Origin of the sequence: Ancylobacter tetraedralis (assembly GCF_014195655.1) — a bacterium.
GTDB classification, from domain to species: domain Bacteria; phylum Pseudomonadota; class Alphaproteobacteria; order Rhizobiales; family Xanthobacteraceae; genus Ancylobacter; species Ancylobacter tetraedralis.
The window spans coordinates 113,909-170,655 of the sequence record NZ_JACICD010000007.1; the positions used below are offsets into that span (position 1 = coordinate 113,909).

52 protein-coding genes (2 of these 52 running past the window's edge) are annotated in these 56,747 nt (G+C 66.8%); 29 read left to right on the top strand and 23 right to left on the bottom strand.

Features of this window, described 5'->3' with window-relative positions:
* The 3 genes from FHS55_RS17465 to kce form a co-directional block, all read left to right on the top strand.
* Positions 1-1,965: the 3' portion of an ABC transporter permease gene (locus FHS55_RS17465; protein WP_183191206.1), read on the top strand. 117 nt of this gene lie to the left of the window's left edge; 1,965 of the gene's 2,082 nt are visible here — the last part of the coding sequence; its start codon lies beyond the left edge, outside the window; the stop codon is at positions 1,963-1,965.
* Positions 1,966-2,033: 68 nt separating this feature from the next.
* Positions 2,034-2,981, top strand: coding sequence for a 3-hydroxyacyl-CoA dehydrogenase (locus tag FHS55_RS17470; RefSeq protein ID WP_183191067.1), 948 nt, complete (start codon positions 2,034-2,036; stop codon positions 2,979-2,981).
* A 29-nt stretch (positions 2,982-3,010) separates the two neighbouring features.
* The gene (gene kce, locus FHS55_RS17475; RefSeq protein ID WP_183191068.1) at positions 3,011-3,949 is read left to right on the top strand and encodes a 3,5-dioxohexanoate:acetyl-CoA acetone transferase; all 939 of its coding nucleotides are present in this window, start codon (positions 3,011-3,013) and stop codon (positions 3,947-3,949) included.
* A 135-nt stretch (positions 3,950-4,084) separates the two neighbouring features.
* Here the strand turns inward: kce and FHS55_RS17480 are convergent, their stop codons facing one another.
* Both FHS55_RS17480 and FHS55_RS17485 read right to left on the bottom strand, forming a co-directional pair.
* Positions 4,085-4,492, bottom strand: coding sequence for a GFA family protein (locus tag FHS55_RS17480; RefSeq protein WP_183191069.1), 408 nt, complete (start codon positions 4,490-4,492; stop codon positions 4,085-4,087).
* Between the two features lie 151 nt (positions 4,493-4,643).
* On the bottom strand, positions 4,644-5,393 hold the full coding sequence (locus FHS55_RS17485; protein WP_183191070.1) for a cyclase family protein: 750 nt from the start codon (positions 5,391-5,393) through the stop codon (positions 4,644-4,646).
* A 212-nt stretch (positions 5,394-5,605) separates the two neighbouring features.
* Here FHS55_RS17485 and FHS55_RS17490 point away from each other — a divergent pair, with 212 nt between their 5' ends.
* The 3 genes from FHS55_RS17490 (at position 5,606) to FHS55_RS17500 (ending at position 8,531) form a co-directional block, all read left to right on the top strand.
* Complete coding sequence (locus FHS55_RS17490) at positions 5,606-6,508, top strand: SMP-30/gluconolactonase/LRE family protein (RefSeq protein ID WP_183191071.1); 903 nt, start codon at positions 5,606-5,608, stop codon at positions 6,506-6,508.
* 153 nt (positions 6,509-6,661) lie between these two features.
* Positions 6,662-7,699 carry an enoyl-CoA hydratase/isomerase family protein gene (locus FHS55_RS17495; RefSeq protein WP_183191072.1) on the top strand — a complete coding sequence of 346 codons (1,038 nt, stop codon included), beginning with the start codon at positions 6,662-6,664 and terminating at the stop codon, positions 7,697-7,699.
* Between the two features lie 64 nt (positions 7,700-7,763).
* Entirely contained in the window at positions 7,764-8,531 is a 768-nt protein-coding gene (locus FHS55_RS17500; RefSeq protein ID WP_183191073.1) for an SDR family oxidoreductase, read from the top strand.
* Between the two features lie 519 nt (positions 8,532-9,050).
* On the opposite strand, the gene FHS55_RS17505 is transcribed toward FHS55_RS17500, so the two are convergent.
* Positions 9,051-9,941, bottom strand: a complete 891-nt coding sequence (locus FHS55_RS17505; RefSeq protein ID WP_183191074.1) for a LysR substrate-binding domain-containing protein — start codon at positions 9,939-9,941, stop codon at positions 9,051-9,053.
* Positions 9,942-10,106: 165 nt separating this feature from the next.
* Here FHS55_RS17505 and FHS55_RS17510 point away from each other — a divergent pair, with 165 nt between their 5' ends.
* The 3 genes from FHS55_RS17510 to FHS55_RS17520 are packed head-to-tail and all read left to right on the top strand — an operon-like array spanning position 10,107 to position 11,845.
* Complete coding sequence (locus tag FHS55_RS17510) at positions 10,107-10,652, top strand: sugar ABC transporter (protein ID WP_183191075.1); 546 nt, start codon at positions 10,107-10,109, stop codon at positions 10,650-10,652.
* Positions 10,653-10,658: 6 nt separating this feature from the next.
* On the top strand, positions 10,659-10,985 hold the full coding sequence (locus FHS55_RS17515; protein ID WP_183191076.1) for a hypothetical protein: 327 nt from the start codon (positions 10,659-10,661) through the stop codon (positions 10,983-10,985).
* Between the two features lie 20 nt (positions 10,986-11,005).
* Positions 11,006-11,845, top strand: coding sequence for an MBL fold metallo-hydrolase (locus FHS55_RS17520; protein ID WP_183191077.1), 840 nt, complete (start codon positions 11,006-11,008; stop codon positions 11,843-11,845).
* Positions 11,846-12,192: 347 nt separating this feature from the next.
* Here the strand turns inward: FHS55_RS17520 and FHS55_RS17525 are convergent, their stop codons facing one another.
* The 12 genes from FHS55_RS17525 to FHS55_RS17575 are packed head-to-tail and all read right to left on the bottom strand — an operon-like array spanning position 12,193 to position 28,653.
* Positions 12,193-12,498 carry a hypothetical protein gene (locus tag FHS55_RS17525; RefSeq protein WP_183191078.1) on the bottom strand — a complete coding sequence of 102 codons (306 nt, stop codon included), beginning with the start codon at positions 12,496-12,498 and terminating at the stop codon, positions 12,193-12,195.
* Positions 12,499-12,515: 17 nt separating this feature from the next.
* Positions 12,516-12,983 carry a hypothetical protein gene (locus FHS55_RS17530; RefSeq protein ID WP_183191079.1) on the bottom strand — a complete coding sequence of 156 codons (468 nt, stop codon included), beginning with the start codon at positions 12,981-12,983 and terminating at the stop codon, positions 12,516-12,518.
* A gap of 7 nt (positions 12,984-12,990) precedes the next feature.
* Positions 12,991-13,713, bottom strand: a complete 723-nt coding sequence (locus FHS55_RS17535; RefSeq protein WP_183191080.1) for a hypothetical protein — start codon at positions 13,711-13,713, stop codon at positions 12,991-12,993.
* Positions 13,714-13,752: 39 nt separating this feature from the next.
* Positions 13,753-15,336, bottom strand: coding sequence for a formylglycine-generating enzyme family protein (locus tag FHS55_RS17540; protein WP_343056262.1), 1,584 nt, complete (start codon positions 15,334-15,336; stop codon positions 13,753-13,755).
* On the bottom strand, positions 15,326-16,513 hold the full coding sequence (locus tag FHS55_RS23550) for an ABC transporter permease family protein (protein WP_246340233.1): 1,188 nt from the start codon (positions 16,511-16,513) through the stop codon (positions 15,326-15,328). Before FHS55_RS23550 ends, FHS55_RS17540 begins: the two co-directional genes overlap by 11 nt.
* On the bottom strand, positions 16,510-17,217 hold the full coding sequence (locus FHS55_RS17545; protein ID WP_183191082.1) for an ATP-binding cassette domain-containing protein: 708 nt from the start codon (positions 17,215-17,217) through the stop codon (positions 16,510-16,512). Before FHS55_RS17545 ends, FHS55_RS23550 begins: the two co-directional genes overlap by 4 nt.
* A gap of 8 nt (positions 17,218-17,225) precedes the next feature.
* Positions 17,226-19,178: a vWA domain-containing protein gene (locus tag FHS55_RS17550; protein ID WP_183191083.1), complete on the bottom strand. Its 1,953-nt coding sequence runs from the start codon at positions 19,176-19,178 to the stop codon at positions 17,226-17,228.
* Position 19,179: 1 nt separating this feature from the next.
* A complete protein-coding gene (locus FHS55_RS17555) occupies positions 19,180-20,364 on the bottom strand; it encodes a hypothetical protein (RefSeq protein ID WP_183191084.1) in 1,185 nt (394 codons plus the stop codon).
* A gap of 15 nt (positions 20,365-20,379) precedes the next feature.
* On the bottom strand, positions 20,380-23,091 hold the full coding sequence (locus FHS55_RS17560; protein WP_183191085.1) for a virulence factor SrfC family protein: 2,712 nt from the start codon (positions 23,089-23,091) through the stop codon (positions 20,380-20,382).
* A 48-nt stretch (positions 23,092-23,139) separates the two neighbouring features.
* Positions 23,140-26,268, bottom strand: a complete 3,129-nt coding sequence (locus FHS55_RS17565; protein WP_183191086.1) for a virulence factor SrfB — start codon at positions 26,266-26,268, stop codon at positions 23,140-23,142.
* 9 nt (positions 26,269-26,277) lie between these two features.
* Complete coding sequence (locus FHS55_RS17570; RefSeq protein WP_183191087.1) at positions 26,278-27,573, bottom strand: hypothetical protein; 1,296 nt, start codon at positions 27,571-27,573, stop codon at positions 26,278-26,280.
* 12 nt (positions 27,574-27,585) lie between these two features.
* Positions 27,586-28,653, bottom strand: a complete 1,068-nt coding sequence (locus FHS55_RS17575; RefSeq protein ID WP_183191088.1) for a hypothetical protein — start codon at positions 28,651-28,653, stop codon at positions 27,586-27,588.
* 701 nt (positions 28,654-29,354) lie between these two features.
* Between FHS55_RS17575 and scpC the strand changes: the two genes are divergently transcribed.
* From scpC to FHS55_RS23760, 6 genes are all read left to right on the top strand, one after another.
* Entirely contained in the window at positions 29,355-30,848 is a 1,494-nt protein-coding gene (gene scpC, locus FHS55_RS17580; RefSeq protein ID WP_183191089.1) for a succinyl-CoA:acetate CoA-transferase ScpC, read from the top strand.
* 45 nt (positions 30,849-30,893) lie between these two features.
* Positions 30,894-31,472, top strand: a complete 579-nt coding sequence (locus FHS55_RS17585) for a nucleoside 2-deoxyribosyltransferase (protein ID WP_183191090.1) — start codon at positions 30,894-30,896, stop codon at positions 31,470-31,472.
* A 153-nt stretch (positions 31,473-31,625) separates the two neighbouring features.
* The gene (locus tag FHS55_RS17590; RefSeq protein ID WP_183191091.1) at positions 31,626-31,904 is read left to right on the top strand and encodes a hypothetical protein; all 279 of its coding nucleotides are present in this window, start codon (positions 31,626-31,628) and stop codon (positions 31,902-31,904) included.
* A gap of 207 nt (positions 31,905-32,111) precedes the next feature.
* Positions 32,112-33,371, top strand: a complete 1,260-nt coding sequence (locus tag FHS55_RS17595; RefSeq protein ID WP_183191092.1) for an aminopeptidase — start codon at positions 32,112-32,114, stop codon at positions 33,369-33,371.
* Between the two features lie 121 nt (positions 33,372-33,492).
* Positions 33,493-35,592, top strand: coding sequence for an OmpA family protein (locus tag FHS55_RS17600; protein ID WP_210287045.1), 2,100 nt, complete (start codon positions 33,493-33,495; stop codon positions 35,590-35,592).
* Positions 35,593-35,596: 4 nt separating this feature from the next.
* A complete protein-coding gene (locus FHS55_RS23760) occupies positions 35,597-35,731 on the top strand; it encodes a hypothetical protein (RefSeq protein WP_281379733.1) in 135 nt (44 codons plus the stop codon).
* A gap of 172 nt (positions 35,732-35,903) precedes the next feature.
* On the opposite strand, the gene FHS55_RS17605 is transcribed toward FHS55_RS23760, so the two are convergent.
* Complete coding sequence (locus tag FHS55_RS17605) at positions 35,904-38,276, bottom strand: lytic transglycosylase domain-containing protein (RefSeq protein WP_246340234.1); 2,373 nt, start codon at positions 38,274-38,276, stop codon at positions 35,904-35,906.
* 327 nt (positions 38,277-38,603) lie between these two features.
* Here FHS55_RS17605 and dapA point away from each other — a divergent pair, with 327 nt between their 5' ends.
* Together dapA and smpB are read left to right on the top strand one after the other, a co-directional pair.
* The gene (gene dapA, locus FHS55_RS17610) at positions 38,604-39,494 is read left to right on the top strand and encodes a 4-hydroxy-tetrahydrodipicolinate synthase (protein WP_183191093.1); all 891 of its coding nucleotides are present in this window, start codon (positions 38,604-38,606) and stop codon (positions 39,492-39,494) included.
* 155 nt (positions 39,495-39,649) lie between these two features.
* Complete coding sequence (smpB, locus tag FHS55_RS17615) at positions 39,650-40,123, top strand: SsrA-binding protein SmpB (protein WP_183191094.1); 474 nt, start codon at positions 39,650-39,652, stop codon at positions 40,121-40,123.
* A gap of 79 nt (positions 40,124-40,202) precedes the next feature.
* On the opposite strand, the gene efp is transcribed toward smpB, so the two are convergent.
* Positions 40,203-40,772: an elongation factor P gene (efp, locus tag FHS55_RS17620; RefSeq protein WP_183191095.1), complete on the bottom strand. Its 570-nt coding sequence runs from the start codon at positions 40,770-40,772 to the stop codon at positions 40,203-40,205.
* A gap of 125 nt (positions 40,773-40,897) precedes the next feature.
* Between efp and epmA the strand changes: the two genes are divergently transcribed.
* Positions 40,898-41,941 carry an EF-P lysine aminoacylase EpmA gene (gene epmA, locus FHS55_RS17625; protein ID WP_183191096.1) on the top strand — a complete coding sequence of 348 codons (1,044 nt, stop codon included), beginning with the start codon at positions 40,898-40,900 and terminating at the stop codon, positions 41,939-41,941.
* A gap of 15 nt (positions 41,942-41,956) precedes the next feature.
* Here the strand turns inward: epmA and FHS55_RS17630 are convergent, their stop codons facing one another.
* Positions 41,957-42,631 carry a uracil-DNA glycosylase gene (locus tag FHS55_RS17630; RefSeq protein ID WP_183191097.1) on the bottom strand — a complete coding sequence of 225 codons (675 nt, stop codon included), beginning with the start codon at positions 42,629-42,631 and terminating at the stop codon, positions 41,957-41,959.
* Between the two features lie 48 nt (positions 42,632-42,679).
* Positions 42,680-43,300: a LabA-like NYN domain-containing protein gene (locus FHS55_RS17635; protein ID WP_183191098.1), complete on the bottom strand. Its 621-nt coding sequence runs from the start codon at positions 43,298-43,300 to the stop codon at positions 42,680-42,682.
* Positions 43,301-43,576: 276 nt separating this feature from the next.
* Between FHS55_RS17635 and rpoZ the strand changes: the two genes are divergently transcribed.
* Positions 43,577-43,966, top strand: coding sequence for a DNA-directed RNA polymerase subunit omega (gene rpoZ / locus FHS55_RS17640; RefSeq protein WP_183191099.1), 390 nt, complete (start codon positions 43,577-43,579; stop codon positions 43,964-43,966).
* A 93-nt stretch (positions 43,967-44,059) separates the two neighbouring features.
* Here the strand turns inward: rpoZ and FHS55_RS17645 are convergent, their stop codons facing one another.
* Positions 44,060-44,305: a hypothetical protein gene (locus FHS55_RS17645; RefSeq protein ID WP_183191100.1), complete on the bottom strand. Its 246-nt coding sequence runs from the start codon at positions 44,303-44,305 to the stop codon at positions 44,060-44,062.
* Between the two features lie 183 nt (positions 44,306-44,488).
* Here FHS55_RS17645 and FHS55_RS17650 point away from each other — a divergent pair, with 183 nt between their 5' ends.
* The 10 genes from FHS55_RS17650 (at position 44,489) to parC (ending at position 54,413) form a co-directional block, all read left to right on the top strand.
* Positions 44,489-46,693: a RelA/SpoT family protein gene (locus FHS55_RS17650; protein ID WP_183191101.1), complete on the top strand. Its 2,205-nt coding sequence runs from the start codon at positions 44,489-44,491 to the stop codon at positions 46,691-46,693.
* An 89-nt stretch (positions 46,694-46,782) separates the two neighbouring features.
* Entirely contained in the window at positions 46,783-46,977 is a 195-nt protein-coding gene (locus FHS55_RS17655) for a CsbD family protein (protein ID WP_183191102.1), read from the top strand.
* Positions 46,978-47,055: 78 nt separating this feature from the next.
* Positions 47,056-47,649 (top strand): orotate phosphoribosyltransferase, encoded by a 594-nt coding sequence (gene pyrE / locus FHS55_RS17660; protein ID WP_183191103.1) that lies wholly within the window; start codon positions 47,056-47,058, stop codon positions 47,647-47,649.
* Positions 47,650-47,652: 3 nt separating this feature from the next.
* Complete coding sequence (locus FHS55_RS17665; protein ID WP_183191104.1) at positions 47,653-48,429, top strand: pyridoxine 5'-phosphate synthase; 777 nt, start codon at positions 47,653-47,655, stop codon at positions 48,427-48,429.
* Positions 48,426-48,833 (top strand): holo-ACP synthase, encoded by a 408-nt coding sequence (gene acpS, locus FHS55_RS17670; RefSeq protein ID WP_183191105.1) that lies wholly within the window; start codon positions 48,426-48,428, stop codon positions 48,831-48,833. Before FHS55_RS17665 ends, acpS begins: the two co-directional genes overlap by 4 nt.
* A 116-nt stretch (positions 48,834-48,949) precedes the next feature.
* A complete protein-coding gene (lepB, locus tag FHS55_RS17675) occupies positions 48,950-49,705 on the top strand; it encodes a signal peptidase I (RefSeq protein ID WP_183191106.1) in 756 nt (251 codons plus the stop codon).
* Positions 49,702-50,421, top strand: a complete 720-nt coding sequence (gene rnc, locus FHS55_RS17680) for a ribonuclease III (RefSeq protein WP_183191209.1) — start codon at positions 49,702-49,704, stop codon at positions 50,419-50,421. Before lepB ends, rnc begins: the two co-directional genes overlap by 4 nt.
* Positions 50,418-51,332 carry a GTPase Era gene (gene era / locus FHS55_RS17685; RefSeq protein ID WP_183191107.1) on the top strand — a complete coding sequence of 305 codons (915 nt, stop codon included), beginning with the start codon at positions 50,418-50,420 and terminating at the stop codon, positions 51,330-51,332. The genes rnc and era overlap by 4 nt, the downstream gene beginning before the upstream one ends.
* Before the next feature lie 15 nt (positions 51,333-51,347).
* A complete protein-coding gene (gene recO / locus FHS55_RS17690; protein WP_183191108.1) occupies positions 51,348-52,097 on the top strand; it encodes a DNA repair protein RecO in 750 nt (249 codons plus the stop codon).
* Between the two features lie 84 nt (positions 52,098-52,181).
* On the top strand, positions 52,182-54,413 hold the full coding sequence (parC, locus tag FHS55_RS17695) for a DNA topoisomerase IV subunit A (RefSeq protein ID WP_183191109.1): 2,232 nt from the start codon (positions 52,182-52,184) through the stop codon (positions 54,411-54,413).
* A gap of 103 nt (positions 54,414-54,516) precedes the next feature.
* Here parC and FHS55_RS17700 read toward each other — a convergent pair whose 3' ends face one another.
* The 3 genes from FHS55_RS17700 to FHS55_RS17710 form a co-directional block, all read right to left on the bottom strand.
* Positions 54,517-55,263, bottom strand: a complete 747-nt coding sequence (locus tag FHS55_RS17700) for an arginyltransferase (RefSeq protein WP_183191110.1) — start codon at positions 55,261-55,263, stop codon at positions 54,517-54,519.
* Positions 55,264-55,368: 105 nt separating this feature from the next.
* The gene (locus FHS55_RS17705) at positions 55,369-55,887 is read right to left on the bottom strand and encodes an RDD family protein (RefSeq protein WP_183191111.1); all 519 of its coding nucleotides are present in this window, start codon (positions 55,885-55,887) and stop codon (positions 55,369-55,371) included.
* A gap of 95 nt (positions 55,888-55,982) precedes the next feature.
* Positions 55,983-56,747 carry the 3' portion of a threonine ammonia-lyase gene (locus FHS55_RS17710; protein ID WP_183191112.1) on the bottom strand. It continues 462 nt past the right edge of the window, so the window shows 765 of its 1,227 coding nt (coding positions 463-1,227); its start codon lies beyond the right edge, outside the window; it ends in the stop codon at positions 55,983-55,985.

The following is a 56,747-nucleotide window of genomic DNA, read 5'->3' on the forward strand; positions in this document are numbered from 1 at the left end:
ATCCTGAGCGTCAGCGCCACCCCGCTGAGCTATTACGACATCTCGCAGATCGTCTCCAGCGGCACGCCGCTGGCGATCGCCGGAATGGGCCAGACGATCGTCATACTGAGCGGGGGATTCGACCTCTCCGCCGCGGCGGTGATCTCGCTGGTCAATGTCAGCCTCGCCGCGCTGCCGCCCGATGCCGTGACCTCGCCGGGGATGCTGCTTCTGATCGGCATCGGCATCGGCGCGCTGGTCGGCACGGTCAACGGCGCGCTCATCGCCTTCCTGCGCCTGCAACCCATCGTGGTGACGCTGGCCACCATGTTCATCCTGCAGGGTGCCACCCTGCTGGTGATGGACAAGCCCGGCGGCATGATCGACGCCTCGCTCGGGGAGTTCATGGGGTCCGAGGTCATCCCCGGCTTCCTGCCGATGACCGGCGCGCTCATCCTGGCGTGCCTTGCCCTCTGGTACTGGCTGAAGGCGACGCCCTTCGGCATCGCGCTTTATGCGGTGGGCGGCGATGCCGAGAGCGCCCGCGCGGCCGGTATCGCCACGCGCCGCGTGCGCTTCCTGACCTATGTACTGGCCGGCGGGTTCTATGGTCTGGCGGGGGTTTGCGTATCCGGCCAGACCGGGGCGGGCGATCCGCTGGTCGGCAACCCGATGCTGCTGCAGATGTTCGCCGCGGTCGTCGTGGGCGGCACGCTGCTCGGCGGCGGCCGCGGCGGGCTGACGGGCACGGTGATCGGCGCCTTCGTGCTGGTGCTGATGGTCAACATCCTGTTGATCCTCAACGTGTCGGCCTATTACTCCACCATCGCGGAAAGCACGATCCTGCTGCTCGCCGTGCTGATGGGCGCGCTGCATCGCCGCTCGGAACTCGCGGAAAACCTGCGCCGCGCCGGCACGCGCTTCTCCGCCTGGCGCGAGGGCGTGCTCGCCGGTCAGCGGACCACCGACGTGAAGCGCCTCGCGCTGCCCCGCCGGGTGGAGGGGGTGCCTGTCTCCGGGGAGCGGCAGGGCGCGAGCCTGCTGCAGCGGCTCGGCCGCAGCCGGCCGGCCATCCTGCTGGCGCTGCCCGCCTTCATCAGCTTCGCGGTGGTGCTGCTGGCGACCGAGTTCATGCTGGGCAACACGCTGCTGAACGGCAATTACTACAACACGCTGCTCGTGCTCTCCTGCTTCCTCGCCATCCTGGCGCTGGGGCAGGGCGCCGTGATCCTCACCGGCGGGCTGGACCTCTCCCTGCCCTGGACCATCGCGCTGGCCGGCATCCTGGTCAGCGGCATGGCGGCGGGGTCGAATGCCGAACTGATCTATGCCGTGCCCTTCGTCCTGCTGGTCGGGGCGCTGATCGGCCTGATCAACGGCACCGGCATTGTCCTGCTCGGCCTCTCCCCGATCGTCATGACGCTGGCGACCAACGGGTTCCTGCAGGGCACCGCCCTTATCTATTCCGGCGGCACGCCGGACGGCTTCGCCGCGCCGCTGCTGCGGTCCTTCATGACGCAGCGCGTGTTCGGCGTGACGCCGGTGGTGATCTTCCTCGGGCTGTTCGTGCTCGCCGCCGTCGTGCTCATGGGGCGCACGGCGTTCGGCCGGCGGGTCTATGCCATCGGCAACAGCGCGCGCGCCGCTGCGCTTTCCGGTGTGCCGGTGAAGCGCACGGTGGTGATGGTCTACATGCTGTCGGGCCTGTGCGCCGCGCTGGTCGGCATCCTGCTGAGCGGCCTGTCGGGGCAGGCGAGCCTGGGTATGGGCGACGAATATCTGCTGCCCTCGATTGCCGCCGTCGTGGTGGGCGGCACGCTGATCACCGGCGGGCGCGGCAATTATGCCGGCATGCTGGGCGGCGTCCTGCTGCTCACGGCGCTGCAGACGCTGCTCGCCGGCACGACCTTCCCCACATCGGTGCGCTCCATCGTCTACGGCGTCGTCATTCTCACCGCCGTGATCGCGCTGCGCGAGCGCCGCTGACCTCACCCATCCGCAAGGCCAGACAAGCGCTCGCGCCGATGCAGCGCCTGCGCCAAGGGAGACGACATATGGAAGACGTTGCCATTATCGGCACCGGGTTCATCGGCAGGGCCTGGGCCATCAGCCACGCACGGGCGGGCAATTCCGTGCGGCTGTGGGACCAGGACGCCGCCGCCACCGGCCGTGCCAAGGACTACATCGCCGGCCTGCTGCCCGATCTCCTCAAAAATGACCTGCTGAACGGGCAGGCGCCCGACGCCGTGCTGGCCCGCATCCAGCCGGTGGAGAGCCTGGAGGCGGCGGTGGCTGGCGTCAGCTACGTGCAGGAGAACACCTTCGAGCGGCTCGACGTGAAGATCGCCATCTTCCAGCGGCTGGACAGCGCGACGCCGGCGGACGCGGTGATCGCCTCCTCGACCTCGGCGCTGTTGCCCTCCGCCTTCACCGAGGGGCTGGTCGGGCGCGCCCGCTGCCTCGTCGCCCATCCCATCAACCCGCCTTATGTCATCCCGGCCGCCGAACTCGTGCCGGCCCCCTGGACCTCGCCCGAGACGGTGGAGCGGGCCGCGCGCATCCTCACGGAGATCGGGCAGAAGCCGATCGTCATGAAGCGCGAGATCGACGGCTTCGTCATGAACCGGCTGCAGGGCGCCATTCTGGAGGAGGCGTTCCGGCTGGTCGCCGATGGCTACGCTTCGGTCGAGGATGTCGATATCGGCATTCGCGACGGACTGGCGCTGCGCTGGTCCTTCATGGGTCCGTTCGAGACCATCGACCTGAACGCGCCGGGCGGGGTGCGCGACTATGTCGAGCGCTATCAGGGCCTGTATCGCGGCCTCTTCGCCAGCATGATGCGCCGCGTGGAATGGGACGGCCCGGTCATCGAGGAAATCGCGCGCGACCGCCGCGCGGCGCTGCCGGCCGACCAGTTGCAGCAGCGACAGGAATGGCGCGACCGCCGCCTCATGGCACTGATCGCCCACAAGAACCGCGCCGACCGCGATATCGGCGCCTGAGAACGATACCCAGCACAAGGAAACATGCCATGAGCAAGCCGGGACCGCGCAAGGTCATCATCACCTGCGCCGTGACGGGCGCCATCCACACGCCCTCCATGTCGCCCTACCTGCCGATCACGCCGCAACAGATCATCGACGACGCGCTCGGCGCCGCCGAGGCTGGAGCGGCCATTCTCCACCTGCATGCCCGCAACCCCGAGACCGGCAAGCCCGACCAGACGGTCGAGGGTTTCATGCGCTTCCTGCCGCAGATCAAGCAGGCGACCAACGCCGCGCTGAACCTGACCAGCGGCGGCAGCCCCTATATGCGGGTGGAAGAGCGCGTGCTGCCGGCGCAGATGCTCAAGCCGGAAGTTGCCTCGCTGAACATGGGCTCCATCAATTTCGGCCTGTTCCACCTGCTCGACAAGTACAAGGAATTCAAGTTCGACTGGGAGCGCGAGCATCTGGAGGCGACGCGGGACCTTGTTTTCCGCAACTCGTTCAAAGACATCGAGTTCATTCTTCGCACCTGCTACGAGAACAATACGCGCTTCGAGTTCGAGTGCTACGACATCGCCCATCTCTACAATCTCGCGCATTTCGCCGAGCGGGGCCTCGTCAAGCCGCCCTTCTTCGTGCAGTCGGTATTCGGCATTCTTGGCGGCATCGGCACCCATCCCGAGGACGTGCAGCACATGAAGCGCACGGCGGACCGGCTGTTCGGCGACGCCTATCGCTGGTCGGTGCTCGGCGCCGGCGCGAGCCAGCTGCGCATCGCGGCGCAAGCGGCGGCGCTGGGTGGCAATGTGCGCGTGGGGCTTGAGGATTCGCTGTGGGCCGGCCGCGGCAAGCTGGCGACCTCCAGCGCCGATCAGGTGCGGCTGGTGCGCCAGATGATCGAGGGGCTGGGGCTGGAGATCGCGACGCCGGACGAGGCGCGGCAGATCCTCGAACTGAAGGGTCCGGGCGCGGTCAATTTCTGATCGGTGTCCTTTCGGCACGAAAAACCCGCCGGGCATCCGTCCCGGCGGGCCGTGTCTGCAAGTCTCGCCGCACGGTTGCGGGCGCGGGCGACCCGCGCGCCGCTCCGTTCTTGAGACGGCTCGCCTCGAGGCGGCTCATTCCTCGAAGCGGCTGGTCTCGAATCGGCTCGTGGAGTCGCGATCGCGATCGTAATGCCGGGCCAGCGGAAAGGGCGGCAGCCAGGATTCGCGCCGGACGACCCAGCTCTCATAGGTCGGCCGCAGCTGGTCGGGCGCGTCGAGCGCGCCGAGATGCACCTCGATCTCGTCGCCGTGACGCGCGAAGACCGGTGAGCCGCAGGTGGGACAGAAGAAGCGCCCGGCATAGTCGCGGGTTTCGCCTTCTACCGTCACCGCGTCCTGCGGGAAGATGGCGGCGGCATAGAACAGCGCACCGTGATGCTTGCGGCAATCGAGGCAATGGCAGATGCCGACCCGGTAGGGCCGGCCCGTCGCCACCATCCGCACCTTGCCGCACAGGCAGCCGCCCGTGACGTGTTCCATGCCCCGCCTCCTCCCGCTCCGGAACGACGAGGCGCCATCTTGGCCAGATCGCGCGCCGCTGGCCAGAGCCCATGCCGCGAGGAGGGGTAGGGACGGTCCCCGTGGGAGACCGTCCGCAGCGCCGGGAGGGTTTGGCTGCCGTGCGACCCGGTCAGACGGGGCAATAGGCGAAGGGGCGGATCGGCGAGCCGGAACCCTCAAAGATGTTGAGCGGCGCGGCGACGAACAGGAAGCGGGGCGACACCTGTTCGAGGTTGCGCAGCATTTCGATGATCAGGATGTCATGCGGCAACCAGCTCTTCATGTGGCCGGGATTGTTCTGCGGCACGCCGTCGATGATCGCCGTCTCGGCGGCGACGGTGTCCGTCGCGACCGCTTTCACCTTGCGCTCGCGGAAGAACTCGCAGGCGTCTTCCGACATGCCGGGCGCGTTGAGCACATACCATTGCGCGCGGGCATCCGTGCGCCAGTAGCGCTGCATCCAGCCGTAGTTGACGACGGCGATTTCGCCCTCGCCGACCGCGATGCCGGTGCGCTCCTCGACCCCGCGCAGGTCCTCGGCGGTGATGAGCTGGCCCGGCTTCAGGTCGCGGTCGCTGAAATCATAGAGCACCGCGGTGGCGATCAGGTGATCGGGCGAGAAGGTGTCGATGGTGCGGTCCATGCGATCGGGGAGCATGTGGGCGGGCGCGTCGACATGCGCGCCGGTGTGCTCGGCCATCATGATCGCCTGGCAATAATAGCCATCATGCTCATGGGTGACGGCCTTGTCGATCGTCAGATGCGGGTGGGTCGGCCAGCGCGGAATGCCGCGTTCGAGAAGAGGGGCCAGATCGACCACCCGCATCCGCTTCAGGGCCGACAGAAGCTGGTCGATAGTCGGCTTATCTACCGCGTTCAATTCTTCCTCCCAGGTGTTTGTGGCGTGCCCTTTGGGCGGGCCGCTCCGGCGGCTCTTCGGAGCCGCAGCGCGAGAGAAGCATGGGGCCGGCGCGAGCGTCAATGATCAATGATTGATCTGTGATCACATATCTTGACAGCCTCCGGGCTTTTGCCGAAGGTGGTGGCAACGCGGGGAAAAACCCGTGCAGTGACGTTCTGGGAGGAACGACGATGGTGGATATCCGGCTTCTGGTGGATTCGAAGAACCACCTGGGCGAAGGCCCGCTCTGGGATGTCGAGGAGCAGCGCCTCTACTGGATCGACAGTTCCGCATCCGAGATCTGGAGCGCCCGCGAGGATGGCTCCGACGTGAAACTCTACTACGTGCCGACCCATATCGGCTCCATGGCCCTGCGCGAGAAGGGTGGCGCGGTTCTGGCGCTGGCCAACGGCTTCAGCCTGTATGATTTCCGCAGCCAGCGCCTGACCCATATCGGCGACCCGGAAGCGGACGAGCCGGAGAACCGGCTCAATGACGGCAAGGTGGACCGTCGCGGCCGTTTTCTTGCCGGCTACATGTCCTATGACCATGATCGCTTCGACGCCAATCGCGGCCAGCGCCCCGTGCGCAATTCCGCGCTCTACCGGCTCGACCCGGACCTGTCGATCACCCGGCTGGAAAGCGGCATCAAATGCTCGAACGGGCCGTGCTGGAGCCCGGACGACCGCACCTTCTACTTCTGCGATTCCTACGACGACATGATGTATGCCTATGACTACGACATCGAGACGGGCAGCCTCTCCAACCGGCGCGACTTCGCCTCGAACCGGCAATATCCCGGCACGTTCGACGGCTCGACGGTCGATGCGGAAGGCTACATCTGGAACGCCCATGTCTTCGGCGGCCGCATCATCCGCTACGCGCCCGATGGCAGCATCGACCGCGAGATCGAGTTTCCGGTGCGCAACCTCACCTCCGTGATGTTCGGCGGCAAGGATCTCGACATCCTCTACGTCACCTCGATGGGCCGGCCGATCAAGGGCGTGCCGCAGCGCGAGGCGCATGCCGGCGGGGTGTTCGCAGTGCATGGCCTCGGCGTGAAGGGCCTGCCCGAGCCGCGTTTCGGCGGCTGATGCCGGCAGGAGCGCCGCCCCGCCGCGCACGGCGCTCCTCATCGATCCCTACGATCCCAAGCGCCTCACGGTGCCGCCGGACGCAGCCGGCGTTCCCATCGTCGCGGGCGTGATCGGTTTCCCCCGCGCGCTGGCCCGGTTTCGAGGAAAAACATGTCGCATGTGCGGATCCGCACGGAAGGTCTGGCCGGGCGCATCACGCTGGCGCGGCCTGAGGCCCTGAATGCGCTGACCCATGAAATGTGCCTCGCCATCGCGGCGGCGCTGGAGGCCTGGCGCGCGGATGATGCCGTTCGCCTCGTGATCATCGACGGGCAGGGCGAGCGGGCCTTCTGCGCCGGCGGTGATGTGGTGCGCATCTGCCGTGCCGCCGCGATGGGCGATCCGGGTGTGGGTCATGCTTTCTGGCGCGACGAATACCGGATGAATGTCGCGCTGGCGGAATATCCCAAGCCGGTCGTCGCCTTCCTGCAGGGCATCGTGCTCGGCGGCGGGGTCGGCATCGGCTGCCATGTGTCCCATCGCATCGTCGGCGAGACGACACGGCTGGCGATGCCGGAAGTCGGCATCGGCCTCATTCCCGATGTCGGCGGCACGCGGCTCTTGTCGCGCGCGCCGCATCGGCTGGGGGAATATCTCGGGCTCACCGGTCTGCGGATGGGGCCGGGCGATGCGATCCGCACCGGCTTTGCCGATTGTCTGGTGCCGGAGCGGGCATGGGAGGCGCTCGCCGCCGTGCTGGCGGCCACCGGCGACGTCGGGCTGATCGCCGCCGCCGCCGTGCCGGCTCTCGACAGCCCGCTCCATGAGGCGGGGGCGGAGATCGAGCAGGCGTTTGCCGGCCCGGACATACCCGCGATCCTGGCCGCGCTGCGGGCGAGCGACGCGCGCTGGGCACGCGAAGGAGCGGAGGCGATGGGGCGCAACTCGCCGCTGGCCATGGCGTGCACCTTGGTGCTGCTGCGCAGCCTGCCGGCCATGGCGGACCTGCGTGTCGCGCTGACGCGGGAGTTCCGCGTCACCTGGCGATCCGTGCTGCCGGACCTCACCGACTTCGTCGAGGGCGTGCGCGCCCAGATCATCGACAAGGACCGCCAGCCGAAATGGCGCCATGCCACGCCGGCCGACGTTCCCGCCATCGAGGTCGCGGCGCTGATCGCCAGCCTCGGCCACGATGAACTTCTGCTGTGAACGAACAAGTGCCGGCTGCCGGGGGTTCCCGGCGCGCAGGCGAATAAACAAGGGAGTGGGCGACATGGATCTAGGACTGACGGGCGCCAGAGTCATCGTGACGGCGGGCGCGGCCGGTATCGGACGGGCCATCATTGACGGGTTTCTGAGGGAAGGTGCCCGGGTCGCGACCTGTGACATCGACGAGGCGGCGCTGGCCACCCTCCCGCCCGGCGTGCATGCCGAGATGGTTGACGTCGCCGACGAGGCCCGCTTCACCGCCTTCATCGACGGGGCCATCGAGGCGCTCGGCGGCCTGGACTGCCTCGTCAACAATGCGGGCATTGCCGGGCCGACCGGGCGGGTGGAGGATATTCATCCCGCCGACTGGCGCCGCACCATCGACATCGTGCTCACCAGCCAGTTCCTGGCCGTCTCCCGCTCGGTCGCGGCGCTGCGCGAAAGCGCCAACCCATCCATCGCCAACCTGTCCTCGGTGGCCGGCCGGCTCGGCTTCGGCATGCGCACCCCCTATGCCGCCGCCAAATGGGGTGTGGTGGGACTGACCCAATCGCTGGCCATCGAACTCGGCGACTATGGAATCCGCGTCAACGCCATCATGCCCGGGCTCGTGGCCGGTGACCGGCAGCGGCGCGTGCTGGAGGCCAAGGCACAGCAGAAGGGCCTGTCCTTCGGCGAGGTTGAGGCCCAGGCCTTCCAGTACACCTCGATCAAGGATTACGTGCCGCCGGAGGCCATCGCCGACCAGATCCTGTTCCTCGCCTCCGAGCATGGCCGGCTCATTTCCGGCCAGTCGCTCTCCGTCTGCGGCGGCATCCGCATGCTGGCGTGAGGCCGGGCGGGCAGGGGCGCCGCCCTGAGAGCCCCGCCCCCACACCGTGATCGCCGCGAGGATCCCCCCGCGGTGATGCAGCCCTCTGCGCGGTCGGCATTCTCAGGCGGTGGGTACGTTATCGCTCTGGGTCGATCCGTGAGATTATTTGGCGGGATCTCGCGAGGTTTCGCGGGATATAGCGAGACGGGAGCTACCCTTCGCCCGATTGGCGGTGCCGTCGACACGATCCCGCAGGCGCTTCCAGAGGGCATAGGCGGCCGTCCGGGAGGACGTGCGCGGAGCACCGAAGAGACGCCTGCTTTCCGTAAGGATGGTGGCCATCTCGACAGGCTGAAGCGCCGGGATGAACCGCCCCGAGTTTTCGAGACGCTTTCGGCTTTAACTTTGTGCTGGCGTTCGAACTCGACGGGCGACAGCATCCCGTTCCGTGCGTGCGGATGGGGTCAAGCGGTTCGCTCTCCCCGTTTGTCAGGCCCGAGTTGCGGGCCAGAGGCGGGTAGGCTGGCATCCCGGCGTTCAACTTGAAGCTTGCGCTTCCTCGAGGAGCCAATGCGCAAAAGCCTGTACTGGACCGTCACTCAGTCGGATGGGCTCCGGCAGGATGAGGCAAAAGGTCTTGGAGATCGACTGACCGTCAGGCCAAGGCGAAACCAGGCGACCTTCTGCCAACTGGGTTTCAATATAAAGACGCGGCACCAGCGCGACCCCGAGGCCGGCGAGCGCAGCCTCGATCAGCATGGCGTGCAGATCGTATCGCGCGCCGATCGCCGGGTTGGTCAGCGTGATCCCGGTATCCTCGGCATAGAGCTGCCAGGCATCCGGGTTCTGGCGGCGATGAAGGCGCGGTAGTGCGTCGAGGGCCGTCGCCGGGTTCAGCCCCGCGATCAGCGCTGGATGGCAGACAGGAACCAGCACTTCATGCAGCAGGCGGTGCGTCCGCATTCCTGTCCAGGCGGGATGCTCGAAATGGATGGCGGCGTCGAACCCGCTCCCGGAGAGAATGAAGGGCTCCATCCGCTCGGTTAGATGCAAGGTGATGTTTGGGTGTCGTGACTGAAACCGCTTCAGGCGCGGGATGAGCCAGCGGGTGGCAAAGGTCGGCAGAGTGGCGATGTCGAGGCTCGCGCCGTCCTCTGGCTGGCCCATCAGATAGCGGCTGTCGTGTTCCAGACGGTCGAGCGTCTCGCGAACCTGCGCCGCATAACGCGCGCCGTTCGGCCGGAGCCGCACGCGATTGCCGATCCGCTCGAACAGTGTGACACCGAGAAAGGCTTCCAGCCGGCCGATCTGGCGGCTGATCGCTCCTTCGGTGAGGGCGAGTTCGTCCGCTGCCCGCGCGAAGCTGCCATAACGGGCCGCCGCCTCGAATGCCATGAGCGCGGAATGACTGGGAATCTTGCGGCGCATGAGAGTCTCCCCGGCAACGACCGGAATGCGACCCCTTCATAATGATCTTTAGTCACTGAAGCATGACCCAATATCGTTATATAGCCGAACGTTGCGCGATTATCGTGATCAAACATCAATGAGAGATGAGCCGGTCGCCTCAAGCGACCGGCCAGGGATGGTCCGATGATCTACACGGTGGAATGCAGCTTCGCCGACCCCGACAGCGAGGCGGAGTGGAACGACTTTTACAGCCTGGACAAGCTGCCGGCGCTCATCTCGGTGAGCGGCTTTCATACCTCGCAACGCTTCAAGGCGCTGAGCGGTGGCTGTCCGGTCTATCTCGCCCTTCATTCGATCGACGGCCTCGACATCCTGACGGGTGAGGAATACCGCCGGAAGGGCGGCGGCAATTTCGCACGCTGGCAACAGCACATCACCGACTGGCACCGAAACCTCTATGGCGGCGTCGAGCGCGCGCCGGCAATCGGTGAGGGTGAATTTCTGGCGTTGAGCGCCACAGGCCCCGAACCTCTGATCCGGCTGGGCCTCACCCCATCTGCGATGCAGGCGGTCGCGATGGAGAAGTTCCCGGAATACCGCTGGCTCGCCAGGGTGGAGCGCGGCACGGCGGCTGACATCGGGCAACTGCCGGACGACGTCCATGTCTACGCGCCGATGACGGCGCAGTTGACGAGCGGCGGTGACGCCGCTGTCGGCAAGGCGCGGTAGATCCCGATGCCGAATGTCACGATCTACATTCCGGCAGACGAGATGCCGTCGGACGAAGCCCTCGCAGACCTCACGGCGCAATGCACAGAACTTTGCACCGGCATTCTCCGGGCCGCATTGGCGAACGTGCATGTCATCTATGTCGCGGTTCGGCTTGGCCGGGGGCACCCCGCTTTTGCAGAAATCCAATATCGCCTTGAGCCATTTCGGACGCCGCCAGTCATGGCGGAGTTCATGGAAGGGCTGGACGAGGCCATCAAGGGCAACACCGGCCTCACCGCGCGCATTCGATGCTTTGGCTATGAAGCGTCGAGCATTCACGCGCGAAACTGAGCGGATATCTGGAGAAACCGATGCCCAGTCCCGCATTACCCAGCCAACAGATCGGTGACTTAACAATCACCGCCGTCAGCGATGGCTACCTCCACGCCAGCCTCGACTTCCTCGCGAATATTGACCCGGCCGATGCCTCGCGAATGCAGGAGAGTGCGGGGATAAGCGATCCCACCTCGATCCATATCAACGGCTACCTGGTGCGCAGCGGCGGTCGCACGATCCTGATCGACGCCGGAGCGGGTGGATTCAAACAGTGGGGCGGCCGGCTGAAGACCCGTCTGCTGCATGCGGGCATCCAACCTTCCGAGATCGACGCGATCCTGTTGACGCATGCCCATCCCGATCATGTCGGGGGGCTGATGGACGCGTCAGGCGAAGCCGTCTTCCCAAATGCCGAGCTTGTCGCCCACCACCTCGAAGTCGCGTTCTGGCAGGATGACGGTAATCTGAGCCGTGCGCCCGAGCGTGCACGTGGTAACTTCCTTGTGGCGCGTCAGGCGTTCGACGGCTACCGCGACAGGCTGCGCACTTTTGCGGGCGGCGAGGTGCTGCCAGGCATCACGGCGGTGCCGCTGCCGGGACATACAGCCGGCCACACCGGCTATCGGCTCGATTCAGGTGACAAGAGCCTGCTGGTCTGGGGCGACATCGTTCATTTCCCGCAGATTCAGGTTCCGCGCCCGGAGGTGTCGATCGCGTTCGATCAGGATGCGCCTCTCGCAGCCGCAACACGAGCGAGACTGCTGGATATGGTTCATTCTGAACGTCTGCTGATCGCCGGAATGCACTTCGGCGAACCCGGCTTCGCGCGCATCACGCGAACGGGCGAAAGCTACGGTGTCGCGTATGAGCCATGAGCGTGCGCCATGAGCGTGCGCCAGGTCCGCGCGCCGGGTCCGCGCCTCAGGTCCGTGCGCTTCCCCATCGGCGAACATTCCTCGCCGATCTCGATCTCGTTCCAACGGGAGCAAAGCCGTATCGCGGGCTGCATATCTGAATAAACGGCCCGTTGCCGCACAGGCATGGCGCGGCCCGATTGACCCGATCCAGGGTGACCATTTCGGTAAGGGGGACGCCTAACGTTCCGGCGAAATCTGTCTTGGACGTTTCTGCGGTCGGCAGCGATGGATGAGCGATCGCGCCGAATCGGTGCGCCAGGGCGTAGCGTCGCCGAATCTACGTGGGCGACCAAAGCCAAGAGGTGTCAGTTCTGCCCGCTACTTGAGGGCTGCGCCGGCGTTTCTGTCGCTGGAGCCGGTTCGGACGAGCCGATCGCGCCTTCCGGGATAGGGGAAGCCTGGCACGCCGGCGCCTCGGCGACGCGGCGTTCCAGTTCGAGGCCCTGCCGGTAAAGCTGGGCGATCGAGCCGCCTGGCGCCGTGTCCGCGACCGAACACCACGCCAGGCGATGCCCGAACAGGGATATCCCGCAGGCTTGCAGCATGACCCAGCCGGCGAGGATGAGCAGAAGCGTGAGCAGAACCCATCCGGCCGTGTGCAGCATTCTCATCTGCGGGATCCCCCGGTTCAGCTGCGCGTCTGCAACGCCTGTATCTGCCGGCGAAGGCGGGCCACGTCGCTTTCGAGGGCTTCGATCTCGGCGCTCGAGCTGGTGGACCGCGCTCCGGCAAGGCGCTGCTCGCTGTCGGCCAGTTCGCGACGCAGCTGTTCCAGCTCGGCATTCTGCTGCTGGACACTGCGCTGAACCGCCGCCCGGTTCGCCCGCGCGGTATCCGCGCTTTGCTGCGCGACGGCGGCGGTCAGCCGTGCATCGGCCGCAATGGCCGTCTGGCGGTTCGCGGTGATGGCCATGGCCTGGGTATCCTGGGCATAGCGCCCGGAGTTCAATCCCTGCCGGGCGCAGGACAGATCGTCCGTTGCCGGGTTTCCGGTACAGCTTGTCTGGCAGCCGCCGAGGGCGGAGGCCGCCATGGTGAGGATGGCGAAGGATATCGCCGTGCCGAGTTTTCGCCGCATGGTGATGATGTCTCCCATCTTCCGCTCAGATGTTGAGGCCGACGGAATCGGGAACGCGGCTATAGGCCTGCATCAGCCGCTGCTTGCGGTCCTCCAGCGCCGCCTTCTCGGCGATCAATGAGGCCTGCCGGCTCTGGATGCTTTCCGGCGCGCCTTCGGATACTTCCTTGGAGAGCACGTCGATATCGGCGGAGGCGTCCCGGATCTGCTGGTCGAGCAAGCGCACGTTGCCCTGCGCGTTCGCCATCTGCTTGCGATAGTCGGCCGCGGTTACGCGCCCCGCCTGAAGCTCCACGTTGAGGCGGGAGATCTTGTTTTCCTCGTCGGCGGCCACCCGGCCCGCCGCGTCAGCCGTTCGACGATACTGCGCGATGTTGGCGTCTGCCTGCGCAATGACCGTGCTGTAGCGCTCCTGCTGCTCGGCATAGGGCCGTGTCTGCTGGTTGACATTGTTGGCGTAGAGACCGCCGCCAACGGCGCCGGCACCCGCCCCGATCAGCGCGTTTCGCGCAATGGCATCGCCGCTGCCGCCCGCGATCGCGGTGATTGCCGCGCCGAGCACCGCGCCGGTGGCGGCGCCGTACACCGCGCCCTGGGCGATGCGTTTCGTTTCGGTCTGTCGCAGCTGCTGTTCCGCCGCCGTCAGGTTGCTGCCGCCCGTCGTCGTGCATCCCGCCAGTCCAATGGTCGGAATCACCATGACGGCGACGATTGCCAGTCTCCTGAATAGCCCTGCCTGTGTTTTCATCTCGCCCATTCCCCTTCGAGTTTGTCTCGATCCGTTGCGTCAGTTCCACGGCTTGTCACGGCCGATGACCCCGCTGATGACTTCCCGTGTTTCCGTGACCTCGCCGCGCGCATAGGCGCGCACCTGCCGCTGGACCATCCGAACGAAGGGCGCCAGTTGTTCGCTGTCCCTGGCCTGGAGTTCGGCCGTCACCCTCTCGGCCGCCGTCGGCACGCGGGCCGCGGCAATCGTGGCCAGGGATTGGATCGCATCGGTGTAGCGGCGGCGGAACATGTCGAAGTTCGCCTTTTCCGCGTCGAAGCTGCGCTGATCCTGTTCGCGCCCGTCATAATGGGTGTCCTGCAGCAGGCTGGCGATGTTCTCCAGCGCGCGCGAGGCGAGCTGGAGTTCGCGTGCCATCAAGCCGGCATTGAGGATGGCCCCCCGGATCTGTCGTTCCTCGATGTCGTTGCGCCGTGCAAACTCGGCGGCGAGTTCCATCCGCAGGGCGTCGAGCTGACGTTTGAGCCCGGCATTCTCGGTCTGCTGGGCGAGCCTGCCCAGCCGCGCGGCGGCATCGGGCGCGAGCGTGTTGGACGGCTGGCTCTGCACCGCCGCGACCGCGGCCTCCAGCCGGCCGACGTCAAGATCGGCGGACAAGGCGGCGGTGCCAACCACGATGCGCAGCCCGGTGGTGCGCACGTGGAATTCGCCCTGGGTGACCTGCGAGAAGAACGGCAGCTCCTCGCGCACCGCCGAGTTCAGCTTGCCCGCATCGTCGAGGAAGGAGCCGCCGCGAACCACATAGCCGCCGATCCGGCCGTGAAGTCGGTCGGCGCGGGTCATGCGGAACGGATCGAGGACGATCTCGGCGGCGTTGCCATAGACATCGGCAAGCCCGAGCGGATTGAGCTTGCGCGTGCCGATCGGCTTCACGCGTCCTTGGGCGGATTGCGGCGCGTTGTGCCAGGCATAGTTGTCGAGCCCTTCCTCCATGGGAAAGCGCTCGTTCGCGCGCTCGGCATCCGAGACGGCGAGGCCCCCGCGTGCGGCGAATTCCCATTCGGTCTCGCTGGGCAGCCGGACATACCCGTCCGTGATGCCAAGCGCCACGAGCGCGGCAAGGCCGTTCGGGCCGGCGTAGAGCCAGGCGTTCAGCCGGCGGCTGAAGTCGATCGCGTCATACCAGCTGATATCGGTTTTCGGCAGCGCCTGCGCGGGCGCCATGCGCGGGCATTCCGCCTCGCTCTTGGCTATTACCGCCTCGTACTGGGCACTGCTGACCTCGTATTTTCCGATCAGGTAGTAGTTTTCGCTCGCGGTGCCGATCGGTCCGGCGATGTACTCCTCGCGGCGGTTCTCCATGAATCCGCGCAGCGCGTCGCGGCCGACACGTCCCATACTGAACTCCCGATCCAGCAGCGGCGCGCCCGTGTCGGAACGGTTGATCCCCTGATTGGTGACGACCTTGCGCAGCGCCATGCTTCCCCCGCAGGGCAGGGGAAGAAAGATGTCGTCCGGCTGGGGCTGAGGGTTGAACACCTCCTTGCGCCACCCCGTTTCGGCCGAATCTGCGGGCAAGGCGGCCCAGGGGCTCAAGGCCAGACACAGGGCCATTGCCTTTCGGCATCGATCAAAGCGCATCGCGCAGGGCTCCCGTTGGAGCGAGGGTCCAGTAGCGGATCGTGAAGACGCCGGCGACCAGCAGCACCGCGCCGGCCGTTGCCGCGGCGGCGGCGGCGAGCTGCCGCTCGGAAAGGAAGACGACCGAGGACCCGATCGCGACATGGCCCAGCAGTGGATTGATGAGGGCGGCGACCGCGATGAACCCGGCGCCCGAGAGCAGGATGGCGGCGCATCCGATGCCGACGGCCTGGCCGAAAACCATGCTGGCGACGTCGCATTTCGTGCCGCCCATCAGCCGAAGCAGCGCGATATGTCGCTGCAGCGGCAGGAATCCGAGGCTCAGCGCGCCCCAGAGGCTTATGCAGGAACCGACCGTCAGCACGGTTCCGAGCAGCAGGGTGAGCAAAGCGGCCGCGCGGTTGAGCCGCAGCGCGAACGAGACCATCGCGACATTGGCCTCGGCTCGGTGGCCGAGCGCATTGAGTTGCTCGGTGACGGCCTCGACAGCTTCGAGGTCTCGGGCGTAGATCCGCGCACTCGCAAAAGCGCGCTCCTGCTCGGAGGGGTCGCGTCCTGCGATCCGGAAACGTGGAACGCCATAGCCCTCCACGAAATTCTCCACCGCGACGATCAGGTCCGGCGCGACGAGAAGTCTCTGTCCGGCCAGTCGTGCGCGCGGGACCACCGGCCCGACGACCAGCGCGATGCGCATGAGGGGATCCACGCCATCGCGGCGGGTGGCGATCTCGATCGGGTCGCCCGGCGCCACGCCGAGCTGGGTCGCGAGGTCCGCGCTGATCAGCACTTCCCCCTCCGCTGGCGGCGCAAACCTCTCCAGCAGCGGATCGCCGGGGGTGGAAGGCAGCAGGGAGCCCTCGGTTCGTCGGCTGCCATCGGCCCGACTGACGAAGACGCGCAGCGACAATCCCCGCGTGGTGGGTTCGACATAACCGATGCCGGCTAAGGATCGGATGGCGTCGAAGTCGCCGGCGGTGAGCGCGCGGTCCCCGCGCAGGCGGATCTCCACATTGGTCGGATCGAGGCGGAGCTGGTCGACCAGTGCCTCGATGTAGCCTGTCTTGATGCCCCAGACGATCAAGGTTGGCAGGATGCAGGCCGAAATGGCAAAGACCGCGAGCAGGATCGCGCCGGGACGCCGCGACAGCATGCAATAGCCGAGGAACAGCCCCGTCATGCCGCATCCCTCTCTTGCGGACGAAGCATCGCGTGGCCCGGCTGCCATTCAACCACCTCGAAATATTCGAAGTCGTGGCCGCGCGTGAGGTCCCGGTCGTGCGAGATGATGAGGAGCGCAGCGCCGAGTTCGTCCGCCACGTCGAGCACGGTTCGCAGGAGAATGCGCGCCGTATCGGGGTCGAGCGAGGCGGTCGGCTCGTCGCAGAGGATGAAGGAGGGCCGATGGGCGATGGCGCGGACCACGGCGAGGCGCTGGCGTTGGCCGATGGACAGATCGGATACCCGCGTGCGTGGTGCGGCATCCAGCCCGAGGCGCTGGCACAGATCGGCGATGACGCCGCTGTCCCGCCGGCCCGCAAGGCGCTGGCCGAGACTGGCATTCTCTTCGAAGGTGAGGAATGGAAATAGTGGGCTGGACTGCAGGACATAGCCGAACAGCTTGGCCCGGAGAGGGGCGTGGTCGCGCTTGCCGCGGGCGAGGTCGGTGCTGCGTCCACCCATGCGAAGCTCGAAGCGCGCCGCCGTGTCGGGAGGGCAGGCCAGTGCCAGAATGTCCATCGCGGTCGTCTTGCCGGAGCCTGTGCGCCCGAAGATCACCTTCCGGTCGCCCGGGCGAAGCTCAAAGGCGGGAATATCCAGCCGGAACCGCCGCTGCCCGTCTTTCAGTACCCGCTGGATCTGGCGACCGATGAGCTCTGCCATGTTCGCGCTCACGGCATCTGGATGAGCTGCAGAAGCGTGACCATCTCGCCCTCGCTCGCTTCGGGATCGAGGCGGACCCAGCGGTCGGGACTGGCATGGACCTCCTGGTAGAATCTCAGCTTGGACTTCAGTGTGTGCAGTATGTCGCGCTGTTGAACGCGATTGAGCGTCACCCAGTCCTGCCCGGTCATCAGCAGGACGGGGCTCCGATAGGGCAGGTTGCTGAGATACTCGCCGAGCACCGCGCCAAGCGGCGTGTTGTCGGCGATCTGGCGACTGTCATTGCTGGCGCGCGCGGCCAGCTCCTGCACGCGCCGGAAATAGTCGAGCGGATCGGACTGTGAACCGGGAGCCTCGCCGGTTTCCACGATGGGGCGCAGCGTTTCCGCCAGCGTCGAGAGCTGGTTGCGGGTGAGCATGATGCGCACATCGAGCGCCACGATGCGCGGGTCCTCCAGGGCCTTGTCCGCGGTCCACGCCCTGAAGAAGTCGGGCGCCTGGGTGCCGGCGGCGGCCCCGAGATATTCGAGCTGCATGGCCCGCCCGGCGCGGGCCATCAGTTGGGCCCCCTGGGTCTGGTCCACCGGCTGAACGTCCCGGCCGGCCTGCACCGCCCTCACGTTCTCAACCAGCTGCCGGGCTATGCCGTCGATCTGCGAGGAAAAATCGACCACGCTGCCATCGCCGACGGCGATATAGGAGGATTGCCCGGCGCGCTGCGTCATCCGCCGATAGCTGTCGGCGGCATATTCGTGGTCCGGCCGACCGTCGGGTGTCTTCAAGTGGAGCGTGATCAGGCGAATGCCCTTCTGCTCCATCTTTCCGGCGATCTGGTCCACGCCCATCGGGCCGGCGAGATTGCCGCCCAAGACGGGCGCCCGCGGGCCGGCATCGGTGATCAGGATCACGAAGCGGGCGTTGAAGCCGTCCCAGTCCGCATTCTCGGTGGCCTCATTGACGCCGCCAATGCTGTCCTCGTCAAATCCCTGAGTGGAGACCCGCGCCGCCGATACGCGCTCGATGGCGCCGAGGAACCGCGTGGCATCGGCCTGCTGGTCGAGCCGCAGGAACGAGTTGACGTGGTATTCCAGCGCCCGGTTGGCCGATATGTTCTGCCGGAAACCGACCAGCCCGAAGCGCACATTCGCCCCGACCGCCGAATTGGTGAGCGCGCCCTGAATCTGCCGGATCGCCTGCTTCGTGCGATCGATATAGGGCTGCATGGAGCGCGTGGTGTCGACCACGAACACCACTCCCGCCTTGAAGTCGCTGCGTTCGGGCGGCTGCTGGTTGGCGGTGATCGACGCCACCTCCAGCAGGTTGCCTTCCTGCCCGAGAGGCAGCCAGGCGGCCTGATGCGAGAGAATGGGAAACAGATAGAAGTTCCGGTCGATATCGACGACCGTTTCCGGCTCGATCGACACGACATTCGACGTGGCGGCTCGGCCCGCGGCCGCGGCGACGCGAAGCCCCGCCATCTCGGTGGCGAAGTTCTCCCGCTCGAGAATGGCGGCAAGAGGGCCGCGTTCCCGGAAGAACAGTTGCCGCTGCCGCCCGGCATCAACCCGGTTGTTGAACGCGACCACGATCGACTGCTTCCAGTCGACCAGCCTGTCCGCGGCGATCCAGCCGCGCCGGTTGCCGGTGACATTCACCCCGACAGCCACGTAACCGTCCCGGCGTTCATAGACGTAGAAGATGGAGAAGGCCGGCACCTCCCGTGTCACGATTGCCGCCCCCGCACGCGGTTCCGCCAGGATCCGGGCCTGAGGTTTGGTGATCACGCGCTGGTAGAGCGTGCGCGTGTTCTCGACGAGAAGAGCCGTGTCCGCGCGGGTCGGGCTGCCGGCGATCAGGCCCCCGACAATGGCCAGGAAGCCGCACAACGCGATACGGGCAAGGGAGTGGGCAAGGGTGTGGGCGTGGGTGTGGCGGGGCGAGAGCGGGCGATAACGCATCATGTCATCCTTCACAGCCTTGCGCCCACGCCTGCTGCGCGCGCGGGTCCCCCGAGAAACGACGCTCCTTCAGCCATTCGCAGAGCTGGGCACGCTTTGCCGCCGCCTCGTCCACGCCGGCCTGCTCGGCTTTGCGGTAATAATCCACCGCCATGAGAGGATTGCGCTGCGGCCCGAGGCCCGCGGCATCGGCGGCGACGCTGGTATCGTTGGCCTCACCCATCCAGAGGAGCGCCGGCGGATGCCCTCTGAACGCGGCGGCATAAATGGCCTCGAAGCCCTGATTGGCACTCGCCTCGTCCCGCCCCGGTCCCCGGAGCACCCGTCCCAGTTCCATGAGCTGATCGAGCGGAGTCTGCGGATTGGTGATGGCATTGGCCCAGCGTTCCGGACCGCCATTGACCAGGTCGGTCACGGGCGGAGGGGCAGCGGGGGCGATGGCCGTTGCCGGCGGCGTGGCCGGCGCATCCGCCGTTGCGGCGGGAGCCCCCGGCGGCTGGGAGCAGTATACGCCCAGTCGATCGCAGAGGAGACCGGCATGGAAAGCGTAGCCTGCCCCGGCCGCCAGCAGCAGGACCACAGGCAACATGCCAAGCCAGATCCACTCTGGCCGTGGGGAAGGAGCGGCCAGCGCGGCATCTACGCCGGGAATGCGCCCGGCCGTGGCCGACATACCGACCCCCGGGCCGTTGCCGGCGACGGCTTCGATCGGCGCCCCGGCCTCCTGCGGCCTGTCCACTCTCGCCGCTCCCGCCGCGGGCATGGCCGGCGCAACGTCCCGCGCAACGTCCCGCGCGACGTCCCGCGCGACCTGCCGCGCGATGACCGGGCCGCCACCGGCCTCGCGCGTTCGGCGAATGCTCGGCCAGAAGAACACGTCGGATGTCCACCGTCCGCCCGGTGCGGAGGGGTGCGAGACCGTGATTTCGACATCCAGATCGGTCGGCACGGCGTTGCAGATGGCGGGCCCCAGCAGCAGGCGGGCGGATTGCCCGTCGCGAGCCGGCTTCACCTCCGCGACCGGAAGCTCGGCCGGCTGATCCTGCCAGCCGCCCGGCGCCAGGATCGTCTTGCTGCTGCGGTCCTTCCGCATCAGCTCGATCCGGACATCGGAGCCGGCGGCGAAGGGAACCGTCAGCCACGCGTAGCCCGGTCCGTGTTCGTCCGCTTTTGTTACCGCGTCAGCCATGGCTCGTCTGCGTCCCTAGATCGGCCCCGAGAGCCTGGCGATGATGGATCCAAGCCGCCCGTTCTCGACCGGATCGACCGACAGGCCGCCTTCCGACGCCGCGTTGTCCTGCACGGTCTTGTAGAGGGCGTAGAGCCAGTCATCCGTGGCGGTGGTCCGGAATGGCGCGGGCGTCGCGGCAATGCCGGCAGCGTCATAGGCGGTGGGCCGCTCGGCGAAGATCGCGCGCAGGGCGGAGGAGGAACTGTCGAGGGGGACCAGCCGGCGCTCCTCCTCGGGCCGTTTCCTCAGACCGAGATCGGCTACGAAGGCGTTGATGATCGCCGCCGAGATGACCGTCGCCTTCTCCAGCTGCAGATCACGACGGTCGGCTGCGAAGGCCTCCATCTCGATCTTCGCGGCGATCTGCTCCGACAGGCCCAGCCGCCGTGCCGCCGCCGCCAGCTCGGTCGCGATTTCCCGCAGGTTGTCCGGCCCCACTGACATTTCCTCGGTGAAGGCCGGCGTACCGGCGATATCGGACATGGAGAGAATCCATGCTTCGAGAGCGGCATGGGCCTGGCGCTCGGCCACCGAGCCCAGGGTGCCGCCTTTCGGACGTTCGCCGGGAGAGGCCGTCACGGCCGGGGCGGGTGCGGCGGCCTGGCCGGGCCGCACTCGCCCGGCCGGCACGATCGCCGGTGCGGGGAGCGAAGCGGGGGAGGCGATCTTCGCCGGCGAGAGATCCACCCGGTAGACGCTGTCGGAGAGCGCGCCGGGATCGATCATCAATCCCCGGATCAGCGAACCCATCCGCCCGGCATTGTCGCACCGGTAGAGGTCGTCAAGCACCCGGTCGGCGACCGCCAGCCGCTCGGCGATCCGCTCTCCGACATCGGTGGAGACGTGATAGCGCTGCAGCATGTCGCTCACGCGCGCCCGGAGCGCCAGAAGGCGGTCGCGGACCTGTGCCGACTTCATCTGCGGGTTGCACACGCCGGCCAGTTCGCTGGCGATGTAGCTGGCCCCGCCGTCATTGAGCCGGATCATTTCCTCGAAGGCGCGCGCCGGATCGGCAAAGTGGTCCTGTGCCGCCTGAACCGAGACGAACGCCGCCTTGAGCCGCGCCACCCAGTCTTTCCGGCCGGGCAGGATATCCATTTCGCGCGAACCATCGAGTTCGAAGATCGCCCGGTTCGAGAGCGAGGGGTTGCGCATCAGGAAGGCGTTCTGGAACGGACGGCCTGCCGCCCAGTTCCTCACCCAGGTCTCGGATGTCGAGCCGTAGGGATTGACCAGGCTCGCATCAAGCCGCCCGGTGAAGCGCGCGGCGAGCCCCAGCGCCTCGTCCGATGGCTTTTCCTCGAAATGAAGGTCGAACTTCGTGAGCACGAAGTAGAGCAGGACCGGCTTGCCCTGGCGTTCGAGCGGTGTCGCTCCATGCGTGGCCGCGATCCATCGGGCCACGACATCGGGCAGCTGGGCGACCTCCTGCGGACCATCCTTGATGCACAGAAGCATCGCGGTGATTTCCTGGTCCGCGACATAGCGCTGGAACAGGTATTCCACCTTGCCGCGGCGGATGAGCTGGAAAACCGTTTCTGCGGGGTGGTCCCGCAGCGCCCTCGCGAGGCCGGTGGCGCCCGCCTCGCCCGGATCGTCCACGTTCTCCCGGTTCAGGCCGCGGCTGCGATAGCCCGGAAAGTCCAGGATGTCGGTATGTTCGAAAAAGTCCCAGGGCTTGTCCTTGACGCAGATGCGCAGTTCGGCCGTCAGCGCGGTGACGATCGTGCGCGCGAGCGGCACCTCGCTGCCGCCGGACGTGCGCAGGGTGATGGTCTCGCGGGTCGGAAGCGCCAGCTTTTTCAGCGATTCAATGTCGATGATGGACTCGACGCCCGGCTTCGCCACATCCACGGCCGCGAAGGGTGCGAAGGCTTGCGAGGCGAAGCCGAGCTGGCGAAGCGCGTCCACCAGCTTCACATACATATCCGTCAGTACCTGGTGCCGCCCCCACAGGATGGAGAAAAGCGTTCCCAGCCGCTCGATCTGCAGATTGGGCGCCGCGCTGGCGGCCACCGACCAGAAGTCCGAGGTCTTCAATCGCCGCGTCAGTTCCGATTCCGGAAGGTAGCGCGCGAAATATTCCTCCATCTCCCAGACATCTTCGGGATCGAGGCCATTGGCGATGCGGGGCGCGCCGTCTCCGCCCCGGAACGGCGCGATATGGGCGACGATTTCCTCGCGTTCCGGCCACGTCTCGTAGCGGGCGGGATTGCCGTCGAAGAAATAGGCATTGCCGATTATCTTGATGATATCGGCATGGCTGAGGAGCTGGAGATCGACCGGATAGCCCGCGGGTGTCGGGCGGCGGTGGATCGTGAAGCGCGTCACCAGCCCCGTGGTCTCGCGGCCGGTGTCGGGATTGATCCGCTTGATATAGCTGACCGGCTCCGGCTCGCCATCGAACAGGGCGTAGAGCGTGTCCTCCTTGCGGGCCAACACCGAAACCAGATGCGATTTGCCCGCCTGGCTTGGTCCGAAGACCGCGACCGCCATCGGCCGTCCGGCGGCTTCGGCGAGGCGTCGTGCCGATACCAGGCCGCGCGCCAGATCCCGGCCGAGCACACCGCGCCGGTCGCCGACGCGGTCGGCATTTTTCGGCGTGTCGAGCCAGGCAAGCGCGGCGCGGATCTGCCCCACGGTGTCGTTGGCGGCCTGTGCCACGGCTTCGCGGATGTCAGTCATTCCGGTTCGCTTCCTTGCCGAGGATGTGCATGCCTGCTGACGGGTTCATCAAACGGTGACCACGCCGGAATCGAGCCAGTAGCTGCCGGCTGAATCCATGGTCCGCAGCGTCAGGAACATGGCGCTGGCGACATTGGCCTGCTGGTTGTCGGAAGCCTCCTCGATGCGCAGTTCCTCCTTGGCGCTCTCGCGCTCCAGAAGCTGGTCCGGATTGTCCTCATCGACGAATTCGGCCCGCGCGAGCGTGACAAGGACGGGCTTCGAGAGTTCCTTGCCTCGCTTGTCCTCGTGCAGCCGATAGAGAGGGGAGGCGATCCAGCGCTCGAAGGGAAGCTGTCGAAAGCCCAGCGCCATTTCCGAATAATATCTCAGTGTCGGATTTGTCCGGGTCCGACTGCGAACGGCTTCATCCGTCGCAGTAAACAGGACGCTTTCGTCCTTGAGCTTGTTGTTTCCCTCGAGATAACCAATGTACTTGGCCGTCGTCCTCATCTGCAGATTTTTGGTATAGACCATGAAGTTGGGTAGCTGCCGCTCGGAGAGAGCGCAGAGCATGCCCCCGACAACGGTGGCGGTCTTGGGGTCGCCGATCCGCATGCCGTCGCCGGCCTTGAAGGGATACCAGGTGCCGGGCCGATACTCGTGCATCGCCAGAATGCGATCCGGCGTCACCGGCAGACGATCGACCACCATCTCCATCACGGCCGGAAGCTTGCTGGGGCGCCCGGACATCAGCACCATATCGCAGTCGAAATGGTGGATGGCCTCGGCAAGGTTGTCGAGCACGTTGCGCAGCGTTTCCTGGACCGCCAGACGGAGGGCGTTGAAGTCCAGCGCGATCGGAATCTCCTCCAGCGCGAGGTCCTGCAATCCGTGCTGGGCGAAGGCTTGCGTCAGATAGGCGCGTGTCTCGGCCGGCACGGCCTGCACCTCCGGCACCAGTTCGCCCAGCGTCTTGACCGCGACCGTCCGGTATTCATGCCGTGGCGCGGCCTCGTACGCCGCCATCAGTTTCAGCGCGACCGGCAGGAACACCTGCAGCACGAACTGGCGCCGCAGGCTGGTCTCCTGCACGGTGATGTTGGCCCAGTTACCCCCGAACAGGTGCCGCAGGATCTCCCGCGCCTGGCGCACTCCCCGGCTGGCCAGATAGGCCGTGAAGGCGGGAATGACCGCGCGCTCGATCACCGCCAGCGTGACGTCGTCGCCCGCAATGCGAAAGCTCTCGCGGAACGTCTGGACCGGATCGATCGCCATGTTGTCATGGTGAAAATAGGTCGTGATCATGAGGTCGGTCGTGCCGCCTCCCACGTCGATGCTGGCGACACGGAGCGAGTTTGCCGGTCGGGCATCGGGCCGAGGCGGCCCGTCCGCCGTGAAGGGAAGGCGCGGCTTTCCCTTCAGGCTGAAATAACCGTCGATGTTGCCACCGAATTTCTTGACCACCTCGCCGTAAAGCCAGACGAGCTGCACGCAGGACGCCTCATCCCAGGAGACCTGAACGACCGGCGGAGTGGTGCCGCGCGGCTGGTTCGCGGTCCAGCCCATCACGTCCCACAGCAGATTGACCGCGCTCTGGGCCCGCGCGCGCATGATGCGCTGTTCGCGGGTCGGCACCGCCGTGGGCAGCGTGATGATGATCCGGTTGAGGCGGCGGGGCACCTCGCTCTGGCTCCGCTTGGCCCGCATCTCCGGGTTGTTGATCATCACGAAAGCCTGCCAGATGACCTCCGCGAGCATGAACGTGTAGACCGACGACCGCGAGCAGGTGAGCTGGGCACTCCATTTGGTGAGGCCACCGACCGACTGCGTGGGGTGCAGGGTCTGGAAAAGCTTGCTCTCCTTGCGCACCTGGGTCAGCACATCGCCATTGCTGTTCAGGTATTGGCGGATCTTCAGCCCGATCGGCGGCATGGTGCCGTCCACATAGTCCGAAGCGGGGAAGCGCCAGGCCTGATTGGACGCGGCCACGTCCCACAGGTAGCGCTTGGGGCTCGACATGCCGCAGAGCGACTCGGTGCCACCTCCCTGATTGCGCAACCGGGTCGCCTCCGGCCCCACACGCACGAGACTCGGCCAGAAAAACGCGCGCTGCCGTCCGGAATCGCGGGAGAGGTCGTCAGGTCCGAACCAGGCCTGGGCAAATTCCACATGGCTCTCGAAAGGTTCGGAATAGACCTTCTCGGGCTCGCTCAGGTCCCGCAATTCCAGTGTCTTGCAGCCATCGATCCCCAGTCGATCCTGGTTGTGGAGATCCTCGATGAGAATGCCGCAGGTGCGGCTGTTGCCCACATCGAGGATGAGGTCGACATTCACCGGCTGAAAGCGCGGCCGCGCCGACAGCGTATCGGCAAAGCGCACCTTCGCCGGCACCACTACCCGCGCCAGCAGATCGAGAAGGCCGATCCAGCGGGCGGCATGTTCGAGGTGGTGGGGGAAGTCGCCTGGCTTGAGGCGGCGGGGAGCAACCGAGAACTCCTTCAGCTCGATGAACAGCTTTTCCAGCCAGTTCACCACCCACCGCTGGTAGTCGGTTTCGTCGCCGGTGCCGGGGTCGAGCTGAAGGTCGGACAGAAAGCGGTCGAGCTTGGCCATTTCCGAGACGAAGCCGAACGTCCTCGGATTCTCGACATCGCTTACCCGGGGCTCTGTATAGGGGACATAGGGCCGGGTGGAGGCTTCCTCCTCGGCGAGGGGAATATCCTCGTCGACCGACGTGTCGAAGGCGAAGACGGCGATGTGGGACGGCGCCCCCGGCTCGGCTCGGCTCGCGGCCTCGACGACACGGACGCGAACCCAGTTGGTCGGGCCGTCGTCGTATTTCTCCCGGCGGGTTCCGGCCATCGCCTTGTGGATGCGCAGATAGGGCACCGGCACCCACTTGTTGAGGAAGGGTTCGAGGGCGCGCTCATTGGAGATCGAGTAGGAATTGTCCCTTTCGCCCGGCTGGTGTTCCGCCGCTTCCTTCGGGTTGTCGTCGTTCCAGCCCTGCAGCAGGCGCCAGCTGTCGAGAGGCTCGCCCTCATCGGTCGTCTTGCCGCTCTCGTGGGGCCGCTCGATGAACTTTCGGTCGAACCGGTCGAGGTCGTTCACGTCGAACGGGTACGTGACGAACTGGACGCCTGTATTCGGGACCAGGACCAGATCGTCTCGCGTGATTGCCAGCTTCAGCGCCATCTGTTTTTCCTAGTTCCTGATCGTCTCGACGCTTCGCCGCTGGCGGGTATCGCTGGCGTTGACGGTTCCTTCGATGATGCGCGGGGGATCCGAGCCCCGACGAATGACGAGCTTGTAGGGAATGTCCGGGTTGGTATCGCGATTGCGGTTGTAGAGCGTGACGCCCACGTCGATCGGCCCCGACGGCACGGTTTCGGCATTCGGAAACGTGATGTGCTCGGCCGGTGCGGGATCGATCCGGTTGGCATTGTTGTCCCGGTCGAGAACGCCCCCGCAGATCGACATGGTGCGATAGTCGATCGCGACGGCCTGCGGGCCGGAGGGGCACAGGAATTGGGCGGAAAGGTCGAGATCGGCCGTTCCATCCCACAGCAGGGTTATCTCGAGATCCCCCGCTTGCAGGCCTGCGCGCGCGTCGCGCTCGCGTTGAAGCGTCGCTTCGGCGTCGGGGGTCGTTGCCTCGCCCGAGGCCTCGGCACCACCGATCGCCCTCTCGGCGCAGGTGCCGGGAGCCTGCGCGATCTGCTGTTCGAGGGCCGCGACCTGCGCGCCGAGCCCTCGCAGGTGGTCCATGGTCGCGATGGGGCCGGCCGGGCAGTAACTCGAAAGGCCGAACCAGAAAAACAGCCATCCGAAGGCGCAGGCCCTGAGCAGGAGGTACATGATCGCGGCAATCAAAACCGCGAGGAGGAGCCACAGCAGCCCGACGAGCGGCCAGCGAGGCGCGGTCGCGCCAAGTGGCGCCTCCGCGGTTTGCGCGGCTCCAATCCTGGGAGCAACCGCCATCGGCGGGGCGGCGGCGAGCGGGGCAGGGGGCGTTGGGGGTGCCGCCTGCCGACGCGGTTCCAGCACCCGCAGCCCGGTCCTGAGGGCCTGGCCATTGTCGGTGACGTGGCCCCATGCGGTCAGAACCGGTTTGCCATCCACCACGAAGATGCAACTGCGACTGGGAACGGTGAGACAGTCCCGCAGGAGCCTCGCCATCTCGCGGTCTTCGGCATGCCCCTGCCGCTCGATCCGGTCCGCCAGCGCATGGATGCGCGACCCCAGGTCGGCGAGGGTCTGCGCGACGCTCTCGGCAATGTCCGCCGGCGCGGAAGCAAGGTCGAGCGCCACCACGCGGCCGGGCACATACCAGTCGATCACCGAGCCATCGCGATTATAGACCGGCTCGGCGAGAAGGCCGCTGGCGTCAGGGCCCAGCTCCTCCAGCAGGCTGACGAGCAACGCATGCTCGCTGCGGACGGCCGCCCCGAGCGGGCGAATGGAGACGACATCGGTGCGATTGATGCGGGTATTATGCACGCCGCCCGCTCCTCACCATGTCAGCGAGCGGGTCGTGAGCGCGGCCGACGCGAACATCGCCAGCCGCCCACCGGCCGGGCTTGACGGGACGATTGGCGCGACGCCTGCCGGAAAGAGCGCGCGATCGAGCGCGCCAGAGCGCGGCGACAGCAGGTTCCGCGGCGATCCCGGAACCGCGCTGCCCTGGCAGGTTCGCGCCTGAAGCTTCTGCTGCAGATCCTCGATGCGCTGGCGCAACACCGCCTCGGTGCCGGCGGCCGAGCCTTGCCCCAACTCGGTGTTCGGGTAGAGCAGAACCCCAGGGATGAGCAGCAGGATGAGCATCATGGCGGCCACCGCGCAGGCAATGGCGACCGGCAGCCAGGCGCGCGATGGCGTGGAGCCGGCGGGCGCGGCCTGCGCAGCGGTCATCGCCGCCACTTGCCCCTCGGGCGCAAGAGACGCTCCCATCTCCGGCGGAACCAGGGCCGCCGCCTCGTTGTGCGACCGCGACGGCTCGACCGGGGATGCCGGGGCGGCCGTTGGCGTCGGGGAGGGGGGCGTTGGCTCGACGGATTCAAGGGAATGGAAGGGAGGTGTGGTGAGCCAGGGCGCGAACCGTCCGAGGTTCGAGGCGAACGTCCTGTCGCGCGCGTCCATGGAGGCCGCGGTTGCACTTGGCAGCAGACCCCAGTTCACCAGAACGGGGCGGCCGCCTACCAGGTGAAGATTGTTGCCGATATCCGTAACGTTGAGCCAGCGCTGAAGCAGGGGCCCGATGCCGGGATCGGACAAGAGGGGGCGCAGCCGCTCCAGAATGGCGCCGACCTCGCCCGCAACCCGGATCTGCGTGTGGAAGTCCAGTTCACGCCACTGCTGGATCGCGCCCGAACTGGACGCATACCACGCGACAGACGTTGCCGAGGCGCCATTGCCCCGCACAACCTGCGGCAAGGCGAAGAAATCGGCAGCATCCTCGCCAACTGCTGACCTGATAGATTCTATTATGAGGTTATAGCTGTCCAGAATATGGACATCATTTGCGGTAGACTCGGAATAATCAGAAAGTGAATGGCTTCCGATATATACATTCCGAATCACAGATAAATCTCACCCCTGGGAGAATGGATATTATATTGCGAATGTATAATATTTACGTCTCATGACGCGATGCATCGATCGCGAAATGCGAAATCACCCAAATTCTGTGCAGTCACCGACAGGTTAGATGTTGCCGTCGCGGCATGTCAACCGATGTAGTTAAAATTCAGATAAAAAACTCAACCATAAATTGTATGTGTACGAACTATATAGATGAGTGAATTTAGAATGTCGCAATGATATTTAATGCATAAGTATATATTATCGGATCCATGCAAAAATATCGAAATGTGAAATTTAAATAAGGTTAGTAACGTAATTTATTGAATAACATAAGGTAATTATATATCAATATATTGTATATTTCTATTTTAATATTTTAAATAATTGTCGATAATGTGTAATTCTTATGTGACTTATGGTTGTTTTTCATATGTTTCGCATCGCCTCTCTTTCTGGAGATGGAAAATGAGGTGCCCCATTTGCGCGTGCCATGTCGCGTTCCCGCCGGCCCAGTTCTGCGCCTGATGCATGGCAAGCGGCGCACGGCACCAAAGTCCTATCGCGGCGAGCCGGCCGGAGCGCTATCCGAGCGCAACTCCCGTTTCCCATGGGCCGGACTCCGCAAGGGCCGGGCCGTGAGCGAGGTTCCCGGGGCTCTCGTTCCCAGGGGCTCGTCCCCTTAAGCGTCAGGCCGCACCATGCATCGCGAACGTATCCGTCACGCCGGGCTGCTCGAAAAGATCGTGAGCGCCGAGGAAGCCGCTTCTCATATCCGCAACGGCATGACGGTGGGCATGAGCGGCTTCACTCGCGCCGGCGAAGCCAAGGCGGTGCCGCTGGCGCTGGCCGCGCGTGCCCGTACCGAGCCGTTGAAAATCACGCTCATCACGGGCGCCTCGCTCGGCAACGATCTCGACAAGCAGCTGGCCGAGGCGCACGTGCTCTCCCGGCGCATCCCGTTCCAGTCCGATCCGGCGCTGCGCAAGGCGATCAATGCCGGCGAGGTGATGTTCATCGACCAGCACCTGTCGGAGACGGTGGAGCAGTTGCGCACCCGCCAGATCGGCCCGGTCGATGTCGCGGTCATCGAGGCCGTGGCCATAACCGAGCAGGGCGGCATCATTCCCACCACCTCGGTCGGCAATTCCGCGAGTTTCGCCATTCTGGCGGAAAAGGTGATCGTCGAGATCAACACCTCGCAGCCGCTGCTGCTGGAGGGGTTGCACGACATCTACATCCCCACCCGCCGGCCGGTGCGCCATCCGATCCCGATCGTGGCCCCGGAGAACCGCGTCGGCCTGCCCTTCATCCCGATCGACCCCGCGAAGATCGCCGCCATCGTGGTGACGTCGAAGCTCGATTCGTCCTCCACCGTGCTGCCGCCGGACGAGGACACCCGCGCCATTGCCGGCCATCTCACCGACCTGCTCAGGCACGAGGTGAAGCTCGGCCGGCTGACCACCACGCTGCAGCCGCTGCAGGCGGGCATCGGCAGCATTGCCAATGCGGTGATGCACGGGCTGATCGACAGCCCGTTCCACAACCTCACCATGTATTCCGAAGTGCTGCAGGATTCGACCTTCGATCTGTTCGATGCCGGCAAGCTCGATTTCGCGTCCGGCTCCTCGATCACGCTGTCGCAGGCCAAGTACCAGGCGGTGCTGCCCGATTTCGCACGCTACAAGCAGCGGCTGGTGCTGCGCCCGCAGGAGATCAGCAACCATCCGGAAATCATCCGCCGGCTGGGGGTGATCGCCGTCAACACGGCGCTGGAATTCGACCTCTACGGCAACGTCAATTCCACCCATGTCGGCGGCACGCACATGATGAACGGCATTGGCGGCTCCGGCGATTTCGCCCGCAACGCCTATCTCTCGGTCTTCGTCACCAAGTCCATCGCCAAGAACGGCGCCATTTCCAGCGTCGTGCCGATGGTGAGCCATGTCGACCACACCGAGCATGATGTCGATATTCTCATCACCGAGCAGGGGCTGGCGGACCTGCGCGGGCTGGCGCCGCGCGAGCGGGCGCGGCTGGTCATCGCCAATTGCGTGCACCCGCTCTATCGCGACGCGCTGAACGACTATTACGAGCGGGCGCTCGCGCGCGCCGGGCACACCCCGCATCTCATCGAGGAGGCGCTCGGCTGGCATGCGGCGCTGCGCGAGCGCGGCACGATGTTGCCGGGGTGAGGGGCGGGCGCTAAGCACGACGAGGACCGGAACCGGAGAGCCGCCATGCGCCCACGCCTCTATCTGGCCGGACCGGAGGTGTTCCGGCCCGATGCCGCCGCGGAGGGCGAGCGGCTGAAGTGCCTGTGCCGGGAAGCCGGCCTGGAGGGGCTCTATCCGCTGGACGGGCAGGGCGATGACATAAGGCGCAACTGCATCGACAGGATCGCGCAGGCGGATGGGCTGGTAGCGAACATCTCGCCGTTCCGCGGCCACCACATGGATCCCGGCACCGCTTTCGAGATCGGCTATGCGCAGGCGCTCGGCAAGCCGGTCTTCATATGGTCGAACGAGCGGCGCCCGCTGGCGGAACGCATTGCGGCCGCGACCCCGGCGCGCGACGCGGACGGGCATCTCATCGAGGATTTCGGCAAGCCGGAGAACCTGATGATCGTGCCGGACGGCCACACCGTCTGGGCGGGGCCGGAGGAGGCGATCCATGAGGCGGCGCGGGTCCTGTCATTCGGCGTGAAGAATCGCGCCTTGCAGCGGCAGGTGCGGCGCTCGGTGCTGTTTGCGGCCACCGTCAGCCTCGCGCTGGCGCTGGCGGCGGGTATGGTGGCGAACCGGCTGATCGGCTGGTGAGAGAAGCGAGATCACCCGTACTTGACCCTATGTCCGGCATTCTCGCTTCCTGTCCGGCAAGATGATAAAATCGCGGCTCGATCGCAGGCTATGATCGATCCATCGGCCAGCCGCGCAAAGCGGCCGTGCCGCGCGAAACAGGGAGAGTTCAGCATGCGCCGTCTGTTCTTCGCCGCCGCCGCGATTGGTGCGCTGGCCGCTTTTGCCGGAAGCGCGCAGGCGGCCCAACTCCTGCCGCCGGCCTATTTCAATCCGCAGGTGCGCCATCTCGGGCCGGTGGAAGCGAACATCTACAACGCGACCGACGTGCTGCCGCAGGGCCGCCCGTGGTTCCCTTCGCTGGGGCCGAGCTACGGTACCTTCACCGATCCCTGGTTCCCGCCGGTCGGCACGGTGACGGTGCGTCCGGTAAAGGCGCCGATCCGCAAATAACCCGCTCTTTGAGCGACATCGGCTCCACGTGCGGCGCGGGACGGGTCGCGGCTTGTCTGAGGGCACGCCGCGATCGCGCCGTTTTTCGCGTCGAGCATCGCCATGCCTTGACGCCTGCCCTCCCGCCTCCCTTCTATGGCGGAGGCGCGGTCGGACGAGACGGTTCGGTCGCGCGCGCACTTCTGCCGCTAGCCTTTGGAGATGGCCATGACCAAGCACGCCAGCGTCGCCCCGCACGGATTTTCGCACGAGGAACAGCTGGACCGGCTGGGGCAGGTCGCCGTGCATGTGGGCCTCGGCCTGCGTCCGGGCCAGGAACTGGTGATGACCGCCTCGATCGATGCGCTGCCGCTGGTGCGCCGCATCACCGAGCATGCCTACAAGGCCGGCGCCAGCCTCGTCACCACGCTGTTCAGCGATGAGGAGGCGACGCTCGCGCGTTTCCGCCATGGGTCGGACGAGAGCTTCGACGTGGCGAGCGGCTGGCTCTATGAGGGCATGGCCGGCGCGTTCAAGAACGGCGCGGCGCGGCTCGCCATCTCGGGCGAGAACCCCTCGCTGCTGGCCAATGAGGACCCCGAGAAGGTCTCGCGTGCCAATCGCGCGCGGTCCAAGGCCTATATGCCCGCGCTCTCGCTCATCGCCGGCTTCGATATCAACTGGACCATCGTGTCCTATGCCTCGCCCGCCTGGGCCAGGGCCATGTTCCCGGATGACCCGGAAGACATCGCGGTCGCCAAGCTGTGGCACGCCATCTTCGCGGCCTCGCGCGTGGACACGCCCGATCCCGTCGCCGCCTGGGCGGCGCATAATTCCGCGCTTCACGCGCGCACGGCCCGGCTCAATGCCAAGCGCTACGCCGCGCTGCGCTTCCGCGGGCCCGGCACCGATCTGACGGTGGGACTCGCCGACGAGCATGAATGGGCCGGCGGCGCCTCGACGGCGAAGAACGGCATCGTCTGCAATGCCAATATCCCCACCGAGGAGGTCTTCACCACGCCGCACAAGGCCCGGGTGGACGGCGTCGTGGCCAGCACCAAGCCGCTCTCCTATCAGGGCACGCTGATCCGTGACATCGCGGTGCGCTTCGAGGGCGGGCGCATCGTCGAGGCCAGTGCGCGCACGGGCTCGGATGTGCTGAACAAGGTGCTCGACACGGACGAGGGCTCGCGCCGGCTCGGCGAGGTGGCGCTGGTGCCGCATTCCTCCCCGATCTCGAAGAGCGGGCTGCTGTTCTACAACACGCTCTATGACGAGAACGCCTCCAGCCACATCGCGCTCGGACAGTCCTATTCCAAGTGCTTCATCAATGGCTCCGCCCTCTCGCCGGAGGAACTCGCCGCGCGGGGCGCCAATACCAGCCTTATCCACATCGACTGGATGATTGGCTCGGGTGAGGTGGATGTGGACGGCATCACCGCCGCCGGCGCGGCCGAACCGGTGATGCGGGGCGGCGAATGGGTATGAAGCCGGCCCCGGCCCGGCTTACGCCGCTTCCCGATCGCCCGGATCTATGATGAATTCGCGCCGCGTCGCGGCGGCCGGGGGAACGGCCGCCGATATGTCGCGCGGTCGAGGGACGCGTCTCATGTGTCGTTGGCGGGCCTGGTGGAAGGGATTGCCGTTCCTCGCGGTGCTGATCGCGGCCGCCATCGTCTTTGCCCGTGCACCCATCGAGCAGACCCTCGCGACGCGGGCCGACGCGCTGTTGTTGAGCATCGGCGAATCCTGGGCGCATGCGCGTTTCGACGGCCGCGACGCCATCATCGAGGGTGAGGCGCTGTCGGAGGAGGCACGGGTGAAGGTGCGCGCCGAGATGGCGCAGATGTTTGGCGTCGGGCGAGTCGATGACCGCACCACCCTGCTGCCGGAGCGCCGGCCCTTCACCTTCGCGGCGATTCGCGACGGCTCCAAGTTGCATCTGGAGGGCTACGTGCCTTCAAGCTATGCGCGCCGGCGCATCGTGGAGGCCGCCAGCCAGATGACCCCCGGCGTGATCGTGACTGGGGCGAAGGAGCTGGTCCGCGCGCGCGGCGTGCCGGCGGGAGATTTCATCGGCATGGTGGTGTTCGGCATCCAGCAGCTCGCCCGGATGCCGGCTGGTCGCATCACGCTGTCGGATGATTCCTTCTCCATCGAAGGGCGCGCGCCCGATTTTGCCGCCTATGACGAGCTGGAGGTGACGGTTCGCACCGACCTGCCCGTCGATTTCAAGCTCGCGCGTTTTGCCGTGCTGCCGCCCGTCGTGTCGCCCTTCGTCTGGTCGGCGACGCGCGAGGGGGACGGCGTGACGCTGGCGGGCTATATCCCGCTCGGCGATGCGCGCCGGGCTCTGCTCGATCTGGTGCGGGCGGCGGTGCCGGGCGCCGCCATTTCCGACCAGCTGCGGCTGGCCGATGGGTCGCCACCGGCCGATGGCTGGCTCAAGGCGGTCGGCTTCGCGCTTTCCCAGCTCGGGCGCCTGCCCGATGGCAAGGTCTCGCTGTCCGGCACCACCGTCGCGATCGATGGCAAGGCGCCGGACTTCGCCGCCTATGACACGCTGGCCGGCGCGCGGCGCTCGCTCCCCGAGGGCTATACGCTGACCCGGTTCGCGGTCGAGCCGCCCACGGTCGCGCCCTTCGTGTGGGGCGTGCTGCGCGGAGGCAACGGGCTGCGGCTCACCGGCTATGCGCCCTCGGAAGATGCCAAGCGCCTGGTGCTGGACGCGATCAAGGCGGGCTTTCCCGGCGTGAAGCTGAGCGACGAGATGCGCATCGCCGCGGGCGGACCGCCGGCCGAGGCCTGGGTGAATGCCACCGTGTTCGGCGTGGGGCAGCTGGCCAAGCTGCGCACCGGCGCGCTGCGCGGCAATGGGGCGGCGCTGTCGCTCAGCGGCGAGGCGCTCGATTCTGCGGCCTATACCACCGTGCAGGCGGCCTCCACCGTGCCCCCGCCGGGCGGTTTCGTGCTGGAGCGCGACGTGCGCCCGCCCATCGTCTCGCCCTATGTGTTCGGCCTGCGCCTCGATGCCGATGGGCTGACCGTCTCGGGCTTCTACCCCACGCCCGAGGAGCACGAGAAGCTGGTGGCCGCCGCCAGGGCGGATCTGCTCGGCGTGCCGGTCAACGATGTGTCGGCGGTGGCGCAGGGGGCGCCGGCCGGCTTCGCGGTTGCCGCGCAGGCCGCGCTCATGGAACTGGCGCGGCTCTCGGTCGGGGAGGCGCGTTTCGACGACGCCAAGCTGCGCTTTTCCGGCACCGCGCTCTATGCCGGCGCGGTCGAGCAGATCCGGTCCAATCTGACCCGCGCGCTTCCGCCCAATTTCACGCTGGAACTCGCGCTCGATGTCGTTGTCCGGCCGGCAGCCACCGATACCGCCACCTGCCAGAAGGCGATCGACGATGTGCTGGCCCGCGGCACGGTTTCCTTCCTCGATGGCGGCGCGGCCATCGCGCCGGCCAGCCGCGGGCTGCTTGACCATATCGCCGCGGCAGCCGTCGGCTGCTCCGATGCGGTGGTGGAAATCAGTGTGCGTCAGCCCGGCACCGACGATGCGCTGGCGACGGAGCGGGCGCGCGCAGTGACCGCCTATCTCGTCGAAGCCGGAATTTCGCCGGAGCGTCTCGTCACCGGGGCACCGGCCGCTATCGCGCAGAGCCGGCCCGAGGGCGCCACCGAGGCTGGCCTGCAAGTGATCGTGAGGTGATGCGATGGGCTATCTGGCGCTTGAACTCTGGCCCTATCTCACCGGGGCGCTGGCCCTCGGCCTCGCTACCGGTTGGCTGAGTGGCTGCACGCCGCCGCGCCGGCCATCGTCGCCGGAAACCGAGGAGGTGAAGCCGTGATGGAGTTCGCCATCGAGACCGCGCTGATGCTGCTGGGCGCCTATCTCATCGGCTGCATCGGCGGCTGCTGGCTGCGCCGGACCCTCACCCTGCGCCGGCAAGCAGGCGCCTGAAGCGGTATCCCATGCACCCTCCCGGCGTCGCGGTGAGGACGCCGGGAGGGTCGGGACGATTACAGCCGCGAGCCGCGCAAATCCGCCTCAATCTGCAACGGGGTGCGGCTGCCGAAGCGCGCCTTGTAGATCTGCGCATTCTCCATCACCCGCTGCACATAGTTGCGGGTTTCCGAGAAGGGGATGCGCTCCACCCAGTCGATCGGGTCGACGGCCGGGTCGCGCGGGTCGCCATAGGCGGTGATCCACTTGGAGACGTTGCCGCGCCCGGCATTGTAGCCGGCAAAGGTCAGGATGTAGTTGTTGTGGTAATTGTCGAGCAGGCTGCGTAGCTCCGCCGCGCCGAACTGCACGTTGACCGTGGGATTGCCGAGCTGGGCGGGGTTGAAGGCCACCCCCGCGCGGTTCGCGATGGACCGGCCGGTGGCCGGCATCACCTGCATCAGTCCCGTGGCGCCGGCGCTGGAGCGGGCGGCGGGATTGAACATGCTCTCCTGCCGGGCGATCGCGAAGACCAGCGCCCGGTCGACATCCGGCGCGATTGGCCGATAGCTGGGAATGCCGATGGTCGGGTAGGCTTCCGCCTCCAGCAGGAAGCCGCGGCTGAGCGCGATCTTGCCGACGGTGGTCATGGTGCGGGCATCGCCATCGGCCCGCGCGACCTCGGCCAGCATGCCGAGTTGCGCCGCATCCGGCAGGCGTTCGGCGAGATCATAGGCAAGGGCCAGCTGCAGGCTCGACTTGTCGAGCTTCTGCAGCAGCTTGTAGATCATCACGCCCTCGTCGCGGGCGAAGGCGGCGCGCTGGGCGGCGTTGGCTGCCGGCGCGGCGTGCACCTTCACCGTGGGCGTGCCGAGGCGCGCGGCGGCCAGTTGGCCGTAATAGGCGGTGCTGTAATAGGACGCCTGCTCATATTGCTGGCGGGCATTGGATGTGGAGCCCAGCGCCTCCCAGGCGCGGCCCTGCCAGTAATAGCCGCGCGAGATGGTGGCGGGGTGCACCTGCTTTTCCGCCACCTTGCTGAAATGCTGCAGCGCCGTCTTCGGATCGTTGAGAAAGCGCAGCGCGATCCAGCCCGCGGTGAACTGCTGGTCGGCGCGTTTGTGCTCGTTTTCAGGTACGGCCGACTCGCGCACGACCTTGTAGGCGGCGCGGGCGTCGCCGGAATCCAGCAGGCCACGGGCGGTGAGGCGGCGCTCCACCCACCACTCGTCCGGATCGACCAGCGCGACGGGATCCTTGGGGCCCGAGGCCAGAGTCCTTGCGGCAGCGGCATAGTCGCCGTTGCGCCGCTGCAGCTTGGCGAGCGCGTAGAGATAGGCCGGGTCGGCGCGCATCGAGCCGGGCACGGCGGCCATCAGCTTGGCCGGATCGCCATTCTTGGCGAACAGCGCGATGCGCGCACGGGCCAGTGCGGTGACATCGTCGCCGGCGCGCTGCGCGGCGCGCAGGCCCCGTTCGGCATCCTCGCCATAGATCATCTTGTCGGCGCGATACTTGTGGTCCGCGCGCGTCAGCAGGCCGCTGAACTCGACCATCACGGTGGATTCGGTGTCGGAGGACAGCGCATCCTCGTGCCAGGCGTCACGCAGCCAGGCCGCGCCGGCCTTCTGGTCGCCGGCGGCGAACAGGGCACGGGCGAGGGCAATCTTGCCTTCGCCGGACAGCGGCGACTGCTCGGCGAAGAAGGCGAGGATCGTCTTGGGATCCTTGTTCTCGGCATAGAGCAGATATTCGAGGCGCCGGCGCAGCACGACGGGGGTCGGCAGCGTCGGATGCGCCTGCAGGATGGCGACCGCGCGGTCATAGCCGACGTCGCGCGCGGTGACGCGCAGCGCCAGCCAGCGCACCAGAGCCTGCGCACCGGGATCGCGCATGCTGTCGGCGATGGACAGTGCATCGGACGAATTGCCCTGCTCGACCAGCGAGATCGCGCGCTGCAGGTCTGCCGGCGCAGCGCCGCCGAACGAGGGCGTCGCGAAGGCCGGCACGCTCGCGGCAGCGGCAGGAATGGCAAGGGCTTGCGCGGCGGGCGCAGGCCTGGCGGGCGTGACCTTGGCGGGCGCAGCCTTGGCTGCCGCCTGCGCCGGCGACTTCGCGCCCGGTTTGGCGGCGGTCTTCTTCGGGTCGGATTTCTTGGCGTCCGCCTTCTTCGAATCAGGCTTCTTCGCGTCGGCCTTTTTCGGCTCCGGCTTCTTGGCGGTGGTCGTCTTCTTCGGCGGTGTCGGCGTGGAGGTCGAGGAGGTGTCGCCCTGGGCGCGGGACACCGAGGGCAGGACCGTCGTGCCCAGCAGCGCGGCCGCGATCAGCGGCAGTAGCAGGCCGCGGCGCGCGCGCAGCACGCGTGCAACCTTTGGCATCTGTCCGGCGGACATCGAAGCGCGGCTTTCCGGCTCGCGCGAATCCACGCTGGTCGTCGGCAAATTGCTCATGGGCCATCTACTCCCGGCGGATGTGCAAGACCCGCATCACGCTCGGTCCGGCCAGGACCGTCCCCACCCTTTGTCGCGCGATCTTATTGACGAATTGCTAACCAAATCCCCCCGCGATTTCCCGGGGGAGCCTCCATCTGCAACCTAGGCGCTCATCCCGGCGAAACAGGGGCAAGGGTGTGCGCTCGGGCGCGCTTTGCCAAGAGTTTGCCAGAAGCGGCGCAACAAGGCCCTTTCTTCCGGCGCGCCGACGCGATATCTGATGGCCCCTTTGCAGCGCCGCGCGGTCGCGACGCGAAGATGACGCGAGTATTCGAGGAGCGCTTCATGCCTCACACGCTGCCCTTCCGTGGATCCTTCACGGCGCTGGTGACGCCGTTCCGCGACGGCGTGCTGGACGAGAAAGCGTTCCGGGCCTTCGTCGATTGGCAGGTCGAGGAAGGCATTCACGGACTTGTGCCTGTCGGCACGACAGGTGAGAGCCCGACCGTCTCCCACGAGGAGCACAAGAAGGTCGTGGAATGGACCGTCGCGCAGGCGGCGGGCCGCGTGCCGGTGATTGCCGGCGCGGGTTCCAACAACACGATCGAGGCCATCGACCTCGCCCGCCACGCCGAGACGGCGGGGGCGGATGCGGTTCTGGTGGTCACGCCCTATTACAACAAGCCGGGCCAGGAAGGCCTGTACCAGCACTACAAGGCCATCAACGACGCCATCGGCATCCCGATCTACATCTACAACATCCCCGGCCGGTCGGTGATCGACATGTCGGTGGAGACGATGGCGCGGCTGTTCGAGCTGAAGAACATCGTCGGCGTGAAGGATGCGACCGCGAATCTGGTCCGCGTCAGCCAGCAGCGCGAGGTCCTCGGGCCCGGCTTCAACCAGCTTTCCGGCGAGGACCCGACCGCGCTGGGCTTCATCGCCCATGGCGGCCATGGCTGCATCTCGGTCGCTTCCAATGTGGCGCCCAAGCTCTGCGCCCAGCTGGTGGATGCGGCCCTCGCGGGCGACTACGCCAAGGCGCTGGAGCTGCAGGACCGGCTTTTCCCGCTGTTTCAGGCGCTGTTCGTTGAAACCAACCCGAGCCCCACCAAATATGCCCTGAGCGTGCTCGGCAAGATCGCCGACGAGGCGCGCCTGCCGATGGTGCCGGTGAGCGAGAAGACCAAGGAGATCGTCCGCGACGCCATGCGGCACGCCGGATTGATCAACTAGAGCCCGCGCCAGCCGGATCGCACCGCAATCCGGCTGGGGTGACGCGTTCTCTACTATCGGGTTAGAGACGGTTCACCGATCCGGTTGGTTCAACCGGATCGGATCCGGCTTTGAAGGGCCGGGACGGAGCGGGACGCTGTCCCGCGTGGAGCGACATGGCCGAAAAGAAGACGCAACCCCACAAGGTCGTCGCCGACAATCGTCGGGCGCGATTCGACTTCGAGATCGGCGAGGTGTTCGAGGCCGGCATCGCGCTGTCCGGCACCGAGGTGAAGAGCCTGCGCAGCGGCCGCGCGACCGTGGCGGAGAGCTATGTTTCGGCGAAAACCGGCGAGGCCGTCCTCTATAATTCCTTCATCCCGGAATATCTGCAGGCCAACCGCTTCAACCACGAGCCGCGCCGCCCGCGCAAATTGCTGCTGCACAAGCGGCAGATCGCCCGGCTGTGGCAGGCGGTCGAGCGCGAGGGCATGACTGTGGTGCCGCTCAAGATCTACTTCAACGAGCAGGGCCGGGCGAAGGTCGAGATCGCCATCGCCCGCGGCCGCAAGGCGCATGACAAGCGCGAGGCGCTGAAGGCGAAGGATTGGGCGCGCGACAAGCAGCGGCTGATGCGCGACCGCGGTTAGCGTTGCTCGAAGCAGACCGATAATAAAGAAAAACCCGGCACTTGGCCGGGTTTTTTTGTTTCATGGTTGAAAGCGGCGCTCAGTCCTTGGCGCGCTCGACATAGGAGCCGTCGGCCGTCATCACGACAATGCGGGTGCCGACAGCGATATGCGGGGGCACGGCCGAGCGCACGCCATTCGACAGGATGGCCGGCTTGTAGGAAGACGAGGCGGTCTGCCCCTTCATCGCCGGCTCGGTCTCCACCACTTCCAGCGTCACACGCTGCGGCAGCTCGATGGCGATGGCGTTGCCCTCGTGAACCGACAGCATGACCTGCATGTTCTCCTGGAGATAGGCCGCCTGGTCGCCGACCACGTCCTTTGAGACGGCCACCTGGTCGTAATTCTCCGGGTTCATGAAGTGGAAGCCTTCGCCATCCGAATAGAGGAAGGTGTAGGGGCGATCTTCGACCAATGCGCGCTCCACCTGCTCGGTGGTGCGGTAGCGCTCGGAGATCTTCACGCCGTCGGAAATCCGGCGCATGTCGAGCTGGGTCACGGGCGTGCCCTTGCCGGGGTGGATGTTGTCGGCCGTGAGAACCACGTAGAGCTTGCCGTCCACGTCGACCACGTTGCCCTTGCGCAGCGTGCTGGCGATGACCTTGACCATAGAGGTCCTCTGGCTGTTGGGTGCGCCGCATCGCGCGGAGGCACCGGGGGATTCCATTGGGCGCCTCCTATACTCGCGCGCCCGTCATCCGCCAACCCCAGGCGTATCGCTGGAGGAGCCGTCACATGCCGCTTTCCCTCTCCCCCTGGTGGTCGGCGCAGCGCCATGCCGACCGGCGGCCCTTCCTGCTGGCGCGCCAGCGCATCCAGGGCGCCCTGCGCGGCTTCTTCGGCGCGCGGCGTTTCATCGAGATCGAGACGCCCATCCTGCAGGTCTCACCGGGCAACGAGGTGCATCTGAAGGCCTTCGCCACCGAACTGGAGCGTCCGGACAGCTCGCGCGCGCCGCGCTATCTGCACACCTCGCCGGAATTCACCGCCAAGAAGCTGCTGGCGGCCGGCGAGGAGCGGCTGTTCACGTTCGCCCGGGTGTTCCGCAATGGCGAGCGCAGCGCGCTGCATCATCCCGAATTCACCATGCTGGAATGGTATCGCGCTCACGAGGGCTATGAGGCGCTGATGCGCGACTGCACCGTTTTGCTCGCCGCGACGGCGGAAGCCGTGGGCGCTCAGGTGTTCCACTTCGGCGGCCAGCGCTGCGATGTGGGTCTGGCGCCCGAGCGGCTCACCGTCGCGGAGGCGTTCGCCCGTTTCGCGGGCATCGACCTGATGGCCAGCGTGGGCGTGGAGGGCAATGATCGCGATGGGCTCTGGCGCGCCGCACAGGCCGCCGGCATCCGCGTGGCCGAGGATGACAGCTGGGCGGATGTGTTCAGCCGCGTCATGGTGGAGAAGGTGGAGCCCTTCCTCGGCCTCGGCCGGCCGACCATCCTGTGCGAATACCCCATCTCGGAAGCCGCGCTCGCCCGCCCCAAGCCCGGAGATCCCCGCGTGGCCGAGCGCTTCGAGCTTTATGTCTGCGCGGTGGAACTCGCCAATGCCTTCGGCGAACTCACCGATGCCGGGGAGCAGCGCCGGCGCTTCGAGGCGTGGATGGACGAGAAGGAGCGCATCTATGGCGAGCGCTACCCGATCGACGAGGATTTCCTCGCCGCACTGGCGCAGATGCCGGAAGCCTCGGGCATCGCGCTCGGCTTCGATCGGCTGGTGATGCTGGCCGCCGGCGCGCCGCGCATCGAGGATGTGCTCTGGGCGCCGGTCGCGCCCTGAAGCGCGGCGCCCGGCTCAGCCGAGCGTGTCGATATGCGCGCGCACCCGGGCGAACACCGCATGGAACATTTCCGTCGTCAGCACGCCGGTATTCGTGTTGTAGCGGGAGCAATGATAGCTGTCGAACAGCACCACATCGCCCAGCCGATGTACCGCGCCATGGGCGAACTTGTGGTGCGACAGGGTCTCGCCATGCGCGGCGAGCACCTGGTCATGGGCGATCTTGCCCAGCGCGACGATGGCGCTCAGCGCCGGCAGCAGGCCGATTGTGGCGGCGAAGAAGGGCCGGCAGTTGCGGATCTCGTCGGTGGTCGGCTTGTTTTCCGGCGGCACGCAGCGCACCGCATTGGTCAGGCGCGCGTCGCGCAGGCGCAACGAATCATCCGGCCGCGCCTCGAACGCACCGGTGGCGAAGCCGAACTTGATCAGCGTGGAATAGAGGAGTTCACCGGCATAATCGCCGGTGAAGGGCCGTCCCGTGCGGTTGGCGCCGCGCAGGCCGGGTGCGAGGCCGACAATGAGCAGGCGCCCGTCCTCCGGCCCGAAGGAGGGCACGGGCGCGTTGTGCCATGCCGGCTCCTGCGTCCGCCAATGCTCGCGGAACGCGACGAGGCGCGGGCAGCGCGGGCAGTCCCGCGCCGGCTCGGCGCCCGCCTGTGTAGGAGGGGCGATGATCGGCGAAACCTTCATGGCGGGCGCGCGCACCGGGCTCAGGGATTCGGGCTCAGGGATTCGAGCTCAGGGCTCGGACATCTCGTCGTCATCGGCGGCCGGCGCGGGCGCGCGGCGTTCGAGGAAGCGCGGTGGCTCGTGCATGCGGCTGGACCGTTCGGCCGGGTCGCGGCCGATGCGGGACTGCAGGTCGACGAGGTCGATGAAAACATCCGCCTGGCGGCGCAGTTCGTCGGCGATCATCGGCGGCTGGGTGTGCACGCTCGACACCACGCTCACGCGCACGCCCTTGCGCTGCACCGATTCCACCAGCGAGCGGAAATCACCGTCGCCGGAGAAGATCACGATGTGGTCAACATGGGCGGCGAGCTCCATGGCGTTCACCGCCAGCTCGATATCCATGTTGCCGCGTATGCGGCGGCGACCCTGGCTATCGGTGAATTCGCGCGCCGGCTTGGTGACGACCGAATAGCCATTATAGTCGAGCCAGTCGAGCAGCGGGCGGATTGAGGAATATTCGGTGTCTTCGACCAGCGTCGTATAATAGAAGGCCCGGAGCACATAGCCGCGGGTCTGGAACTCCTTGAGGAGCCGTTTGTAGTCGATATCGAAATTCAGTGCCTTGGTGGCCGAATAGAGATTGGCGCCGTCGATGAATAGGGCGATCTTTTCCATGCCGTGGGTCATTATGGGCAAACACCTGAAATAAGGACAATAATTCCCGCTCGTCCGCGATGCGGCGCAGCGAGTTGACCCCCCAATGATCCTAGACATAGCGCATTTGTGGCGGCGGCGGGACGGCCCGTGTGGCGTTTCCTGTGTTTATCGGCTGCATTTTTGACCGCGCTGGAGGTCGGGGAGGGCGCGTTGGGGCGAAAGGCGTGCCGTGGTGAAAGACTTGCCCTGAAGCACGCATTGGTTTATGGCGTGCGCTTTCCGATACACCGTCAGGAGTGCCGAGGCATGGCTCGCGTCACCGTCGAGGACTGCATCGACAAGGTCGACAATCGCTTCGAACTCGTTCTGCTCGCCGGGCACCGCGCGCGCACGATCGCGTCCGGCTCGCCGATCACCATCGATCGCGACAACGACAAGAACCCGGTCGTCGCCCTGCGCGAGATCGCCGAAGAGACCGTCTCGCCGGACGATCTGCGCGAGGAACTGATCCATTCGCTGCAGAAGTTCACGGAAGTCGACGAGCCCGAGCCCGAGACGGTTCCGATGATCGCGTCGTCCGCTTCGCAGGGCGCGGACGATTCCGACGTCATGCTCGACCGCATGACCGAGGAAGAACTGCTTGCCGGCCTGCAGGGACTGGTTCCCCCCGAGCCGAGCGACGACGACGAAGGCTGATCGAAGACGGCCGTGGTGCCTTGGTCACGGCCGAGAATCGAAAACCACCCCGGCGCCGGCGAAAGCCGGCGTCGTCGTTTGTCGGGCGGGATGTCAGCCCTTCACGACGCGGATCAACCGGTTTCGTTGCACGCGGTTCGGGCGGTTGGAGCTGAAAGCCGGCTCGCCGGTCGTCTCCCTTTGCTGCGCCTCGAGTTCCTCGTTGCGCTCCCGCAGCCGATCCAGCTCATCCAGGAGCGAGCTCTTGGAAGCTGCGCATGAGAGGGCTGCCAGCAGGAAGCCCGCGAGGCCGCCGCCCACATAGAGGGCGAGATATCCAAGCCACGGCAGCAATTCCACGATCGACAATCCCTCCGTTCAGGGCGGAGGTTCACGATAGTTGCAATTTGGGTGCAATTCAAATCTAGATTGCGATGGTATTTGAATGCCTTTTGCCTGTCGCAACTTGCACCGGATCGGAACCATGACGATATTCGCTGAACCCGGCGCGAGACGAGTCGGGCTCTCACGGGTTGATCTGTCATGATGCGGCAGTACGAGCTCGTCGAGCGCGTCCGCCGGTACAATCCCAACACCGACGAGTCGCTGCTCGATCGCGCTTATGTCTATGCGATGCGCGCCCACGGTACCCAGAAGCGGGCGTCGGGCGATCCCTATTTCTCGCATCCCCTCGAAGTCGCGGCCATCCTGACCGATCTGAAGCTCGACGACGCGACCATCGTCGCGGCGCTCCTGCACGACACGATCGAGGATACCGACGCCACCCGCGACGAGATCGACCGCATCTTCGGCGCGCAGATCGGCGCGCTGGTCGAGGGTCTCACCAAGATCAAGAAGCTCGATCTGGTCTCCAAGCAGGCCAAGCAGGCGGAAAACCTGCGCAAGCTGCTGCTTGCCATCGCCGACGACGTGCGCGTGCTGCTCGTCAAGCTCGCCGACCGGCTGCACAACATGCGCACCCTGAAATGGGTGCCGGAGGAAAAGCGCAACCGCGTCGCCCAGGAAACGCTGGATATCTACGCCCCGCTCGCCGGCCGCATGGGCATGCACGACATGCGCGAGGAGCTGGAGGACCTGTCCTTCCGCCAGTTGTCGGCCGAGGCGTATGAATCCATCCGCAGCCGCCTGCAGGCGCTGAAGGAGCACAATGGCGAGCTGGTCGCGGCCATCGAGCGCGAGCTGTCGGACGCTGTCGCCAACAGGGGCATCGGCGCGCTGGTGAAGGGGCGGGAGAAACGCCCCTATTCGATCTGGCGCAAGATGGAGCTGAAGTCGATCGCCTTCGAGCAGCTCTCCGACATTTACGGCTTCCGCATCCTGGTCGACCGAATGGAGGACTGCTACGCCGCGCTCGGCGTGGTGCACACCAAGTGGCCGCTGGTTCCCGGTCGCTTCAAGGACTACATCTCGACGCCCAAGCAGAACGATTACCGCTCGATCCACACCACCGTGGTCGGGCCCGGCCGCCAGCGCGTCGAACTGCAGATCCGCACCCGGGAAATGCACGACATCGCCGAATACGGCATCGCCGCCCATGCGCTCTACAAGGACGCGCCCGGCGTGGCCGCGCCGGGCAACCGCGAATCCAATGCCTATGCCTGGCTGCGCCGCACCATCGAACTGCTGGCCGAAGGCTCCAGCCCCGAGGAGTTCCTCGAGCACACCAAGCTGGAGCTGTTCCACGATCAGGTGTTCTGTTTCACCCCGAAGGGCCGGCTGATCATCCTGCCACGTCGGGCGACGCCGATCGACTTCGCCTATGCCGTGCATACCGGCGTGGGCGATCGCGCGGTCGGCTCCAAGGTGAACGGCAAGGTATCCCCGCTGGTCTCCGAACTGCACAATGGCGACGAGGTGGAGATCATCACCGCCGAGGGGCAGACCCCGCCGGCAGCATGGGAATCGATCGTCGCCACCGGCAAGGCGCGTGCCGCCATTCGGCGCGCCACCCGCGCCGCGGTGCGCGCGCAATATGCCGGCCTCGGCAAGCGCATCGTCGAGCGGGCGGTCGCGCGGGCGGGCAAGGTGTTCTCCGAGGAGCGCCTCGCCGGCGTGGTGCCGCGCCTCGCCCGCACCTCGCTGGACGACGTCTATGCCGCCGTTGGGCGCGGAGAGATGCGCGCCGACGACGTGGTCAAGGCGATCTATCCAGAATGGGCCGGTCCGCGCGTGGAAGAGCGCGGCGCCCCGCATGGCGAAGGCTGGTTCGAGCTGGAGCGCGGCCAGAGCCTCAAGTTCAAGATTCCCGGCATCGAAAGCGATCCGGACCCCAAGACCGCCATCCCGATTCGCGGCATCAACCGCGAACTGCCCGTGCATTTCGCGCCCAATGGCGGCGCCGTGCCGGGAGATCGCATCGTCGGCATCCTCACGCCGGGCGAGGGGATCACCGTCTATCCCATCCAGTCGCCGGCGCTGCAGGAGTTCGAGGAAGAGCCGGAGCGCTGGCTGGACGTGCGCTGGGACGTGGACGAGGACGACCCGCAGCGCTTCCCGGTGCAGATCGTCGTGGTGGCGACCAACGAGCCGGGCTCGCTCGCCCAGATCGCCCAGGTGATCGGCGAGCGCGACGGCAATATCGAGAACCTGCGCATGTCCTCCCGCTCGGCCGATTTCACCCGCATGGTGATCGATATCGGCGTGTATGACCTGCGCCATCTCAACGGCATCCTCGCGGACCTGCGGGCGCGCCCGGTCGTGTCGAGTGTCGAGCGCGTGAACGGGTGAGGGGGAACGCGTGGAGGGGGAACCCGTCGCCGGCCGGCGGGTTATTCCCGCGGCGGTATCCTGCCGCCCACCAACGCGAGGAGACGCCAATGCCCACCGAGCAGATCAAGGGAACCTTCCGCATCATCACCGGCGCCGCGCGGGCCCTGTGGGGCCGCCTGCTCCAGAATGGCGCGATGGCGGCGCAGGGCCGTGTCGAGCGGCTGGCGGGGGAGGCGATGCTGGTCTGTGCGCGGGCGCGCGTTATGCCAAGGGCAACCCGATTGCCCACCACCGGCCGCTGAGGGCGGGAACGGCCGTGACGCAGCCCGGCGGATCGGCTATCAGCTCAACCCGTTTCGCAACTTTTTCCGGGCATCAAGATGACACAAGACGAGGTCGTGGCCGAGTTCCGTTCGGCCGGCGCATTGATGGAAGGCCATTTCATCCTGTCGTCCGGCCTGCGCAGCCCGGTCTTTCTGCAGAAGATGTTCATCTTCCAGGATCCGGTGCGCACGGAGCGCCTGTGCAAGGCGCTGGCGCAGAAGGCGGAAGCGGCCTTCGGCAAGATCGACGTCGTCGTCTCGCCCGCCATTGGCGGCATCGTGCCGGGCTATGAGACGGCCCGGCACCTCGGCGCCAAGGCGATCTTCGTCGAGCGCGAGGACGGCAAATTCCAGCTGCGCCGCGGCTTCACCATTGCCCCCGACGCCCGGGTGCTGATGGTCGAGGATATCGTGACCACGGGCCTGTCCTCGCGCGAATGCCTCGCCGCCATCGCCGAGCATAGTTCCAACGTCGTGGGCGCCGCCTGCCTGATCGATCGCTCCAATGGCAAGGCCAACCTCGGCGTGCCGTTCATCTCGCTGGCCAAGCTCGACATCCCCGCCTATCCCGCCGATGCGCTGCCGCCCGAACTTGCCGCCCTGCCGGCGATCAAGCCGGGTAGCCGCGGCATCCAGGGCGCGAAGGGTTAGGCGATGACGCGCATCGTGCCGCCGCTGCGCCTCGGCGTGAACGTCGACCATGTAGCGACCGTGCGCAACGCGCGCGGCGGCCTGTTGCCGGATCCGGTGCGGGCGGCGCAGCTCGCCTGCGCGGCGGGGGCGGACAGCATCACCGCGCATCTTCGCGAGGACCGGCGCCATATTCGCGACGACGACATGCGCCGTCTCAAGGATGTGCTGCTGGTGCCGCTGAATTTCGAGATGGCGGCGACCGACGAGATGGTGGCGCTGGCGATCGATCTCGCGCCGCAGGCCTGCTGCCTCGTGCCCGAGCGGCGTGAGGAGCGCACCACCGAGGGCGGGCTCGACGTGCTGGGCGGCGGCATCGACCTCGCCCGCAAGGTGGAGCGCCTTTCCGCCGTCGGCATCCGCGTCTCGCTGTTCGTCGCGCCCGAGGAGGACCAGATCGCCCGCGCCGCCGATATCGGCGCGGCGGTGGTGGAACTCCACACCGGCGCGTGGTGCGAATTCGTTGCCGAGGGCGAGACGGCCAAGGCCGAGGCCGAATTCGCCCGGCTGGCGCGGGCCGCCCGGCGGGGCGCGGCGCTGGGCCTGGAGATCCACGCCGGCCACGGGCTCGACTGCGCAACGGCCGGGATCATCGCCGCGCTGGAGCCCGTGCGGGAACTGAACATCGGTCATTTCCTGATCGGCGAGGCGATCTTTGCCGGTCTGGAGGGCGCCATCCGGCAGATGCGCCACGCGATGGCGCAGGGGCGCGCCGCGATCGGCACGGGGACAGCGGCATGATCATCGGCATCGGCTCGGATATCACGGATGCGCGGCGCGTGGCGGAAGTGCTGGAGCGGCACGGCGAGCGTTTCCTCGAACGCGTGTTCACGCCCATCGAGCGCGCCAAGTCCGAGCGTCGGGCCCGCCGCGTGGAGAGCTACGCCAAGCGCTTCGCGGCCAAGGAGGCCTGCGCCAAGGCGCTCGGCACCGGGCTGGCGCAGGGCGTGTTCTGGAAGGACATGGGCGTGGTGAACCTGCCCTCGGGTCGGCCGACCATGGAGCTCACCGGCGGCGCGCTGGCCCGGCTCGAAGCGATCACCCCGCCGGGCTTCGACGCCCGCATCGATCTGACCATTACCGATGACGGCCCGATCGCGCAGGCTTTCGTCATCATCAGTGCGGTCGCCAAACAGGGGGCCTGACGTGCCGTCACGTCGAGCAATCGTGACCACGGCGCGTTGCCGCAGGGCGCCCGAGCGGGTATAGGAGCGCTCACCCCGGCGGGCGATGACATCCGCGGCGTACAGCGGAAGGCGATATGACGTCGAAGACTGAACCGAAAAAGAAGGAAGGCGGGCTTGGCGAGACCGCCAAGGTGATCTTCCAGGCGTTCCTCATCGCCATCGTGATCCGCACCTTCCTGTTCCAGCCCTTCAACATCCCCTCCGGGTCGATGAAGGAGACGCTGCTGGTCGGCGATTATCTCTTCGTCTCGAAGTTCAGCTACGGCTATAGCCGCTTCTCGCTGCCCTTCTCGCCGCCGCTGTTCAGCGGCCGGCTGCTCGGCTCCACGCCGAACCGGGGCGACGTGGTGGTGTTCAAGCTGCCGCGCGACGAGACGACCGACTACATCAAGCGGGTGATCGGCCTGCCCGGCGACGAGATCCAGATGATCGGCGGCGTGCTGCACATCAACGGCGTGCCGGTGAAGCGCGAGGATGCCGGCTACTGGATGGACGACGAGGGCGACGGGCAGGTGCAGCGGGTCAAGCGCTGGACCGAGACGCTGCCGAACGGCGTGAGCTACTACACGCTCGACCTGGTGGAGAACGGCTTCTACGACAACACCCCGGTCTACAAGGTGCCGCCCGAGCACTATTTCATGATGGGCGACAACCGCGACAATTCCACCGACAGCCGCGTGCTGAGCCAGGTGGGCTATGTGCCTTACGAGAACCTGATCGGCCGCGCGCAGGTGATCTTCTTCTCGGTCAAGGAAGGCGATGCCGCCTGGCAGTTCTGGAAATGGCCCTGGTCGGTGCGCTGGGACCGCCTGCTCTCCTTCGTGCGATGACGCGCGGCGCGCGTGCCTCGCTCGATGAGGCCGGCCTCGCCTCGCTGGAGGAGGCGCTTGGACACCGCTTCAAGGATCGCGCGCATCTCGCGCTGGCGCTGACCCATATCAGCGCCGTCACCGGCGTGCAGGGCAGCCGGGCGCGGGTGCGTTCCTACCAGCGGCTGGAATTCCTCGGCGACCATGTGCTCGGGCTCGTCGTTTCCGACATGCTCTACCGCGCCTATCCCGCCGCGGAGGAGGGCGAGCTGTCGCGACGGCTGGCCGATCTCGTCTGCGAGGATAGCTGCGCCGAGGTGGCGCGCGCCATGGGGGTCGGTGCCTATATCCGGCTCGGCGCTGGCGAGGATCGCTCCGGCGGGCGGGACCGGCCGGCCATCCTGGCCGACATCGCCGAATCGGTGCTCGCCGCGGTCTATCTCGACGCCGGCTTTACGGCCGCCGAGGTGCTGGTGGAGCGCTTCTGGCGTCCGCGCCTGCGGCTGGCGGGCGGATCCGCCCGCGATCCCAAGACGGCGCTGCAGGAATGGGCGCAGGCCCGTGGCCTGCCGCCGCCCGGTTACAGGCTGGTGGAACGCTCCGGACCGGATCATAGTCCGCTTTTCCGTATCGCCGTCGAGGTCCCCGGATTCGCCTCCGTGGAGGCCGACGGTCCCTCGAAGCAGAACGCGCAGAAGGCGGCCGCGGCTGCCTTTCTCGAACAGGTCCATGCATGAATGATGTCGCCGTTCCGACTCGCTGTGGTTTCGTCGCCCTGATCGGGGCGCCGAATGCCGGCAAGTCGACGCTCACCAACGCCCTGGTCGGCACCAAGGTGTCCATCGTCTCGCACAAGGTGCAGACGACGCGCTCGCTGCTGCGCGGCATCGCGCTGGAAGGCGCGACGCAGATCATCCTGGTCGACACGCCCGGCATCTTCGCGCCCAAGCGGCGGCTGGAGAAGGCGATGGTCCGCTCGGCCTGGAGCGGGGCGGGGGATGCCGATGCCGTGGTGCTGCTGATCGACGCCCGCATCGGCCTCACCGAGGACGTGGAGGCGATCATTCGCGGCCTTGTCGACGTGCGCCGGCCGCGCGCCATCCTGCTCAACAAGATCGACCTGGTGAAGCGCGAGAATCTGCTGGAACTCGCCGCCAAGATCGCCGAGCGCATCACCTTCGACCGGCTGTTCATGGTGTCGGCGCTGTCGGGCAGCGGCCTCGTCGACCTGCGCGAATGGTTGCGGGATCTGCTGCCGCTCGGCCCGTGGCTCTACCCCGAGGACCAGATTTCCGACGCGCCGATGCGCACGCTGGCGGCGGAGATCACCCGCGAGAAGCTGTTCCACCGCCTGCACGAGGAACTGCCCTACCGCTCCACCGTCGAGACCGACAGCTGGCAGGAGCGCCCGGACGGCTCGGTGCGCATCGAGCAGACCATTTTCGTCGAGCGCGAAAGCCAGCGCAAGATCGTGCTGGGCCGGGGCGGGGAGACCATCAAGGCGATCTCCACCTCCGCCCGCAAGGAACTGGTGGAAATTCTGGAACAGCCGGTCCACCTGTTCCTGTTCGTCAAGGTACGCGAGAACTGGGCCGACGACCCCGAGCGCTACCGCGAGATGGGCCTCGAATTCCCCTCCTCGGACTGACGAGGCCCGGCGCCCATGGAATGGGTCGATGACGGCATCATCGTCGGGCTTCGCCGCCACGGCGAGGCCAATGCTATCGTCGAGCTGCTCACCGTGGCGCATGGCCGCCATCTCGGCCTGGTGCGCGGCGGCGGCTCGCGCCGGCAGGCGGCGGCGCTGCAACCGGGAAACAGCGTGCGCGCGAGCTGGCGGGCGCGGCTCGACGAGCATCTGGGTGCCTTCACGCTGGAAGTCACGCGCGCGCGGGCGGGGCGGCTGATGGGCGAGGCGCATTCCGCCTTTGCCCTCGCCCATGTGGGCGCGCTGCTGCGCCTGCTGCCCGAGCGCGACCCGCATCCCGGGTTGCATCTCATCGTCGAGACCATGGTCGAGCATCTGGCCGAACCGCGCCTCACCGGCATGATGGTGGCGCGGTTCGAATTGATGATGCTGTCCGAACTCGGCTTCGGGCTCGATCTTTCCAGCTGCGCGGCGACCGGCGGGCGCAATGATCTGCTCTATGTCTCGCCGAAATCCGGCCGGGCGGTGAGCCGCGACGCGGGCGAGCCGTGGCGCGACCGGCTGCTGGGCCTGCCTTTCTTCCTCATCAGCGAGGTGGCCGAGCCGCCGCCGTCCGATGAGATCCGCACCGCCTTCGCGCTGACCGGGTACTTCCTCGCCCAGCGTGTATTCGCGCCGCGCGGGCTGACACTGCCCGATGCCCGCCAGTCGCTGCTCACGGCGCTCGATCGCGCGGCGGCGCGCCTGCCGCCGTCGCGCCTCTGAGCCCGGCATATTGGCGGTGAATAGCGGGCGGATAAGCTGCGTTCACGTCTTGTTCCTTTCATCGATTCGCTGTAGCCAAGACCCATGGGAGAGGGACCGATTCCGAAGGATCAGGGCTCGGTCGAGCCGATCGGGCTGAAGGCAGCGCTGGAAGAGCGCTACCTCGCCTATGCGCTGTCCACCATCATGCACCGGGCCCTGCCGGACGCGCGGGACGGGCTGAAGCCCGTGCATCGCCGCATTCTCTATGGCATGCGGCTGCTGCGGCTCGACCCGGGCGGCGGCTTCCGCAAGAGCGCGAAGATCGTCGGTGACGTGATGGGTTCGTTCCATCCGCACGGCAACGCGGCGATCTACGACGCCATGGTGCGCCTCGCGCAGGATTTCGCGCAGCGCTACCCGCTGGTCGACGGGCAGGGCAATTTCGGCAATATCGACGGCGATAACGCCGCGGCCGAGCGCTATACCGAGGCGCGGCTGACCGAGGTCGCGCGGCTCATCCTCGACGGCATCGATGAGGACGCGGTCGACTTCCGTCCGAACTATGACGGCACCACCGAAGAGCCGGTGGTGATGCCCGGCGCGTTCCCCAACCTTCTGGCCAATGGCTCGACCGGCATCGCGGTGGGCATGGCGACCTCGATCCCGCCGCACAACGCGGCCGAGCTGATCGACGCCAGCCTGCATCTCATCGAGCATCCGGCCGCCACGACCGACGATCTGCTGAAATTCGTCAAGGGGCCGGATTTCCCCACCGGCGGCGTCATCATCGAATCGCCGGCCTCGATGGCCGACGCCTACGCCACCGGGCGCGGCGGCTTTCGCCTGCGGGCGCGCTGGCTCAAGGAGGAGACCGGGCGCGGCTCCTATGTCGTCGTCGTCACCGAAATTCCCTATGGCGTGCCGAAATCCCGCCTCGTGGAGAAGATCGCCGACCTCCTCAACGAGAAGAAGCTGCCGCTGCTCGCCGATGTGCGCGACGAATCGGCCGAGGATGTGCGCCTCGTGCTGGAGCCGCGCGCGCGCACGGTCGACGCCGAGCTGATGATGGAGAGCCTGTTCCGGCTCACCGAGCTGGAAATCCGCTTCCCGCTGAACATGAACGTGCTGGTCGGCGGGCAGGTGCCCAAGGTGGTCAGCCTCACCGAGGCGTTGCGCGAGTGGGTCGACCACCGGCGCGAGGTGCTTTTGCGCCGCTCCCGCCACCGGCTGGGCGAGATCGAGCACCGGCTGGAGGTGCTGGGCGGCTACCTCATCGCCTATCTCAATCTCGACGAGGTGATCCGCATCATCCGCGAGGAGGATGAGCCGAAGGTCGAGCTGATGCGGACCTTCGAGCTGACCGACGTGCAGGCGGAAGCGATCCTCAACATGCGCCTGCGCTCGCTGCGCAAGCTGGAGGAATTCGAGATCCGCAAGGAGCACGACGCGCTGACCGCCGAGAAGGGCGAGATCGAAGGGCTGCTGGGCTCCGAGGCGCGGCAGTGGAAAACCGTGGCCTGGCAACTCGGGGAGACGCGCAAGGCGTTCGGGCCGGACACCCCGCTCGGGCGCCGCCGCACCAGCTTCGGCGAGGCGGCCGCCCATGGTGCGGACGCGGTGAGCGAGGCGCTGGTGGAGCGCGAGCCGATCACCGTCGTCGTCTCGGAAAAGGGCTGGATCCGCGCGCTCAAGGGCCATGTGGCGGACCTCTCCGCGCTCGCCTTCAAGGGCGACGACCAGCTCAAGCTCTCCTTCTTCACCGAGACGACATCGAAGCTGCTGGTCTTCGCCACCAATGGCCGCTTCTACACGCTGGACGCTTCCAAGCTGCCCGGCGGGCGCGGCCATGGCGAGCCGCTGCGACTGTCGATCGAGCTCGAGCAGGAAGCCGACATTGTCGACGTTCTGCCCTATCAGGGCGGGCGCAAGCTGCTGGTCACGGCCAAGGAGGGCCGGGGCTTCCTCGTCGCCGAGGACGAATGCGTCGCCAATACCCGCAAGGGCAAGCAGGTGCTGGGCGTGGACGCGCAGGAGGCCTGCAAGGTGATGCCGGCCGTGGGCGACACGGTGGCGGTGATCGGCGAGAATCGCAAGCTGCTGGTCTTCCCGCTCAGCCAGATCCCGGAAATGACGCGCGGGCGCGGCGTGCGGCTGCAGCGCTACAAGGACGGCGCCATGTCCGACGTGAAGGTGTTCAGCGCCGCCGACGGCCTGACCTGGCGCGACACGTCCGGGCGAACCTGGACCGTGACCGACCTCACCGAATGGCGCGGCGAACGCGCCAGCGCCGGCCGCCTGCCGCCCAAGGGCTTCCCGCGGAACAACCGGTTCTAGAGCCAGGCAGCCTACAGATCGTTGTTCCGGCCAAGGCGAAGCCGGTATCGCGCGCCGATCTCCATCGGCTGTGGTCATCGGCGATAGGAAACGAGCCGCTGGATCAGTCAACCCGCTCCCAGCCGGCCGGCATCAGGCGTTCCTGCGGCAGGAAGCGGCGCTTGTAGTCCATCTTGGCCGAGCCGTTGACCCAGTAGCCGAGATAGACATAGGGCAGGCCCATGGCTCGGGCCTTGGTAACGTGATCGAGGATCATGAACGTGCCGAGCGAGCGGGCGGGCGCTTCGGGCTCGTAGAAGGAATAGACCATCGACAGGCCGTCGGCGAGCACGTCGCTCAGCGCCACGCCGTGCAGCGCGCCGTGGCCGCGCCCGTTGATGGCGGTGTCCGGCCCGCGCCGGCGATATTCGATCAGGCGGGTGCGCACATGGCTGTCCTCGACCATCATCGCATAGTCGAGCACGCTCATGTCAGCCATGCCGCCATCGCCGTGGCGGCTGTCGAGATAGGCGCGGAACAGCGAATATTGCTCGGCCGTCGGCACCGCCGTGCGCATGTCGCCGATCAGGTCGTCATTGGCCTGCCGCACCCGGCGGAAGGAGCGCGATTCCACGAACTCGTTCACGCAGATCCGCACGGAGACGCAGGCGCGGCAATGTTCGCAGGCCGGGCGGTAGGCGATGGACTGGCTGCGGCGGAAGCCGCCATGGGTCAGCACGTCGTTGAGCTGCGTCGCCCGCTCGCCCACCAGATGGGTAAACACCTTCCGCTCCTCGCGGCCCGGCAGATACGGGCAGGGGGATGGGGCGGTCAGGTAGAACTGCGGTGTGTCGCGCGGGTGTTCTGTCACGGCGGGTTCGCGGTCAGGGAGAATCAGAGATTGCCAGAGACCGCGGCAAGGTCAAAGCCCTCGATGCGTCACGGAGGCACCCGCCGGGCATCGGCCGGGCCGGCATCAGCGCCACCGGGGCCGCAGCTGGGCGGCGCGCTCCTCGCTATTGGTGACGACCGTGCCGAGGATGATGTCGTGCAGGAGGCGCCGGCGGGCGTTGAACAGGCCCACAAGCAGCACGAAGGGCGTCAGCACGCTGAGCGACACCCAGAACAGCACGAGGCTGAGCACCGCCAGCAAGGGCGACATCGGCGCGCCGTGCCACAGGCGCATCTCGATTCCCATGGCCCGCATGCCGATGGTGGCGGAGAACGGGCCGCCGAGCGTGAGGCCGGCATAGACCAGAGCCCAGATCACGAAGGCCGGGCTCAGCAGGCCGTAGAGAAACCAGCCCAACCCCAGCGTGATGAAGCCGAACACGAAGATGAACACCGCCGCCAGCACGATCGGGGCGCAGATCAGCACCGCGTCGATCAGGCAGGCGAGGATGCGCCGCCCGAGCACGCCCTGGAAATATTCCGGGTCGGCGAGAGGATCGAAGGCGTAGGGCCGGGGAGCCCCGTAATAATCGGCGTCGCTCATGGCGGTGTTTCTCCTCGCCTTTCAGGTGGGAAGGGCGGGGACGAACGGCAAGGCGACCTGCCTCGCATCTGCCCCCTCCCTCCCCACGCCGGCGCTCAGTTGCCGGTGCGCCAGTCGATGCGGGCGACATCCATGCCGTTCTCGATCAGCGCGCTATAGACCTGATCGGCATGCATGCGGTCGCGCGTCTCCACCGTCACGTCGAGCCGCGCGCCCTTGGCGTGCACATCGAGGAAGTGCCGCTTGTGCTCGACCTCGAGGATGTTGGCGCCGAGCTGGCCCAGCATCGTGGAGATGATGCCCAGTTCGCCGGGCCGGTCCATCATGGAGAAGCGGAAGCTGACGATGCGCTCCTCGCGCTCCAGCTCGCGCATCATGATCGAGGCGACGATCCGCGGGTCGATATTGCCGCCGGAGACGACGAGGCCGACATTGCGGCCGCGATAGCGCTCGGGCTCGGCGAGCAGCGCCGCGAGGCCGGCCGCGCCAGCGCCCTCGGCCAGCGTCTTCTGCTGGGTGAGGAACAGGTTCACCGCCCGCTCGATGATCGGCTCCTCCACCAGCACGACGTCGGAGACGAGCGCGGAGACGATCTCGCGGGTCAGCACGCCCGCCTGCTTCACCGCGATGCCCTCAGCCAGCGTCGTGCCCTCGCAGGGCAGGCTCTGCTGGTGCAGCGCATTCCACATGGAGGGGTAGCGCGAGGTCTCGACGCCGACGATCTCGATGTCCGGCCGCTTCTCGCGCGCGGCCACCGCCATGCCGGAGATGAGCCCACCGCCGCCCACCGGCACCAGCAGCGCCTCCAGCTCGGGCGCGTCTTCCAGCATTTCGGACGCGACGGAGCCCTGGCCGGCGAT

Excerpts from the sequence above, each read along its gene's own strand:
- FHS55_RS17470 (WP_183191067.1), top strand. The coding sequence starts at position 2,034 with ATGGAAGACGTTGCCATTATCGGCACCGGGTTCATCGGCAGGGCCTGG.
- kce (WP_183191068.1), top strand. The coding sequence starts at position 3,011 with ATGAGCAAGCCGGGACCGCGCAAGGTCATCATCACCTGCGCCGTGACG.
- FHS55_RS17480 (WP_183191069.1), bottom strand. The coding sequence starts at position 4,492 with ATGGAACACGTCACGGGCGGCTGCCTGTGCGGCAAGGTGCGGATGGTG.
- FHS55_RS17490 (WP_183191071.1), top strand. The coding sequence starts at position 5,606 with ATGGTGGATATCCGGCTTCTGGTGGATTCGAAGAACCACCTGGGCGAA.
- FHS55_RS17495 (WP_183191072.1), top strand. The coding sequence starts at position 6,662 with ATGTCGCATGTGCGGATCCGCACGGAAGGTCTGGCCGGGCGCATCACG.
- FHS55_RS17500 (WP_183191073.1), top strand. The coding sequence starts at position 7,764 with ATGGATCTAGGACTGACGGGCGCCAGAGTCATCGTGACGGCGGGCGCG.
- FHS55_RS17505 (WP_183191074.1), bottom strand. The coding sequence starts at position 9,941 with ATGCGCCGCAAGATTCCCAGTCATTCCGCGCTCATGGCATTCGAGGCG.
- FHS55_RS17510 (WP_183191075.1), top strand. The coding sequence starts at position 10,107 with ATGATCTACACGGTGGAATGCAGCTTCGCCGACCCCGACAGCGAGGCG.
- FHS55_RS17515 (WP_183191076.1), top strand. The coding sequence starts at position 10,659 with ATGCCGAATGTCACGATCTACATTCCGGCAGACGAGATGCCGTCGGAC.
- FHS55_RS17520 (WP_183191077.1), top strand. The coding sequence starts at position 11,006 with ATGCCCAGTCCCGCATTACCCAGCCAACAGATCGGTGACTTAACAATC.
- FHS55_RS17525 (WP_183191078.1), bottom strand. The coding sequence starts at position 12,498 with ATGAGAATGCTGCACACGGCCGGATGGGTTCTGCTCACGCTTCTGCTC.
- FHS55_RS17530 (WP_183191079.1), bottom strand. The coding sequence starts at position 12,983 with ATGGGAGACATCATCACCATGCGGCGAAAACTCGGCACGGCGATATCC.
- FHS55_RS17535 (WP_183191080.1), bottom strand. The coding sequence starts at position 13,713 with ATGAAAACACAGGCAGGGCTATTCAGGAGACTGGCAATCGTCGCCGTC.
- FHS55_RS17540 (WP_343056262.1), bottom strand. The coding sequence starts at position 15,336 with ATGCGCTTTGATCGATGCCGAAAGGCAATGGCCCTGTGTCTGGCCTTG.
- FHS55_RS23550 (WP_246340233.1), bottom strand. The coding sequence starts at position 16,513 with ATGACGGGGCTGTTCCTCGGCTATTGCATGCTGTCGCGGCGTCCCGGC.
- FHS55_RS17545 (WP_183191082.1), bottom strand. The coding sequence starts at position 17,217 with ATGGCAGAGCTCATCGGTCGCCAGATCCAGCGGGTACTGAAAGACGGG.
- FHS55_RS17550 (WP_183191083.1), bottom strand. The coding sequence starts at position 19,178 with ATGATGCGTTATCGCCCGCTCTCGCCCCGCCACACCCACGCCCACACC.
- FHS55_RS17555 (WP_183191084.1), bottom strand. The coding sequence starts at position 20,364 with ATGGCTGACGCGGTAACAAAAGCGGACGAACACGGACCGGGCTACGCG.
- FHS55_RS17560 (WP_183191085.1), bottom strand. The coding sequence starts at position 23,091 with ATGACTGACATCCGCGAAGCCGTGGCACAGGCCGCCAACGACACCGTG.
- FHS55_RS17565 (WP_183191086.1), bottom strand. The coding sequence starts at position 26,268 with ATGGCGCTGAAGCTGGCAATCACGCGAGACGATCTGGTCCTGGTCCCG.
- scpC (WP_183191089.1), top strand. The coding sequence starts at position 29,355 with ATGCATCGCGAACGTATCCGTCACGCCGGGCTGCTCGAAAAGATCGTG.
- FHS55_RS17585 (WP_183191090.1), top strand. The coding sequence starts at position 30,894 with ATGCGCCCACGCCTCTATCTGGCCGGACCGGAGGTGTTCCGGCCCGAT.
- FHS55_RS17590 (WP_183191091.1), top strand. The coding sequence starts at position 31,626 with ATGCGCCGTCTGTTCTTCGCCGCCGCCGCGATTGGTGCGCTGGCCGCT.
- FHS55_RS17595 (WP_183191092.1), top strand. The coding sequence starts at position 32,112 with ATGACCAAGCACGCCAGCGTCGCCCCGCACGGATTTTCGCACGAGGAA.
- FHS55_RS17600 (WP_210287045.1), top strand. The coding sequence starts at position 33,493 with ATGTGTCGTTGGCGGGCCTGGTGGAAGGGATTGCCGTTCCTCGCGGTG.
- FHS55_RS23760 (WP_281379733.1), top strand. The coding sequence starts at position 35,597 with ATGGGCTATCTGGCGCTTGAACTCTGGCCCTATCTCACCGGGGCGCTG.
- FHS55_RS17605 (WP_246340234.1), bottom strand. The coding sequence starts at position 38,276 with ATGAGCAATTTGCCGACGACCAGCGTGGATTCGCGCGAGCCGGAAAGC.
- dapA (WP_183191093.1), top strand. The coding sequence starts at position 38,604 with ATGCCTCACACGCTGCCCTTCCGTGGATCCTTCACGGCGCTGGTGACG.
- smpB (WP_183191094.1), top strand. The coding sequence starts at position 39,650 with ATGGCCGAAAAGAAGACGCAACCCCACAAGGTCGTCGCCGACAATCGT.
- efp (WP_183191095.1), bottom strand. The coding sequence starts at position 40,772 with ATGGTCAAGGTCATCGCCAGCACGCTGCGCAAGGGCAACGTGGTCGAC.
- epmA (WP_183191096.1), top strand. The coding sequence starts at position 40,898 with ATGCCGCTTTCCCTCTCCCCCTGGTGGTCGGCGCAGCGCCATGCCGAC.
- FHS55_RS17630 (WP_183191097.1), bottom strand. The coding sequence starts at position 42,631 with ATGAAGGTTTCGCCGATCATCGCCCCTCCTACACAGGCGGGCGCCGAG.
- FHS55_RS17635 (WP_183191098.1), bottom strand. The coding sequence starts at position 43,300 with ATGACCCACGGCATGGAAAAGATCGCCCTATTCATCGACGGCGCCAAT.
- rpoZ (WP_183191099.1), top strand. The coding sequence starts at position 43,577 with ATGGCTCGCGTCACCGTCGAGGACTGCATCGACAAGGTCGACAATCGC.
- FHS55_RS17650 (WP_183191101.1), top strand. The coding sequence starts at position 44,489 with ATGATGCGGCAGTACGAGCTCGTCGAGCGCGTCCGCCGGTACAATCCC.
- FHS55_RS17655 (WP_183191102.1), top strand. The coding sequence starts at position 46,783 with ATGCCCACCGAGCAGATCAAGGGAACCTTCCGCATCATCACCGGCGCC.
- pyrE (WP_183191103.1), top strand. The coding sequence starts at position 47,056 with ATGACACAAGACGAGGTCGTGGCCGAGTTCCGTTCGGCCGGCGCATTG.
- FHS55_RS17665 (WP_183191104.1), top strand. The coding sequence starts at position 47,653 with ATGACGCGCATCGTGCCGCCGCTGCGCCTCGGCGTGAACGTCGACCAT.
- acpS (WP_183191105.1), top strand. The coding sequence starts at position 48,426 with ATGATCATCGGCATCGGCTCGGATATCACGGATGCGCGGCGCGTGGCG.
- lepB (WP_183191106.1), top strand. The coding sequence starts at position 48,950 with ATGACGTCGAAGACTGAACCGAAAAAGAAGGAAGGCGGGCTTGGCGAG.
- rnc (WP_183191209.1), top strand. The coding sequence starts at position 49,702 with ATGACGCGCGGCGCGCGTGCCTCGCTCGATGAGGCCGGCCTCGCCTCG.
- era (WP_183191107.1), top strand. The coding sequence starts at position 50,418 with ATGAATGATGTCGCCGTTCCGACTCGCTGTGGTTTCGTCGCCCTGATC.
- recO (WP_183191108.1), top strand. The coding sequence starts at position 51,348 with ATGGAATGGGTCGATGACGGCATCATCGTCGGGCTTCGCCGCCACGGC.
- parC (WP_183191109.1), top strand. The coding sequence starts at position 52,182 with ATGGGAGAGGGACCGATTCCGAAGGATCAGGGCTCGGTCGAGCCGATC.
- FHS55_RS17705 (WP_183191111.1), bottom strand. The coding sequence starts at position 55,887 with ATGAGCGACGCCGATTATTACGGGGCTCCCCGGCCCTACGCCTTCGAT.